Here is a 46,428-nt window from a genome sequence, read left to right as displayed (position 1 = left end):
CCTTCTCCCCCTTTATATTTTTTTCAACCCCCCCCACCTTTTTTTTGTCTTTTAAATTATCCCCGTTGTATTTCACACTCGGCGGGGGGGTCCGCGCGCGGCCTCCCCCCCCCCACCGCACCGAATTTATGACTGCTCATCCCATTTTCCGGTTTTGGACTGTCCGATTAGAACGCTCCAATCTTTCCCATTGATTCTCATTTAGTTTCCCCCACCGTCATGTCATGTGTGACATAGTACTGATGCGTGCGGCACCGAGCTGCACGTTCGTGATCATCGGAGGGGAAACCGTTGAAGCAGATCGTCAAGCGTGGAGCCGCAGTACTCGCCGCAGGCGCGGCGATGGCGGGGGCACTCGCGGTGAGCAGCCCGGCATCCGCCGCCACGACTACGACCACCTGCAGTGACCGCGTCCTGATCTCGGGCCTGCTCACCAAGGTCTGCGTGGACGTCACCGACACCCAGGCGCGGTTCTACGGCACCGTCGGCGCTCCCGGCATCGCGGAGCCGGGGCCCGGCGGCGTCATCACCCCGCAGCGTGCCGAGGTGGAGGTGTCCGCCCAGATCATCGGCGGCCTGTTCCTCGGCGCCCGGCAGCAGTCGGTGAGCATCTGGAACAACACCGTGACCGTTGAGGGCGTCACCACGACCGTCTCCTGCGGATCGACGGTGCGCGCCGAGGTCAAGCTGTCGCAGGGGCCGACGGGTCCCGGCAGGCCCGGCTTCTACGGCCCGGCGCCCGTCACGGTGGACGTGCCGGTCGGCTGCTGAACATAGATAAAGAGACGGTGGGGGCGCGGAACGATCGTTCCGCGCCCCCACGCGCATGCCACGGCTACATCCCCGCTAGTCCCGGGCCATCACGGTGAAGGTGAACCCGGCGCTCGTCGGACGGCGCAGCGGAATGTCGCACTTGATCCGGCGCAGCACCTCGCTCCTGCTGAGGCCGAGCCCCTGCGCGATGAGCCGCTCCGGGCGTACCGGCACCGGATCCTCGAAGACGACCTCCACCTGGACCGGCCACGCCTCGTCGAGCCATCCCGACGGGGTGTCCAGCCGCCAGGCCCCCGTCCAGTCCAGGGTGAAGCGGTTGCGCCGGGCGAGCAGCGGATCCAACAGCCTGGACGCCACCAGCTCCGGATCGTTGGCGTGGTAGCCGTCGAGCTCGGCCGAATCGAAGGATCCGACCGGCGCTCGCTCGTGCACGGTGAGCTTGCTCGTCCGATCGCAGGACACGCAGCGGACCAGCAGCCACACGTCCAGCAGCTTGCCGTTGGCGTTGACGCGGAACCTGCCCTCGCCGGTGGTGGCCGACTCCGACCGACAGTCCACGCACCGCAACGACAGCAGAGGCAGCCTGGTCCGACGAACGATCCAGGGCAGCACAGTATGAGGTTGTGAAGACATGATCTCTCTAGACCTGACACGAGGCCGATTGCGCGCGGCCTCAAACGCTGTATGACCGGGCGCACGCGGGCAGCCCGGCAGAGCCGACGGGAGGGCCGGCTTGAAGGTGAGCGGAGGAAGGTGTCAGGTCTAAAGAGCAGGCGGGGTCACGCGGTTTTGTCCTCTGTCCTCACTGCGATGGGCCGCAGGCAACCTACAGGAACGCGAAAAGAAGGCTCAAACGGTTTTCCGGCGGCGGTGGTCCCTGTCGCTTGATCACCCCAGCAGGTCCGCAACCGACCCGCACCTGGACGTCGGCTTCACCCAGCTGCGCGAGCAGAACCTGACCGCCGCCGGGTTCAGCACGGCCACCTGACCCGCCGCTCGCCGTTCAGGCGGCTGCGGCCGTGGCGGCGGGGCGGAAGGTGCGGCGGTATGCCTGGGGGGTGACGCCGATGGCGGCGTGGAGGTGCCGGCGCAGGGAGACGCCGGTGCCGAACCCGGCGCGGTGGGCGACGAGGTCGACGGGCCAGTCGGTGGTCTCCAGGTAGTGGCGCGCCAGGTCGACACGCTGGCGGATCAGCCATTGGCTGGGGGTGGTACCGGTCTCGTCGCGGAAGCGGCGCGTGAAGGTGCGCACGCTCATGTTGGCGTGGGCGGCCAGGTCGGCCAGGGTGAGGGATTCGGCGAGTCGTTCCATAGCCCATGCCTGGGTGGGGGCGGTGCCGGTGGCCGTCGGGTCGGGGACGGGGCGCTGGATGTACTGGGCCTGTCCGCCGTCTCGCCAGGGCGGCACCACGCAGGAGCGGGCGACGTCGTTGGCGATCTGGCTGCCGTGGTCGCGGCGGACAAGGTGCAGGCATAGGTCGATCCCGGCGGCAACTCCTGCGGAGGTGAGGATGTCGCCGTCGTCGACGAACAGCACGTCGGGGTCGATGCGGGTGGTGGTGAACATCCGCTGCAGGCGCTCCGCTTCGCGCCAGTGCGTGGTGGCGGGACGGTGGTCGAGGAGCCCTGCGGAGGCCAGGACGTACGTGGCGGTGCAGATGCCCACGATCCGGGTGCCGGGGCGGATGGCGGCCAGGGCGTCGCGCAATGCGGCGGGCAGGCGGCCCTCCTCACGGATGGGGCCGAGAGCGTGGGAGGGCGGGATGACGACGGTGTCGACGCCGGCCAGCAAGGAGGCGTCATGGGTGACGGTGAGGCCGTAGTCGGCCTCGGCCCGTACCGGGCCACCGTCGAGGCTGCACGTGGTCACGGTGTAGAGCCGGTTGCCCGCCCGGTCGCGGGCGGCGCCGAAGATGCGGGCGGGGATACCGAGCTCGAAGGGGACGACGCCGTCCAGTGCCAGAACGCCAACGTGGTGCATGGCCAGATCTTTTCAGGCCGTGGCCATCAGGCCGCTACTGGGGACGCTTGGGTCCCGGCAGTCTTGTGACGCGCCCGAGAGAAACGGCACAAACCGCAAGAAACGCACACAGAAAGAGAACGTCATCATGTCCCAGACCATCACCGCCCCCACCATGCGTGCTGTCTCCCAAGACACCGCCGGGGCCCCCGACGTCCTCAAGGTCATCGAGACCAAGCGCCCGGTGCCGGGCTGGGGCGAGATCCTGGTCCGGGTGCACGCGGCGGGGGTGAATCCGGCCGACTGGAAGACCCGGGAGCTGGGGGTGTTCCCCGATGGGACGCAGCTTCCCTTCACCCTGGGATTCGACGTCTCCGGGGTGGTCGAGGAGACCGGCGACGGTGTCACTGTCTTCCAGCCGGGCGACGAGGTCTTCGGGATGCCGCGCTTCCCGCACCCGGCCGGCGCCTACGCCGAGTACGTCACCGCCCCGGCCCGCCACTTCGCTCCCCGCCCCCAGGGCCTGACCCACATCGAGTCGGGCGCCCTGCCGCTGGCCTCGCTCACCGCCTGGCAGGCCCTCGTCGACACCGCCGACGTCCGGCCCGGCCAGCGCGTCCTCATCCACGCTGCCGCGGGCGGCGTCGGCCATCTGGCCGTCCAGATCGCCAAGGCCCGCGGCGCCCATGTGATCGGCACCGCCAGCGCCGCCAAGCACGACCTGCTGCGCTCCCTCGGCGCGGACGAACTGATCGACTACCGCACCCAGAACTTCGCCGAGACCATCCGCGACGCCGACGTCGTCCTGGACACGATCGGCGGCGCCACCTGGGCCCGCTCCCTGCGCACCCTGCGCCCGGGTGGAAGGCTGGTCTCGATGCTGCCTCTGGACGACACCTTCCCCTACAAGGAGGCCGAGGCGGCCGGGGTGCGGGCGGGGTTCATGCTCGTCGAACCCGACCAGCAGGGCCTGCGCGAGATCACCAAGCTGGTCGAGGACGGCCGCCTGCGGATGATCGCCGACGCGGTCTTCCCACTGGAGGACGCCGCCGTCGCCCACACGCTGGGCGAGGCCGGCCGCACTACGGGAAAGATCGTCCTTTCCGTCACGTCGTGACGGGTCCTTCGGAGCCCGCGGTGATGAGCAAGAACAGATACGCACCAGCCTCGAGCGGCCTCACCACCAGCTCGGCCTGCTCGACGGACAGGCCGGGCACGAAGCCGGGACGCGTACTGAGCCGTCAGCCCTGCAGTGTCAGGGCGAGACGGCGCGACAGGCCGGTGTTCCTGCGGTCGCCGAGCCGGTGCACCGCCAGTTCCAGCGCCTCGCGCCGCCCGACGAGGACGACCCACGCCTTCGCCCTGGTGACCAGCGTGTACAGCAGCCTGCGCCGGAGCATCACACCGCCGGACTCGGCCACGATGGGCGCCACCACGAACGGGTACTCGCTGCCCTGCGAGCGGTGGACGCTGATCGCGTAGGCGTGGGTCAGCTCGTCCAGCTCGTCGAAGCCGTACTCGACGCTCTCGCCGTCGTCGGTGCGGATCTCCAGCCGCCGTTCCTGCGGGTGGACGCCGGTGACCGTGGCGCTCTCGCCGTTGAAGACGCCCTTGTCGTAGTTGTTGCGGATCGGCATGACGCGGTCGCCCACCCTGAACACCGCCGGCCCCGACCAGTGCTCCGCCTCCCCCTCGCGGGCCGGGTTCAGCCGCTCCTGCAGCCTGCGGCCCAGCTCGGCGGTGCCCGTGGCGCCCTTGCGCATCGGGCACAGCACCTGCACCTGGTCGGCGCCGATCCCCTGTTTGCGGGGGATCGCCTCGGTCGCCAGGTGGATCACCCGTTCGGCCACCTGGTCGGGGTCGTCCAGTTCCTCGAACCAGAAGCCGCCCCTGCCGGGCAGCGCGGGCAGCTCGCCCGCCCTGATCCGGTGCGCGGCCCGGACGATCCCGCTGTCCTGCGCCTGGCGGAAGACGCGGGTCAGCCGGACGCGCGGGACCTCCTCCACCGCCAGCAGGTCGGCCAGCACGCTGCCGGGGCCGATGCTGGGCAGCTGGTCGCTGTCGCCGACGAGCAGCAGGTGGCTGCCCGCGGGGATGGCCGCGGTCAGCCGGGTGGCCAGCTGCAGATCCAGCATGGACGCCTCATCGACCACGATCAGGTCCGCGTCCAGGGGCGACTCCTGGAACAGGATGCCCTCGTCGGGCTCCGGCTGGTGGGCGAGCATCCGGTGGACGGTCATCGCGGGCAGCCCGGTGAGCTCCGACAACCGCTTGGCGGCCTTGCCGGTCGGGGCGGTCAGGGTCACCCTGCCGCCCATCGCCCGCACGGTCGCCGCGACCACCCGCACCGTGTGGCTCTTGCCGCAGCCGGGGCCGCCGGTCAGCACCGTCACGGTGCTGGTCAGGGCCAGGTTCACGGCGGTCCGCTGGTCCTCGTGCAGCCCCTCGTCGTCGGGGAAGGGACGCAGCGGCAGCGTGGAGCGGGCCCTGAGCAGCCTGGTCAGGTTCGCTGCCAGCGCGACCTCGCGCGCGTGCAGCTCCTTGGCGTACACCACACTCCGGCCGGGGTCGGTCAGCGACGTCTCGACGACCACCCGCCGTTCGGCGGCCAGCGCGTCGACCGCGCGGCGGATCAGCTCCTCGTCCTGCTCGACCAGGCTCGCCGCCTGGGCGACGACGGTGGTCAGCGGCAGGTAGCAGTGCCCGTCGCGGGCGGCCGCCGCCTCCAGCCTGTCGACGACCGCCGCCGCGATCCGTCGCGGGCTGTGCTCGGGGACGCCCGACCGCAGCGCGATCCGGTCGGCGGTGTGGAAGGCGACCCCTCTGACCTGCCCGATCAGCCGGTACGGGTCGGAGGTGACGACGTCCGGCGCCTCGTCGCCGTACACCTGGTAGATCTTGGCCGCGAGCAGCGGGCTGATGCCGAACCCCTGCAGGAGGACCATCAGCGCGGCGACCGCCTTCTGCTCCGCCCACGCCTGGACGATCTGCGCCTGCCGCACGGCTCCGATGCCGACCACTTCCAGCAGCCGCTCGGGCGCGGTGTCGATCACGGTGAGGGTCTGGTCGCCGAAGTGGCTGACGATGGCGTGCGCGAGCCGCGGCCCGATGCCGCGGATCAGGCCGGAGCCCAGGTAGATCGTGATCGCGCGGACGGTCGAGGGGACCACCCGTTCGCACCGCTTGACCATCAGACGGCTGCCGTGGCGCGGGTGCTCGTCCCACTCCCCTTCCAGCCGCAGCGTCTCTCCGGGCTGGACCCCGGCCAGCGGGCGGCCGGAGGCGACGAACGAGGCCGGCCTCTCGGCGCTCATCCGCGCCACCGTGTACTCGTCCTCGCGGACGTACACCAGCTGCTCGACGGACGCCTCCACCTCCGTCACGAGCGCGCTCCCCGTGGTCATGCGCAGGACACTAGCGGACGCCGAACGCCCGGCTCACCCCTCCGGGGCCCCGCCGCCCTGGCCGACGCGGGTGAGCTTGTCGGGGCACCACGGGCGGTGCCATCGACACCGCCTAGATATGCGGCGCGTCGCCCGGACCGGCGTCCTCACGTCTGGCAGTAACCTCGGAGGTCAGGAGAAGCGTCCGCAACGCACAGGGGGACCACACGGTGGCAGCCACGCACGAATCCGACGGCGCCGCGCTCAGCCTGCGAGCCGACTGCGCGAGCTGCTTCGGCCTGTGCTGCGTCGCGCTGCCCTTCTCCGCCTCGGCCGACTTCGCGATCGACAAGGACGCCGGCCGCCCCTGCCCCAACCTGCAAGCCGACTTCCGCTGCGGCATCCACCAAGATCTCAGGCAGCGGGGCTTCCCCGGCTGCGTCGTCTACGACTGCTTCGGCGCGGGCCAGAAGGTGTCGCAGGTGACCTTCGCCGGGCAGGACTGGCGGCGCTTCCCGGAGGCCGCCGACCAGATGTTCAAGGTGTTCCCGGTCGTCCGGCAGCTGCACGAGCTGCTCTGGTACCTGACCGAGGCGCTGGCGCTGCGGGTGGCCGCCGGGCTGCACCCCGAGATCCGCGCCCGGCGCGACGAGGTCGAGCGTCTCACGCACGGCTCCCCCGGCTCCCTCCTCGAACTGAACATCCCCGCGCTCCGCCAGGAGGTCAACGAGCTGCTGCTGCGCACGAGCGAGCTGGTCCGGGCCGGAACCGAGGGCCGCGGGAAGGAGCGCAGGGGCGCCGACCTCATCGGCGCCAAGCTCAGGGGCGCCGACCTGCGCGGGGCCAACCTGAGAGGCGCCTATCTCATCGGCGCCGACCTCAGGGGGGCCGACCTCCGGCTGGCCGACCTCATCGGAGCCGACCTGCGCGGCGCCGACCTGCGCGGGGCCGACCTGACCGGCAGCATCTTCCTCACGCAGTCTCAGCTGAACGCGGCGAAGGGCGACTCGGCCACCGAGCTGCCGCCCGCGCTCACCCGCCCGGCTCACTGGAGCTAGCCGGCTGGTCACTCCCCAGCCAATCCGTGGGGCTATCCCGACCCTACAGCGGGTAGTCATGCGCTTACGGCATGCGTTCGCGTCATCGCGCTGCCGCCAGCGTGGGCGGAGGGGGAGATCCAGGTGTCCATCCACAGGCCGTCGGCCGGCGAGCCGCTGACCGTGCCGGCTCCGCCTCGCCGTATCCGGACGATCATCGCCGACTGGGCGTCGTCGACGGACCACAAGGTGATCGGCTACCTGTACATGATCACTTCGTTCGGGTTCTTCCTCGTCGCGGGCCTCATGGCGATGGTGATCAGGGCCGAGCTGCTCGAGCCCGGCCTGCAGCTGGTCAGCGCGCAGCAGTACAACCAGCTGTTCACCATGCACGGCGCCCTCATGCTGCTGCTGTTCGCCACCCCGCTGTTCGCCGGGTTCGCCAACGTGGTCATGCCGCTGCAGATCGGCTCGCCCGACGTGGCCTTCCCGCGGCTCAACATGGTGAGCTACTGGCTGTTCCTGTTCGGCGGGCTCATCGTGCTGAGCGGCTTCGCCGTCAGCAGCGGCGCCGCCGACTTCGGCTGGTTCGCCTACACCCCGCTGTCGACGGCCATCTACTCGCCGGGCATCGGCGGCGATCTGTGGATCATGGGGCTGGTGATGAGCGGGCTGGGCACGATCCTCGGCTCCGTCAACTTCTTCACCACGATCATCGCGATGCGCGCGCCCGGCATGACGATGTTCCGACTGCCGCTGTTCACCTGGACCGTGCTGCTGACCAGCATGATGGTGCTGCTGGCCTTCCCCGTACTCGCGGCCGCGCTGCTCGTGCTGGAGTCGGACCGCAAGCTCGGCACGCACGTCTACGACGCCGCCAACGGCGGCCCGCTGATCTGGCAGCACCTGTTCTGGTTCTTCGGCCACCCGGAGGTCTACATCATCGCGCTGCCGTTCTTCGGCATCATCAGCGAGGTCATCCCGGTGTTCAGCCGCAAGCCGCTCTTCGGCTACATCGGCCTGGTCGCCGCCACGATCGCGATCGCCGGGTTGTCGATGACGGTGTGGGCGCACCACATGTTCGCGACCGGGCAGGTGCTGCTGCCGTTCTTCTCCTTCATGACGTTCCTCATCGCCGTGCCGACCGGGGTGAAGTTCTTCAACTGGGTCGGCACGATGTGGCGGGGCCACCTGAGTTTCGAGACGCCGATGATGTTCGCGATCGGCTTCATGGCGACGTTCCTGCTCGGCGGGCTGACCGGGGTGATCCTCGCCTCGCCGCCGCTGGACTTCCACATCAGCGACACCTACTTCGTCGTCGCGCACTTCCACTACGTGGTGTTCGGCACCGTGGTGTTCGCCATGTTCGCCGGCTTCTACTTCTGGTGGCCCAAGATGACCGGCCGGATGCTGCACGACGGCATCGGCAAGATCCACTTCTGGATACTGTTCGTCGGCTTCCACACCACGTTCCTGGTGCAGCACTGGCTGGGGGTGCTCGGCTTCCCGCGCCGCTACGCCGACTACAGCGCGGTCGACGGCTTCACCACGCTGAACGTGATCTCGTCCGTGGGGGCGTTCCTGCTCGGCGCCTCGACGCTGCCCTTCCTCTTCAACATCTGGCTCACCGCGCGGCGGGCCCCGCGCGTGACCGTGGACGACCCGTGGGGGTTCGGCAACTCGCTGGAGTGGGCGACGTCCTGCCCGCCGCCCCGGCACAACTTCACCTCGATGCCCGCGATCCGGTCGGAACGTCCCGCGTTCGACCTGCACTACCCGCACGTCCACCACCGCCGGTACCTGGAGGAGTAGGGTCACTCGGCGACCGAGGCGGCGCTGCGGCGCGGCCCGAAGTACCTCCACAGGAAGCTGAGCAGCACGTTCGTCCGGTTCCTGCCGCCCAGCAGGTACGCGATGTGCAGCGCGATCCACGCCAGCCAGGCGAGCAGGCCGTGGAAGGTCCAGCCGTTCGACAGCTGCAGGACCGCCTCGGCCCGGCCGACCGTGGCCATGATGCCGGGGTCGCGGTATCTGAACGGCGCGACCGGGTGGCCGTGCGCGGCCGCGAGGATCTGCCTGCCCACGTGCTTGCCCATCTGGATGGACGGCTGCGCCAGCTGCGGCAGCGGGTCAGGCGGCCCGGCGAGGTCGCCCGCCACGAAGATCTCCGGGTGCTCCCGGACGTTGAGCGCCTCGCAGACCGCGATCCTGCCGCCCTTGCCCTGCGGCAGCCCCCACTGTCCGGCCTCCTTGGGCGCGGCGACGCCGAGCGCCCACACGGTGACGTCGCTCGGCAGGCGGGTGCCGTCCGCCAGGACGACGGCGTCGGGCTCGACGGCCGCGACCGTGCAGCCCAGCCGCAGGCGCACCCCCCGCCTGCTCAGAGCGTGGGCCGCCGCGGCGCGCAGACGCGGCTTGTACGGCGCGAGCACGTAGTCGAAGCGCTCGACCAGCGTGACACTCGTCTGCTCGGGGGCGATCTCGGGGTGGGTCAGCGGGATCGTGCGGCGGCGCAGTTCGGCCAGGGTGCCGGCCATCTCGACGCCGGTGGCTCCGCCGCCGACCACCACCACGTGGGTGCTCGGCCGCCTGCCTGTCGCGGTCTCCTCCAGGCAGCGCTGCAGGGTCCTGCGCAGGGCGACGGCGTCGGCGGCCGAGTAGATCGGCCGGCTGTTGTCCGCCGCGCCCCGCACGCCGATCCAGTTCGTGGTGACGCCGGTGGCCAGCACCAGGTAGTCGTAGTCGAGGGTGGTGCCGTCGTCGAGTTCCATCCGCCGTTCGACGGGGTCCAGCTTGGTCATCGCGGCTCTGCGCGCCCGCACGGTCGGGTACGCGGCGGCGAAGGCGCGGGTCGGGTAGGTGATGTCTGCGGAGCTCATGCCGGCCGTGGCCACCTGGTAGAGCAGGGGCTGGAACGTGGTGTAGGGGTTCCTGTCGACGAGCGTGACCAGGGCGCCGCCGCGGGCCAGCTCGCGGGTCGCGTTGAGACCGGCGAAGCCCGCCCCCAGCACCACGACGTGCGGCCTGCCGGATCGCCATCGCTGATCCATCACCAGCTGCCCCTTTCGGCGGTTGCTGTCTGGGATGTATCGCACCGTTGGGGGCGCTTAAACACCTATGCCGGCATGCCGAAGAGAAGCGGGATCACCGGCGTGCGCCGCCTGGCCGCTCTGGCACGCGGTGCTCGCGTCGCTGCTCTGGTCGGCGCTGATCCTGGCCCTGTTCGTGCCGCTGGCGGTGCTACAGACTGAACGTGGTCTACAAGCCCGCCGAGGCGCGCGCGCTCGCCGAGAAAGCGATCCGCAAAGCGGTCACTACGAAGGACAACTGCCGCTCGATGTCATCGAACCGCAGCGCGTCGCAGAGGGCATGCAGGACCTGCTCGGACGGCTGCCGGGCGCGGCCTTGTTCCAGACGGGTGTAGTACTCGGTACTCACCCCGGCCAGCTGCGCGACCTCACCGTGCCGCAGACCGGCGACCCGGCGACCGGCGCCGAACTCGACCGGCAGACCGATCTCATCCGGCGTGAGTCCAGCACGGCGGGCCCGCAGGAAGTCGCCCAAGTCGTTATTGCCCATGCCCTAAGTCTGCTCTTCACCCAGCTGATCACCAAGGGCATAGCTGGCCCTGCCAGTACTACACACCAGGTCGCGCGAGGCCGCGAGACTCGGCAAGGTCCGCCGAGAACGGGCATAGGTTAGCTGGCGGTCTTCGACAACGTCGAATCCCAGAGGAAAGCCCAAGGGTGCCCGTTCCGTCCGGGAGCCCACAGGGGTCACGTCCACGCCTTGACCGATACGAGCCGACATGACCGCGCTCTTGGCCTCTGGAAAGTCGAGTGCAGATGCAACCTGGTGAGCATTCCCTACGGCACTCGGGGATCGTTTAGAAGGTGTTCCAGTCCATCAGTAAATAGATGATCTTGGATCGCTTCGGAGATCGAGAGGAGAAGTGGCCGAGGATGAGATCTTCGCCGCCATCGAGGAAACAACGGCATCGCCCAACTGTACGGCTCCCCGGATCGCCACCTGCTCCAGGAAGTTCCAGAATCTTGCAATGCTAAGTTAGCATGCTAAGTTATGGGATGTGGAACGCAATCTCAGCCTCAACCTGCACGTGCTCGTCGCTCGCCTTGACCGGGCGGGTGACCGGATCCTGCGGACCGAGCACAACATCTCCTACAGTCGCTTCCTCGCACTGACCCTGGTCGGCGAGCTGGGCGTCTCGACGCAACGCGCCCTTGCCGACGGCCTGGGCGTGACCGAGCCGTCGGTGAGCCGCATGGCCGCCGTCCTTGCCACCGAGGGGCTTCTCGACGTCCAGCCCGACCCGGCGGGAGGGAACCGCCGGCAGCTCAGCCTCACCGACGAGGGAAAGCAACTCGTGGCCTCGCTCCGACAGGAGTTCGAGGAAAAGCTGGCCGCCCTGGTCGCACACAGCGGCGTGCCCTACGCCGAGTTCGCCGAGCACACCGAGCGACTGCTCGCGACGTTGGACCGCGTGGAACGGGAGTCAACCAAATGAATCAGGCCATCCAGATCCCGCAGACGCATCAGCGTACAGTCTCCTCAACCGACGGCACGCCGATCAGCTATCAGACGATAGGCGCTGGGCCGGGCCTCATCGTGCTCGGCGGCGCTCTGCGAACCTCGCATGACTACCTGCCACTGGCCTCCGTCCTGGCCCGCTCCTTCACTGTGCACGTCGTCGACCGACGAGGACGCGGGGCCAGCGGCCCTCAGGGACCCCAGTACACCCTGGGCAAGGAAGTGGAAGACCTGCTGGTCGTCCAGGCGGAGACCGGAGCGCGGCTGGCGTTCGGCCACAGCTACGGCGGCCTTGTCCTCTTTGAGACCGCACGGTCGTTCCAAGTGTTCGAGCGCATCGCGGTCTACGAGCCCGGAGTTCCCGCCGGCCCCCTCCCCACAGACTGGATGGCCCCCTACCGGGAACGGCTCGCCGCAGGCGACCCCTATGGCGCGTTCGTTCACTTCATACGAGGCTCGGGCGGCGCGCCCGCCTTCCTGACCAAGCTGCCGCACTGGTATCTGCGGATGGCGTTGCGCATCGCCTTCCGCGGGCCGAGCTGGCAGCGGATGCGCCCCCTTCTCCAGGCCAACCTGGCCGAGCACGAGCAGGTAGCGGCCCAACAGGGCCGACTTGCCGCGTTCGCGGCCGTCACCGCTCCGGTGCTGCTGCTGTGTGGGGGCCGTACGCCGCGCGCGAGCAGAGCGAACTTCGACGCTGTACGCGACACCCTTCCCAACGCCACACTCGAAAGTCTGCCCGGCCTCAACCATTTCGGACCGGAAGGGAAAACGGCCCCGGTTGTGGCCGAGCGCGCCCTGCAGTTCCTCCTTTGACGTTCAGCCCGAAGACGGGCCCCGCCGGGACGGACCTGTCCAGGCCTTTCCCTTCCAGATGTGGCTACCCACAGCTGTCGCCCCGGCATCGAAGCGTCTCTGGGTATCGGTCTGCATGGCCCGATCTTGCACGATCCCACGCAAGCCAGTCGATCTCGTGCTGATGTCGCTCCATCGAACGAGAATGTGGCCATCGACGGAGAGATGCAGCCTCGTCAACGGCCTCTTGATCCGTGTGCCTGTCAGCGTATGTTGCTCACGCTCCGACCAGGATCTTCGGATCATACCTGTGTGGCAGGCGCGGATACCAGGTGGTCGACGTCCAGCCGGGAGGCCTCATCCACGGAAGGCCGTCAGCCGCTGACCGCGAAGGCGGAGCGATTCGCTCCGCCGCCGGTAGGATGGCGGCCGTGAGCGAACGCAGGCGCCGCGCCCCGCGCCAGGCAGAGGCCGAGCGGAACGACCGCGCGCTGTTGCAAGCCGCCCGCGAGGTGCTGGCCGCCGACGGCGCGCACGCCTCGGTCGCGGCCATCGCCGCCCGGGCGGGGGTCGGCATCGGCAGCCTCTACCGCCGCTACCGCACCAAGGAAGAGCTGTTCCAGCGGCTGTCAGTGCTCTCGCTCGACCACCACAACGAGGCCGCCGAGCAGGGCCTGGCCGCCGCCGACCCGTGGGCGGGGCTGGCCGGCTTCGTCGTCGCCTGCGTCGAGTTCGGCCAGGGCTCGCTCGCGCCGATCGCCGGCACGATCGAGGTCACCGAGGAGATGTGGGCGAAGTACGAGCGTTCGACCGAGCTGGTGGCCGCGCTGGTGGCCAGGGCGCACGGCGCGGGCGTGCTGCGGCCCGGCGTCACCGCCGTGGACGTCTCCCTGCTGATCGAGCAGCTGCGCGCGTCCCCGTTCGTGGACCAGCTGCGCAAGCAGGGGCACGACGACCTCGCCGAGGCCGCGGCGCAGGCCCGCAGGCGCGTGGTCGCCATCGCGGTCGACGGCCTGCGCGCGGTACTCGACGAGCCGCTGCCAGGCCGGCCGCCGTCCGGCAGGCTGTTCACGGAGCGCTGGGCCCGCCGCGACGGCTGAGTTCCGCGCCGCGAAGCGCGGCCGTAAATCCGTGAGCAACAAACCGTAAAGGCCTCGCGGCATCGTGAACGCATCGGGATCACGACCGCGAAGGAGACGGAGATGGCGGACGATCGGCTGCGGGTGGCCGTCATCATCGGCAGCACCCGCAACGGGCGTTTCGGGCCCACCGTGGCCGACTGGTTCGCCTGCCGCGCCAGGAGACGCCAGGAGCTGAAGGTCGACCTCGTCGACCTGGCCGAGGCCGACCTCCCCGGCACCCTCGCCGACCAGGACGAGCGCCTGCCCCCGCAGGTCCTGGCCCTGGCCCCGCGGCTCGCCGCGGCCGACGCGTTCGTGGTCGTGACCCCGGAGTACAACCTGAGCTTCCCCGCGCCGCTCAAGACCGCCATCGACTGGTTCCACGAGGAGTGGCAGGCCAAGCCCGTCACGTTCGTCTCCTACGGCAGGGAGTCGGGCGGCCTGCACGCGGTCGCCCAGCTGCGGCAGGTGTTCGTCGAACTGCACGCCGTCCCGATCCGGGACGCCGTCAGCCTGCCCTGCTACTGGAACCGGTTCGCCGCCGACGGCAGCTGGCCCAGGCCGGGCGACGGCGAGGACGCGGTCAGAGCCACCCTCGACCAGCTCACCTGGTGGGCCAGAGCACTCAGGGACGCCAGGACGAAGCACCCCTACAACGCACAAGGAGAGACACCATGAGACGAGTGATCGCCACGGTCTACGCGACCCTGGACGGCTACATCGACAACCCCCAGGAGTGGTCGCTCAGCTACGCGACCGAGGACAGCGGCGCCTTCGCCTTCGACCTGCTGCGCGGCTGCGACGCGCTGCTGATGGGCCGGGTCACCTACGAGGGCTTCTCCCAGGCGTGGCCGTCCGTGCCCGGCGAGTTCGCCGACCGCATCAACGGCATGCCGAAGTACGTGGTGTCCTCGACGCTGGGTGAGGTCGGGTGGAACGCGACCGTCCTCAAGGGCGAGGTAGCCGACGAGGTGGCGGCGCTGAAGCGGCAGCCCGGCGGCGACATCCTGATGTACGGCACGGGCAGGCTCACCGACACGCTGATGGAGCACGGCCTGCTCGACGAGTACCACATCTGGGTGTACCCCGTGATCAAGGGGAAGGGGGACCCGCTGTTCCGGCCGGGCACCAGCGCGACGCTGACGCCGTCGGGCACCAGGACGTTCAGCTCGGGCGTCGTCGTCCTGTCGTACCAGCCTCAGGTGTCATGACGGCGGGGCGTGGTCGTGCGGCGTCAGCTTGCGGCCCGTCTCGTACTCGGCCGCGAAGGTGTCCTGTCCCAGGGCGGCCGACACCCGCCCGGTGATGCGGTCGACGTCGCCGCGCTGGTCCGGCCCCAGCGGCAGCAGGGCCGCGTCGCGGACCGCGGCGGCCGTGCCGAGGAGCCGCGCGGCCCGGGCAGGGTCGCCGGCGAGTGACACCGCTCCGGCCAGGCCCTCCATGGCGAGGGCCTGGCCGCGGGGGGCGTCCAGCTCGCAGGCCATGGCGAAGGCCCTCCGGTGCAGGGCGAGGGCCGATGCGGGGTCGCCGCGCAGTTCCGCGGTGAACCCCAGCTCGATCGTGATCATCGGCAGATGCGGCGGGATCTGATCGCCGTCCTGCCACGGGTTCGACTCCAGCATCCGCCGCAGCAGCGCCTGCGCGGTGTCGAGGTCGCCGCCCTTTCTGGCGGCGAAGGCCAGCCCCATCTCGGCGAAGATCTCCGCCGGCCGCAGGCCCTGCTCGGCCGCGAGCCGCCTGCCGCGCTCGCACAGGTCGCGAGCCTGGACGTGGTCGCCGAGCTGCAACTCGAGCCAGCCGAGCCAGGCCAGCCGCCCGGCCACCTCCGGCCACAGCCCCAGCTCCTCGGCCAGCCGGAGCCCGTCCGTGTGCAGGCGCACGGCCCGCTCGTGGTCGCCGGTCATCTCGGCCAGCGCGCCCAGCCAGGCGGCGGCCTGCAGTTCCCCCCAGCGGTCGCCGAGCGCGGCGAACAGCTCGGCTCCGCGCTCGCCGTCGCGCTCCAGCGCCTCCAGATCGCCCCTGATGTGGGCGAGCTTGGTGCGGGTGACCAGGGTCGCGGCGATCCCCCACCGGTCTCCGGCCGCCTCGAACGCGGCCAGCGCCCGTTGCAGCAGCTCGTCCGCGCTGGCCAGCTCGCCGGCGTCGAGCTGCCCGTACGCCAGGAACCAGGCCGCCATCGCCTCGCCGAGACGGTCGCCGGCCCCATCGAACGAGCGCAGCGCGGCCCGCTCCGTGACGTCTCCCTGCAGCACCGCGATCCCCTCCCGCCAGGCCGCGGCCCGGGCCCGGACGGCGGCGTCGCCCGGAGATCCGGTGAGGGCGAGGGCCGCGTCCAGGGAGCGGCGGGCCTCGGTGAGACGTCCGCGCAGGAACCAGAACCAGGCGAGGGCGCTCGTCAGGCGCAGCGCCAGGCCCGCGTCGCCGTCGGCGGCCGCGCCGTCAAGGGCGGCGCGCAGGTTGGCGGACTCGGCGTCGAGGCGGCGCAGCCACTCCCGCTGTTCGGGGCCGCGCAGGTGGGGGTCGGCGCGTTCGGCGAGGTCGGTGTAGTAGGCGTGGTGCCGCCTGCGCACCTGCTCGTACTCCCCCGCCTCGTGCATGCGCTCGGCGCAGTACGCGGCCACCGACTCCAGCAGCCGGTAACGGGCGCCTCCCGGGCCGTGGACGGCCACCACCAGGGAGCGGTCCACCAGGCGGGCCAGCAGATCCAGCACGTCGGCGGCGGGCAGGTCGGCGTCGGCGCACACGGACTCGGCCGCCTCCAGCGAGCAGCCGTCGGCGTGGACGGCCAGCCGCCGCAGAGCCAGCCGTTCCGGCCCGGTCAGCAGCTCCCAGCTCCAGTCGATCATCGCGGTCAGCGTCTGCTGGCGCGGCGGGGCGCCCCGGTAGCCGGTGGCCAGCAGGCGGAAGCGGTCGTCGAGCCTGGCGACCAGCCCGTCCACGCCGAGCGCCCGAACCCGGGTGGCGGCCAGTTCCAGGGCCAGCGGGATCCCGTCGAGCCGCCTGCACAGCGTGGCGACCTCGCCGGCGGTGCGGGCGTCCAGCGTGAAGTCCCGCGCGGCGGCGGACGCCCTGGCCGTGAACAGCCGCACGGCGCCGTACTCGCCCAGCGTCGCCGGGTCTGCGCCGGGGCCGGGCACCTCCAGCGGCGGGACGCTCCACACCACCTCGCCCGCGACGGCCAGCGGCTCCCTGCTGGTGGCCAGGACGCGCAGGTCGGGAGCGCCCTTCAGCAGCAGCTCGACCAGCTCGGCGGCCTGCTCGACGAGGTGCTCGCAGTTGTCGAGGACGAGCAGCAGCCGGCGGGCCCGCAGCGCGGCGACGAGCCGCTCCTCGGCGCGCCCGCCGCCGTCCTGGATCTCCAGTGCGGCCATCACGACCTCGACCAGCTCCACCGTCCCGCCCGGGGTTCCGGCCAGCTCGACCAGCCACACGCCGTCGGGGAAGGTGCCGGCCAGCTGGGTCGCCGTTTCCAGGGCGAGGCGGGTCTTGCCCACGCCGCCCGGCCCGGTGAGCGTCACCAGGCGGTCGGCGGCCAGGTGGGCGCGGACCTCGGCGACGGCCGTGTCCCGGCCGATCAGGCCGGTGACGAGGGCGGGCAGGTTGGTGCGCGGGCGCCCTGACGGGCCGGCCAGGGCCGGGTCCTGGGTGAGGATCGCCTGGTGGAGCGCGGTCAGGCCGGGGCCGGGGTCCAGGCCGAGCTCGTCGGCCAGCCGGGCGCGCAGGTCGGCGTAGCTGTCGAGGGCCTCGCTCTGGCGTCCGGTGCGGTAGAGGGCGCGCATGTGGGCGGCGCGCAGCCGCTCGCGCAGCGGGTGCTCGGCCACGAGCCGGCCGAGCTCGCTCACCAGCGGGCCGTGCTCGCCGAGCGCCAGGCGGGCCTCCGCCAGGTCCTCCTGCGCGGCCAGCCGCCGCTCCTCCAGGTGCGCGATTGCGGCGCGGGCGAACGGCTCGTCGGCGAAGTCGGCGTAGGCCGCTCCGCGCCACAGCGCGAGCGCGCCCGACAGCAGCGTGGCGTCGCCCTGCCCGGCCCGCGCGAGCAGCGTCTCGAAGCGCCGCGCGTCGACCGCGTCCGGCTCGAGCTGGAGGACGTATCCGGCCGGGTGCGAGCGGACCAGGTTCCTGGCTCCGGGTTCGGCGTCCTCCAGGGCGCGGCGCAGCTGCGACACCTTCGCCGACAGCGCGCCCGGCGGGTTGCCGGGCAGGTCGTCGCCCCACAGGTCGTCGATCAGCCGGTCGGCGGGCACCGGCCGTCCGTCGTGCATGAGCAGGACGGCGAGCAACGCCCGCACCTTGGCCCCCGGGATCGGCACCGGTTCCCCGCCGTCAGCCCATACCGCCAACGGCCCGAGCACCCCGAAACGCATGGAGGACACCATAACGGGCTTACCGAAGCGCCGTAAGCCCGCAGGAAAGAAGCCGTAAGCAGCGCAGGCGTCCGCAGTCGCCCGAGCCGGTGCGCGGCAGGCACGTGCTGATCGTCAAGGCCGTCCACGCGGGGGCGGCCGAGAAGGGCAGGCGGCTGCTCGCCCCGCTGTGGCGGGCGGCCGGGGAGGCTAGCGGGCCGGTTGGGACGCCATGGCCGCTTCCACGCCGTCGAGCAGGACGGCCAGGCCGGCCCGGAAGGTCTCCCTGCCCTCCCGTTCCATGTAGGAGCCGTCGCCGTCCTCGACGGTGAACGCGCCCTCCTTGGCCAGCCAGTTCACCAGCGGGAACCGTTCGCGGAAGTCGGGGGCGACCTCCGTCAGCAGGGTCGCGCGCTCCTCCCACCACTCCTCGTCAGAGCGGCCCGTCTCGATCAGGGCCTGGCGGGACTCGGCGGCCGTCTGCGCCAGCCCGCGCACGAACTGGATCAGCGCGCCGGTCAGCCGCCGCAGCGCCCCGGGGGCCAGGCCGGTCTCGCGCAGGATGCGCAGCAGCGTCTCCACGACGGCGTAGTCGTTGGGCCCGAGCACCGGCCGTGCCTGCGACACCTGCAGCACCCACGGGTGCCGGACGTAGAACTCCCAGTGGTCCTGCGCCCACGAGGTGATGGCCGCCCGCCAGCCCCCGCTCAGGTCGTAGCCGGTCGGCAGCTCGATCAGCACCTGGTCGTACATGAGATCGACCAGCTCGCTCTTGCTGGGCACGTACGTGTACAGAGCCATGGCGGTTCGGCCGAGCCGCTCGCCCACCGCGCGCATGGACAGCGCCGCCATCCCCTCGGCGTCGGCGATCGCGATTCCCGCGTCGACGATCATGTCTATGCTGAGCGCGGGCTTGGGCCCGGGGCCGGTGCGGACGCTCCCAGGGCCGGCCGCGCGCCACAACAGGGCCATCGACCGGCGGGCGTCTCCCTGCGCGGCGAAAACCACCAATCTACAACTCCTTATGCCATAAACTAACGTGGCCCAGCCGACTCTTTATGCCGTAAGGATATCAGTGAACCCCAACATCGCCGACAGTCACGACGTGATCGAGGTCCGCGGGGCCAGGGAGAACAACCTGGCGGACGTCTCGCTGGACATCCCCAAACGCCGCCTGACGGTCTTCACCGGCGTGTCCGGGTCGGGCAAGTCGTCGCTCGTCTTCGGCACCATCGCCGCCGAGTCGCAGCGGCTGATCAACGAGACCTACACGGCCTTCATCCAGTCGTTCATGCCGAGCCTGGGGCGTCCCGACGTCGACGCCCTGCGCAACCTGAGCGCCGCCATCGTGGTCGACCAGGAGCGGATGGGCGTCAACTCGCGTTCCACGGTCGGCACCGCGACCGACGCGCAGACGATGCTGCGCATCATCTTCAGCCGCCTCGGCACCCCGCACGTCGGCACCTCGACCGCCTTCAGCTTCAACAGCGCCGAAGGCATGTGCCCGGCCTGCGAGGGCCTCGGCCGGGTGACCGACGTGGACGTGGCCGGGCTGGTCGACACCGAGCTCTCGCTCAACGAGGGCGCGATCACCGTCCCCGGCTTCGCCGTGGGCTCGTGGTACTGGAAGGTGCTGGCCGAGTCCGGCTTCTTCGACCCCGACGTCAAGCTGAAGGACTTCACCGCCGCCGAGTGGGACGACTTCCTCTACAAGCCCGCCACCAAGATCAAGCAGAGCGGCATCAACACCAGCTACGAGGGGCTGGTGGTCAAGGTGCAGCGGGTCTACCTGTCCAAGGACCGCGAGTCGATGCAGTCCCACGTCAGGGCGTTCGCCGACCGCGCCGTCACCTTCACCACCTGCCGGACGTGCGGGGGCGCCAGGCTCAACCAGGCCGCGCTGTCGTCCCTGATCGACGGGCGGAACATCGCCGACTGCTCGTCCATGCAGATCAGCGACCTCGCCGAGTTCGTCAGGCAGATCGACGACCCGTCGGTGGCGCCGCTGGTCGCCACGCTGCGCGGCACCCTCGAGTCGCTGGTGGAGATCGGCCTGGGCTACCTGAGCCTGGACCGCGAGTCGGGCACCCTGTCGGGCGGCGAGGCCCAGCGGGTCAAGATGGTCCGCCACCTGGGGTCCAGCCTGACGGACGTCACGTACGTCTTCGACGAGCCGACGGTCGGCCTGCACCCGCACGACATCCGCCGGATGAACGACCTGCTGCTCCGCCTGCGCGACAAGGGCAACACGGTCCTGGTCGTCGAGCACAAGCCGGAGACGATCGAGATCGCCGACCACGTGGTGGACCTCGGCCCCGGCGCAGGCACCGCGGGCGGCCAGATCTGCTACACCGGCGACGTGGCCGGGCTGCGCGCCTCGAGCACGCTGACGGGCCGCCACCTGGACCACCGCGCCCGCCTGCGCGAGACGGCCCGCCGGCCGACGGGGCAGCTCTCGATCACCGGGGCGACCGCGAACAACCTCAAGAACGTCAGCGTCGACCTCCCGCTCGGCGTGCTGACCGTGGTCACCGGCGTCGCGGGGTCGGGCAAGAGCTCGCTGATCCACGGCTCGCTCCCCCGCCGCGACGGCGTGGTGGTGGTCGACCAGTCGGCGATCCGCGGGTCGCGCCGCAGCAACCCGGCCACCTACACCGGGCTGCTCGACCCGGTCAGGACGGCCTTCGCCAAGGCCAACGGCGTCAAGCCCGCCCTGTTCAGCGCCAACTCCGAAGGCGCCTGCCCGAACTGCAAGGGCATCGGCCTGGTCTACACCGACCTGGCGATGATGGCCGGGGTGGCGTCGGTGTGCGAGCAGTGCGAGGGCAAGCGGTTCACCCCCGAGGTGCTCACCTACAAGCTGCGCGGCAAGGACATCAGCGAGGTGCTGGCCATGTCGGTGTCGGAGGCGCGCGACTTCTTCACCAGCGGCCCGGCCAGGGCCGTCCTCGACAGGCTCGCCGACGTCGGCCTCGGCTACCTCGGGCTGGGCCAGCCGCTCACCACCCTGTCGGGCGGCGAGCGGCAGCGGCTCAAGCTGGCCATCCACATGGCCGAGAAGGCCGCGATCTACGTCCTGGACGAGCCGACCACCGGCCTGCACCTCGCCGACGTGGACCAGTTGCTCGCCCTGCTCGACCGGCTCGTGGACGACGGCAACACGGTCATCGTCATCGAACACCACCAGGCCGTGATGGCGCACGCCGACTGGATCGTCGACCTCGGCCCCGGAGCCGGCCACGACGGCGGCCAGATCGTCTTCACCGGGCCACCCGCCGACCTCGTCGCCCACGGCGACACGCTCACCGCCCAGCACCTGCGCGACTACGTGCGGACCTGAGGCCACCTGGGCGGTTCAGAAGGCGTCCCGCAGGCCGCCGGGGGCGGTGTCGCGGCGGATGTACCACTCGGTGGCCAGCAGCCGGTCGCGCTGGGCCTGCGGGAGGGCCGCCAGCATCGTCATGGTGGAGCCGCGCTCGATCTCCGACTCGTGGGCCAGGAGCGCGGCCCACTTGCGGTCGGCCCACGGCTTGACGTCCAGCGTGGTGTCGATCTGGTCGTCGGGGACCCCTGGGAGCGTCCCCGTCGCGGCGGTGCCGAACAGCTCCTCCCAGATCTCCGTGACGAGGGAGCGCGGCACGGTCGCCATCGCCAGGGCGCGGGGCCGCCACGGGTCGCCGTCGTAGAGCTGCTCGTAGCCGGCCGCCTCGACGGCGGCCAGCGTCAGGCGGTGCACGTGCAGGTGGTCCGGGTGGCCGTAGCCGCCGTACCCGTCATAGGTGACCACCACGTCGGGACGGAACTCCCTGATGTGCCCGACCAACCGCCCCACCGCCTCGTCGAACGGCGCGTCGAGGAGGCGGGGGGCGCCCGGCGCGGACTCGGTGCCGCGCGCCTCGGCGTAGCCCAGCAGCCGGGGGGCGCCCGCGCCGAGGATGGCCAGCGAGCGCTCCAGCTCCTCGGCCCTGCGCGTGCCCTCCGCCCAGGTGCAGGTGACGACCGCCGTCCTGGCTCCGGCGTCGGCGTAGCGGGCCAGGGCGCCGCCCGTCCAGATCGCCTCATCGTCAGGGTGCGCGTGCACGCACAGCAGGCTCAGATCCGCCATCGTCCCTCCCCGATCCAGGCATGATCAAATGCCGCACATCGTACAGCGCACGCGCGTCCCGCACCGGCCTGCCGCCCCTGCGAGGTCAGGTCGCCGGCGAGAGTGACGCCGTCCAGCGGGGGACCGTCGCAGGCGGCCAGGCAAGATCCGTGGGTGTCGTTCCGCGTCCATGCGCCCAGACGCGTGTGATCATTCAGTTACCGACAGTGAGGGGGTGATGCGCACTCCGTCACGTGGACCCATCTTTTGGAGACATCCATGCCTTCTGCCGCCTTCACGACGATCGTCGCCGCATCGGCGCTGGTCGCCGGAGCCGCGGTCTCGGTCGCCGTTCCCGCCCTGGCCGCCATCGGCGGCGCCCACACCCCTGGGGCACGCGCCGCCGCCTCCGTCAACGCCGACGGAACCGTCGTGCGCTCCACCGGCGTCACCTCCGTCCGCAAGATCGCCACCGGCCAGTACTGCATCGAGCTCGACCCTGACATCAACGCCGCCAAGGCCGTTCCCGTCGCCACCAAGCGCTGGGGCGCCCACTGGGATGCCAGCGTGTTCGTCAGCCCCGACGGCTCAGCGTGCGGCGACCCCGCCCGGAACGTCTTCATCGGAACCGGCCGACCCTCGCACGCCTTCGACACCCCGTTCCACGTCGTCGTCGACTGACCCCCACCCCCTCCCGCCCCAAACCGGGGTCGCCCGCTGCGGTCCAGGCACTCCGCGGCGGGCGCCCCGGCGCGCGGTCATCTCATCGAGCGGCGATGAGCCCCCGCTGGTAGGCGCGGACGAGACGTCGAGGGACCAGCAGGTCCCGCCCGTTCACGGTGATCGGGACGAGGTCGGGCACGGCCGCCTTCCACTGACTGCGGCGGTGCCGCGTGTTGCTGCGCGAGGTCCTGCGCTTGGGCACGGCCACGGCTACCAGCTCGCCTTCGTGACGCCGGGGAGCTCGCCTCGGTGGGCCATCTGCCGGAACCGGATCCGGGACAGCCCGAACCTGCCGAGGTGGCCACGAGGCCGCCCGTCGACGGAGTCGCGGTTGCGCACGCGGGTCGCGCTGGCGTCACGCGGCTGCCGGCCCAGTTCCCGTACGGCGTCCGCCCGCCGTTCCGGCGTGCCGGTGCGGATGATCTCCTTGAGCTCGGCTCGCCGCTCGGCATGGCGGGCCACGACGGCCTTGCGTCGCTCGTTGGCCGCGATCTTGCTCTTCTTGGCCATCAGACGCTCTCCCCTCGGGCGCGGATCTGGGCGATGGCCTTCTCGATGCCGATCTTGTCGACGGTCCTGATCGCCCGGGCACTGAGCGTCAGCCGGACGAAACGGCCCTCGCTCGGCACCCAGTAGCGACGGTTCTGGATGTTGGGGTTCCACCGCCGCCGGGTGCGGCGGTGGGAGTGGGAGACGTTGTTGCCGAAGACCGGCCTGACGCCGGTGAGCTGGCAGTGGGCGGACATCAGTTCCTTCCGTAGCGCTGGTTGAACCGCTCGACGCGGCCGGCGGTGTCGAGGACGCGGCTGCGACCGGTGTAGAAGGGGTGACTCGCGGAGGAGACGTCGACGTCGACCACCGGATAGGTGTTGCCGTCGACCCACAGAACGGTCTTGTCGCTGGTGATCGTGGATCGGGTGAGGAACGCGAAGTCCGCACCCGGGTCCCGGAAGACGACCGGGTGGTAGTCGGGGTGGACGCCCTTCTTCATCGCTCCTCCCGGAACAGCACGTGCCGGCGGACGGTCGGGTCGTACTTGCGCAGCGTGAGCCTGTCGGGGTCGTTGCGCCGGTTCTTCGTGGTCACGTAGGTGTAGCCGGTCCCGGCGGTCGATCGGAGCTTGATCACCGGGCGGAGCTCATTTCTGGCCAAATCGGATCCTTTTCCGTAGCGAAGATGTGCCATGATAACGACAACGGTTTTCATTTCTGCAACTGGAGGGTCCGTGTCCACCCCCGTCGTCCTCGTCGCCGGCCTGCACGCCTCGGCCCGCACGGCAACCGTCGACCGGCTGTTGGAGGAGCACTCCGGATCGGTCGCGATCCACCACGACCTGCGCGCGGTCACGCTGGATCGCGTCCGCCGAGTCGTCCGTGACAGAACGGGCACGCTCGACGTGAGCGAGGTGCGGCTCGCACACGGCTGCGTCACCTGCACCGTCCGCGAGGACCTGCTCCCACAGCTCGTACGGCTGGCGCACACCGCCACGCTGCTGGTCGTCGACCTGTGGGACTCGGTCGAGCCCCGCTCGGTGGCCGAAGCGGTCGACTGCGACGATGCCCGGGACGTCCTGCGGCTGACGTCCGTGCTCACCGCGCTGGACGCCGAGCACATGCCCGTCGACATCACCCGCGGCGACCGCCTGTCCGAAGCCGGCAAGCAGGCGGCGCGCGGCGACCAGCGGTACCTGTCAGAGGTCCTCGCCCGCCAACTGGAGTACGCCACCGGGCTGGTCCTGCACGGCGACGACGAGGAGGACGCCGAGCTCTCCCGGGCGGTGCTCGCCCACCTCGCTCCGGTCACGCCGATTCACCCGGTCACCGCGCTGCCCCGCCTCACCGGCGCCGCGCTGTGCACCGCGGAGCTGGCCGAACGCGTCGACCCCGGCACCGCCCAGCTCCCGTGCGACGCCCAGGACGACGAGATCACCACGGTGGTGTGGCGCCGCGTCCGTCCGCTGCACCCCACCCGCCTGTTCGAGGCCGTGGACGAGCTGGTCACCTCCTCGGTCCGCTCGCGCGGCCGGTTCTGGCTGGCCACCGCGCACGAGCGGCTGCTCGCCTGGGACGCGGTCGCGGGAGTCGTCTCGGTGGAGGACGCCGGCCCCTGGCTGGCCGCACTGCCCGAGGCCGCCTGGGAGACGGTCTCCCCCGCCCGCCGGATGGCCGCCTCCCTGGACTGGCGCCCGATAACCGGCGACCGCGTCCAGCACCTGGTCTTCACCGGCCCCGACCTCGACCGCGAACGCATCCACGACCTGCTCGACTCCTGCCTGCTCACCCGGGAGGAGGAGCGGGCCGGCCCCGACACCTGGGCCCGCTACGACGACCCGTTCGCCCCCATCCTCGACCTGAAGGAGATCGCATGAAGCCCCGCAGGACCCCGCGCAAGAAGGGCAACCCGCTACGCGGCGTCGGCTACATCGGCTACAAGGACACCGACCTGCTGCGCAGGTTCATCTCCGATCGCGGCAAGATCCGCAGCCGCCGTGTCACCGGCGTCTCCGTGCAGCAGCAACGGCAGCTGGCCCGGGCGATCAAGAACGCTCGCGAGATGGCACTACTCCCGGCGGCCCCCACCTCCCCCGAAAGGACCTGACGACATGAACACGGCTTTCGACGTGGTGGTGGGCGGAGGCCCGCGGGGCTGAACGCCGCCCTGGTGTCCGGCCGGCGTAGGGGCGGGAGCGATCTTGGTGCCGCGTTGTCACAGGTCGGTATGCTGACCTGTCTTTCAGACGGACCGGACGTTGCGCAGCGACAGGAGCCAGACCTTGCCACCAGCCGGCACCACCAGCCGAATCCGAGTCCGGATGAGCGCTCGCCCCATCGACGAGCCGCACCGCGTTTCGAGCCAGCTCGAGCTGCTGTTCGACCTCACCTTCGTGGTCGCGGTCGCCAGCGTCACCGCCCAGCTCGCGCACAGCGTCGCCGGCGGTCACGGCCTCACCGGGCTGGTCCCGTTCCTCCAGGTGTTCTTCACGATCTGGTGGGCGTGGATGAACTTCACCTGGTTCGCCTCGTCCTACGACACCGACGACGTGGCCTACCGGCTGCTGACCATGGTGCAGATGGCCGGCGTGCTGGTCCTGGCCGCCGGTGTGCCCGCCGCGGCCGGTCACTCCGACTACGGAATCGTCACCCTGGGCTACGTCATCATGAGGCTCGGGCTCGTCGCCCAATGGCTGCGAGCCGGTCTCGAAGACCCAGCCGGCCGTCGCACCGCGCTGCGCTACGCCGCCGGTATCAGCCTCGTGCAGATGGGCTGGCTGCTTCGCTTCTTCCTCGCGGCGACGGGCGCCCTGCCGTCATCGTTGGAGCTGCCGTCCTTCGCCTGCCTGGTCGTCCTGGAACTCGCGGTGCCATGGTGGGCGGAGCGGGCCAGGGCCACCAACTGGCACCCGCACCACATCGCCGAACGCTACGGCCTGTTCACGATCATTCTGCTCGGTGAGAGCGTCCTCGCCGCCAGCAGAGGAGTCCAAGGAGCACTCGAAACGGGCGAGATCAGCGGTCCCTTCATCGTCATCGCTGTCTCCGGCCTCGTCCTGCTGTTCGCTCTTTGGTGGCTGTACTTCCTCATCCAGGCCGGTGAGGGCCTCAGTGACCGCCGCCATCGGTCCTTCCTGTGGGGGTACGGCCACTACGGCATCTTCGCGGCCCTCGCCGCCCTCGGCGCCGGGCTCGAGGTCGCAGTCGAGCAGAGTGGGCACAAGGTGGCGGCGGCACCACTGGCACTTGGCTACGCCGTCGCCATCCCGGTCGGTACGTATCTCGCCCTCCTGTGGGCGGTACACGCGCTTGTCGTCACAAAGCCCGTCATCCATCCCGCCGCGGTCCTGGGCTGCGTCACCGTCATCTTGCTGCTGCCACTCGCGACGCCCCAGGTCGGCGTGGCCGCTGCGGTCGCGGCGATCACGGCCATCAGCGTCCTGCTGGTCGCCGTCACGATCGCGACCGCAGTCGTCGGGGCCCGCGCAGGAGCGCGCCCTGGCCCGCAGCCCTCCAGCTCTGGCGGATCGTGAAGCAGTCCGCACCACGGGAGTACGCGAACACCAAGGACGGCGCAACCTGGTAAAGGATCATGGGCCATGCGTGGCTTGCGGCGAGTCATGCCCGGTGGACACCGCGGTGAGCTTGGCTGGGTTCATCATCCGCTGTTCCAGCGCGGTCAGGTCGCCGGAGCGGGCGGCGGCGACGAAGGCGGTCAGCAGCCTGCGTTGTTCGGCTCCGGTCACGGACGTGCGGCGTTCGACGAGCACCCGCTTGCGAGCCCGGCTGACGAGCTGGCGTACCGCCGGCTCGTTGAGCCGGACGATTCCTGTCGGTTGCTCGCGGAGCTCGGCCGTAAGTAAACCACACGCCCCGACCGGTTTCGGGCGACCTCCTTCTCTTGTCGCAGGTCAGTGGGTACGTCTAGTGCTGACTTCAAAAGAATTTCACCGCGGTTGTCACAAGCCCGGAGGCTGCCCTGTCTTAGCTGGCGACCGGCGGGCAACAGGTGGCCCCGGCGGAGAAGGAAGGCTTGTCGTGAAGATCGTAGTAATCGGCGGGACCGGGCTGATCGGGTCGAAGCTGGTGGCGAAGCTGGGCGAGCACGGTCACGAGGCGGTGGCGGCGTCGCCGAACACCGGCGTCAACACCCTCACCGGCGAAGGCCTGGCCGAGGTGCTGACAGGCGCCTCAGTGGTGATCGACGTGTCGAACTCCCCGTCCTTCGAACCCGCCGCGGTACTGAGGTTCTTCGAGACCTCCACCCGCAATCTGCTCAGCGCGGAGAAGGCGGCCGGCGTCGGTCACCACGTGGCGCTGTCGGTGGTGGGGACCGAGCGGATGCCCGAGAACGGCTACTTCCGGGCGAAGATCGCGCAGGAGCAGCTGATCGAGAAGTCGGGGCTCCCGTTCTCGCTCGTGCACGCGACGCAGTTCTTCGAGTTCGTGCGCGGCATCGCGGACGAGGCCACGGACGGCGACACGGTGCGGATCGCACCGGTGCTGTTCCAGCCCATCGCAGGTGAGGAGGTAGCGCAGGCGGTCGGCCGGGTCGCGGTGGGGCAGCCGCTGAACGGCCGGGTCGAGGTGGGTGGGCCCGAGCAGTCCCGGATGGACGAGTTCTTCCGCGACGCCCTGGCCGCCTGGGGCGACCCGCGCACGGTGGTCACCGACCCGCAGGCGCGCTACTTCGGCAGCGTGCCGGGCGAGCGGACGCTGGTGCCGGGTGACGGCGCCACCCTCGGCAAGATCCGCTACCGCGACTGGCTCGGCCGGACCGCCGCCGAGTAGCCGCGCATCGCTCACTTCAGATCATGAAAGGTAGTTCCATGCCGGAGAACGATCCAGCCGCCCCCGGCCCCAAGCCGAGATCGACCGTGTGGCAGACGGCGCTCACGGTGCTGCAGGAGGTCGAGCCTCCGTTCATTCCGGCGGGGGCGCACTCGATGACCGTGGTCGTCGAGTATCCGCCCGGTGACCCCGGGGCGCCGCCGCACCGCCATCCCGGCCCCGCTTTCGGCTATGTCCTGGAGGGCGAGATGCTGATGGAGCTGGACGTCCTGGTCGCCGTCGACCCGCTGGCCCACCTCACGCTGCCTCTGCGGCGCGGTGGCAACCCCTGCGACCTGACGCGGGCCCCTCACCTGGAAAACGGCGAAAAACTTCTGCCGCACGTGTCGATCCGCACGCTCCCGGAGCGACGCGTTGATGAATGCGCGTAACGACACGTCGATACCAGGAGAATGACCATGTTGCTCGAGAACAAGAACGCGATCATCTACGGCGCCGGCGGCTCGCTGGGCGGCGGCATCGCGAAGACCTTCGCCACGGAGGGCGCCACGGTCTTCCTCGCCGGACGGACCCGCGACAGCCTCGAACGGGTGGCCAAGGAGATCGCCGAGGCAGGCGGCCAGGCGGAGGTCGCCGTGCTCGACGCCCTCGACGAGCAGGCCGTTGACGAGCACGCCAGGGCCGTGGTCGCCCAGGCGGGCAGCATCGACGTCTCGTTCAACCTCGTGACCAGGGGCGACGTCCAGGGAATCCGGCTGGTCGAGATGGCGGTGGCCGACCTGCTCCGGCCGGTCACGACCGGCCTCACCGCGAACTTCATCACCGCGAGGGCCGCCGCCCGGCAGATGATCCAGCAGGGCTCGGGCGTCATCCTGGCGCTCGACAGCGGGTCCGCCCACGCCAGCCCGATGATGGGCGGCACCGGCCCGGCCGACGGGGCGCTCGACAGCTTCGTCCGCAACCTGGCGATGGAGATCGGCCCGCAGGGGGTGCGGGTGCTGGGCATCTACACGGCCGGGGTGCCGGAGTCGCTCACGCCGGAGAGGCTCGCCGCCGTGAACAGCGAGATGGTCTTGGACGAGGCCGGGCTCCAGGGGCTGATCGCGCAGCTCGACAGCATGCGGATGACCCGCAAGTCACCCACCCTGCCGCAGGTCGCGACCACGGCCGCGTTCCTGGCCTCCGACCACGCCGCCGCCATCACCGGCACCTTCGTCAACGTGACCAGCGGCACCTTCCCTGGCTGACAGCCGCCGTTCCAGCTCCTCGAGGTCGGCGACGAACCAGGTCTCCCTGCCGCGGTCGGCCTCCAGGACCCAGGCGCGGAACGACTCGCTCGCCGCGACGTGCTCCGAGACGTCCCCCACGATGGCCAGGCCGAGCCGGTACACGGCGAACTTCTGCACGATCTCGCCCGCCACCCGGGTGCTCAGCCGCCAGAAGTCGTCGTGCAGCCGCTCGGCGGGGACCGCCACCCAGCGGGCGCGCCGCCCGATGGCCTCGCCGATCAGGTCGAGGGCGTCGCGGTCGGTGCGCAGCCGCTGCCCGACGGGTTCGCAGACGAGGACCTGGTCAAGCATGAGTGTTCTCCTTGAGAGATTCCATGAATGAGGGACTCCATGAGTGGTCGCGGTCGGGCTGCTACTCCCTGACCAGCGCGTCGACGAGGCGGAGGATCTGGGCGGACGTCTCCAGCCCGCCCAGCACGATGATCTTCAGGTTGGCGCGTTCCTCGTCGTAGACCAGTTCCACCCGCACCCCGTGCGGGCCGCGGCCGAGGGAGGCCAGGAGCATGGTGCTCAGCCGGTCCATCTCCTGCCGGGCGATCCCGTCGATGCTCACGATGCTGGACGCCTCGGCATGGGGGGCGTTGACGGGCGCGGGCGTGGGCTGCCCGGTGAACGCCTCCAGATCGCGGGGGGCGATCCGGTACTGCTTGCCGATCTTGACGGCCTTCAACCGGCCGTCGCGCACGTAGTTGCGCACGGTCTTGACGTGGAGCCCGAGGAGGCTCGCCACCTGCTCGACGGTGTACTGTCGCATAACGCCCTCCAAACTACCCTATCCAGGGAGCGATAAGGAGGGTTAGGGAGTCTCGGAGGGAGAGGTCCTGATCGGCCCGTGGCGAAAGCCCTGCCAGCGGGCACGGCTTGCCGCTCATGGACCTCGTCGAGCTACTGCCGACCCTCCACCAGCTGCGCTTCGGCACCGGCAACGCCTACCTGTGGCGCGAGCGCGACGCCCTAACGTTGGTCGACACCGGCGTCTCCGGCTCCGGCGACGACATCAGAGGCGCCATCGAGGCACTCGGCCTCACGCTCGGCGATCTGCGCCAGGTGATCGTGCCCCACGGCCACAACGACCACTGGGGCGCGCTGTCCGAGATCGCCGCCAACGCGACGATCATGGTCCATGGGGCCGACGCCCCCGATTGCGGTCACCCGTAATGTGGGGAATGGGGTCAGCCGAAGAGCTGATCCAGCCAGGCGCGCCAGGCCCGGCCCTGGTCACCGCCACCGGAGAAGAGGTGGTGTGCGGCGACCATCGAGCCGTCGTGCCCCTGCAGGAACCGGTAGAGCGCGTCCGGTGTGCGGACGCCGAGCGCCTGGGCGTTGGCGAAGTACACCACACCCTCGATGGGCGCCAGCCCGGCGGGGGCGAAGCGCACCCGGTCGCCCTCGGACGGCTGCCCAAGCTCGCCGCGGAGCCGGCGCCAGGCGTCCGGCCAGTCCTCGATCTTGGGCGAGAACTCGGTGACGGGGGTCGCGACCCGCCCGGCGAAGTGCGTCAGGTACTCCACCAGCGTGGCGAAGAACATCGCCAGACCGTTGGACATGGCCTCGTACTCGGTCTCCCAGTCGTCGCCCGGCAGGAAGCCGCTGGTCACCATGCGCACCACGGTGCTGCCCCGGCGGCGGCCCTCGACGAGGAACTCGTAGGCGACAAACCGGCCGTCATCGGCCCTGCCGCTGGTGTGCGCGAAGCGCGACCCGGGTTCGGACGCGGTGACCGTGGACTCCGGAAGGGCGAACCCCCCGAAGACCGTGCGGACGACGCCGTCGGCCACCTCGTTGCGGCCCATGAACCACGAGTCGATGCCCGGCCCGGTGGAGATGGCCTCCCACACCTCCTCGGGGGTCGCCTCGACGGTGGCCTCCTGCGGAAGCTCGAACTCGTGGCCCACGCTCAGCGCTCCTTCTTCACCGCCGGGTGCACGGCGACGATCACCCGGTGATCGCGCCCGCCCTCGGCGTCCTCGTCGTGGTACTTGCTGACCAGCCTGGTGACGGCGTCGGCCAGCTCCTCGGCGAACGCCGCACGGTCGGCGACCGAGGCGAAGCGTACCTCGCCGGCGATGGCGAACGTCGCCACCCGCTTGCGGGCCTTGGCCGCCCCCGTGATCAGCGCCCCGACGTCGCGTACGAGCTGGGCGGCGAGCGCGAGCAGCCAGCCCGCCGACAGCCGGTCGGGCGACCGGCCGGGGTCGGGCGCGACGGCGTCGAGCGCGACCGGGGAGATCACGAAGGACGCGGCCGTGGCCTGCATCACCCGCTCGGTGACGTTGCCCTTCTTGCGCTCCTCGACCAGCTCCACCAGGCCGTACTTCTCCAGCGTGCGCAGGTGGTAGTTCACCTTCTGCCTGGCCAGGCCGACCTTGGCGGCCAGCGTGGTGGCCGAGCCCGGCTGCACCAGCTCGGCCAGCAGCCTCGACCGCATCGGGTCGAGCGACGCCTCCGCTGCCGCGGGGTCCTCAATCACCGCCACATCATGCATGCCGCAACGATCTCACCGAAAAAAATACCTGTCAAGAAAGTCTGGCCGCTCGGGTCTCCAGGTAACGCTTTTCCGGCAGGCTCGTGGTGCGGCGTGCCGCCTCACGGTAGCCCGCCGCGGCGGCGTCCAGATCACCGGCCCTCTCCAGCAGGTGCGCGCGCACCGACGCCAGCCGGTGATGCCCGGAGATCCGCTCGTCGGTGGCGAGCTCGTCGAGCAGGTCGAGCCCGGCCTGCGGCCCGTGCACCATGGCCGAGGCCACCGCCTGGTTCAGCCTGACGACCGGATTGTCGTCGAGCCCCGCCAGCACCACGTAGAGCGCCAGGATCTGCGGCCAGTCGGTGTCGGCCGCCGTCGGCGCCTCATCGTGCACGGCCGCGATCGCCGCCTGCAGCTGGTACGGGCCGAGCACGGTGCGCGACAGCGACTCCGTCACCAGCGCGACCCCCTCCGCGATGGCCTGACCGTCCCACAGCCCGCGATCCTGCTCGTCGAGCGGGATCAGCCGCCCCTCCCCGTCGGTGCGCGCCGGGCGGCGTGCCTCCGTGAGCAGCATGAGCGCCAGCAGGCCCGCGACCTCCCCGTCGTCCGGCAGCAGCGGCCGCACCGCCCGGGTCAGCCTGATCGCCTCCTGGGTCAGCTCGGCCCTGTGCAGGTCGGGGCCCGAAGTGGCGGTGTAACCCTCGTTGAAGATCAGATAGAGCACATGCAGCACCACGCGCAGCCGGTCGGCCCGTTCCGGCTCCGGCGGCAGCCGGAACGGCACGCCGGTCGCCTTGATGCGCTGCTTGGCCCGGCTGATGCGCTGCGCCATGGTCGCCTCCGGCACCAGGAAGGCGCTGGCGATCTGCGCCGTCGTCAGCCCGCCGACGGCCCGCAGCGTCAGCGCGAGCTGCGAGGCCTGCGACAGCGACGGGTGGCAGCACAGGAAGAGCAGGGTCAGCGTGTCGTCCTGGTCGGGCAGCCGCTCGTCGCCCGGCGCGGGCGAGACGAACGCGTCGGCGGGCTCCTGGGCCGCGACCGTCTCCTCTCTGCGGCGCCGGGCCTGCTCGCTGCGCACCTGGTCGGTCATCCGCCGCCCGGCGACCGTGATCAGCCAGGCGCGCGGGTTGTCGGGCAGGCCCTGCTTCGGCCACTGCACCGCCGCGTCGAGCAGGGCCTCCTGCACGGCGTCCTCGCAGGCGTCGAACTGGCCGTAGCGGCGCACGAGCACGCCGAGGACCTGCGGCGTCAGCTCGCGCAGCAGCTCCTCGACGGCGGTCACTCCGCGACCTCGTCGATGATCGGCCGCACCTCCATCGCGCACAGCCTCGCGTCGGGCCAGCGTGCGGCGATGTCGGTGGCCCGCTCGAGGCTGTCGCACTCGACGATCAGGTACCCGGCCAGGTACTCCTTGGCCTCCAGGAACGGGCCGTCGGTGACGGCGGGAACGCCGTCGCGCACCCGGACCGTCCTGGAATCGGCGGGCTCGGCCAGCGCCTGGCCGCCGACCAGCTCTCCGGACTCCGACAGCTCCTTCATCAGCGCGTCGACCTCGCTCATCACCTCGTCCACGGTGTCGGCGACGACCTGCTTGGAGGCGGGGTTGCTGTAGATCAGCAACATGTACTTCACGATGGCTCCTCGTCATCCTGTTCGAGTCGGAGCCGGTGGCGGCCTCCCGACGTGCCAAGACTCCCTATTGTCACCCGCCGCTCAGAGCACCGACGCAGCTCAGCGGGGACGGGGCGACGCGGCCGGAGGCTCCAGTCAGCGAGGCGGCGCCATCGCGGAAGCAACCTTTCCGCGATACCCCCTAGAGTGCCGACATGGTCGAAGTGACGTGGTCCCAAGTCAGTGCGAGGCGGCTGGAGCGGCAGGCTCTCGACGTCCCCTCCGAGCAGAGCAGTCCCGCCGGCATCGTGGCGGCCATGTGCGGCGCGCACGCACAGGTGCTGTCGGCGGCCGAGCTGTCGGTCGGGCTCCGCCTCGGCGGCGCCACCAGGACGCACGTGCGCGAGGCGCTGTGGAACGAGCGCACGCTGATCAAGACGCACGGGCCGCGCGGCACCGTGCACCTGCTGCCCACCCGCGACCTGCCGATGTGGGTGGACGTGCTGTCGTCCGTGCAGGCCACGCCCGCGGCCTCCTCCCCGTCCGTCCGGCTGACGCCCGACCAGACGGACGAGGTGGTCGAGGCGATCCGCAAGGTGGTGGACGGAGTGGAGCTGACGATCGACGAGCTGAGCGAGGCCGTCGTCGCCGCCACCGGGCCGTGGGCGGGAGACCTGGTCCTGCCCGCGTTCCAGGGCATGTGGCCGCGCTGGCGGACGGCGCACGCCACGGCGGCGCACCGGGGCGCGTTCGTGTTCGGCAGGAACCGGGGCCGCAAGGTCACCTACACGAGCCCGCCGCCCGGCCTCCCACCGGTGGGAAGCCGGGACGAGCTCGTCCGGCGGTACCTGACGGCGTACGGGCCCGCGACGCCCGAGCAGTTCGCCCAGTGGCTGGGCACGCCCGTCAGGTTCGCCAGGGAGCTCTTCGAGGCGGCCTGCCTGGAGGAGGTGCTGTTCGAGGGTGAGCCCGCCTGGGTGGTGGCGGGCGACACCGCGTTTCCGCAGGAACCCCCGAGGGGCGTGCGGCTACTGCCGTACTTCGACGCCTACGTCGTCGCGGGCCGGCCGCGCGAGCGGCTCTACCCTGGCGCGGCCGCCCGGCGGGCGCTGGCGGGGGGCCAGGCGGGCAACCATCCCGTGCTGCTCGTGGACGGCGTCGTGGCCGGGGTCTGGCACCAGCGCCGCTCGGGCACGAAGATCGAGGTCACCGTCGAGCCGCTGCGCGACCTCACCCCCGCCCAGCTACGCGAGCTGGACGAGCAGGTGGAGCGCGTCGGGGCGATCCTGGAGGGCAGGCCACGGCTCACCATCGGCACCGTCACCGTGGGCGCGCACGCCTAGCCGTTCGCCGGCCGGCCCCGCGTGCCACCCGCTGCGCCGCCCTCACCGGCTGACCCGGTCTCCCGTCACTGGGCGAGCCACCGGGCCACGTCGGCGCGCAGGGCGCTCTTCAGGGCCGGCGGGGCGAACGAGGCGTCGATCGAGGCCGTGGCCAGTTCGGCCAGGACCGTGTCGTCGTAGCCGAACACCTCGCGAACCCGCGCGTACTCGTCCGCGAGCGCCGTCTCGCCGTCGGTGTTGAGGGTGACGGCGAGCCCGGACGCGCGCAGCAGCGGCAGCGGGTGCTCCGCCAGCGACGGGACGAGGCTGAGCAGGACGTTCGAAGTGGGGCAGACCTCCAGCGGCAGGCCGCGCTCCCGCACCTCGGCGACCAGGTCGGGGTCGTCCAGGACGCGGATGCCGTGCCCGAGCCGTTCGGTGTGCCCGACGGTGATGGCCTCGCGGATGCTGTCGGGTCCGGCGGCCTCGCCGGCGTGGTGCACCAGGTGCAGCCCGGTGTCCCTGGCGGTGTCCAGCACCTCGGCGAACGGCGCCAGCGGGTGGCTCTCGTCGCCCGCCAGCCCGATCCCGATCACCTCGTCGTGGCGGGCGGCGAGCTTGAACGTCTCCCACAGCCGTTCGACGGGGCGCCGCCGCGAGTGGTCCAGCAGCACCCGGCACTCGATCCCGTACCGTTCGGCCCCCTCGGCCAGCCCCTCCAGCACCCCTTCGAGCGGCATCTCCATGTCGCCGACCCGCTCGCCGTGCGAGGCGGCGGTGAACATGACCTCCGTGTACCGGGTGCCCTGGGCCGCCTCGTCCTCGCAGAACTCCAGCGCCACCCGCCTGAAGTGCTCGCGGGTGCGCAGCAGCCCGCGCACGAGCGCGCGGTGGTCGGCGAACTCGCGGAAGGTGGCGAACGTCCCCTGCCGCTCCGGTGGCCCACCCAGTTCGCGCTGAGTGCCGGGCCGCACGGTGCTCTCCAGGTGGACGTGCAGGTGCGCCTTGGGCAGAAGCCGAACATCTCTCACGCGTGCACCTTAGAGGCATTCCGGACGGCCGGCATCTCGATTTCGGCCTGTCCGGCGTGGGCCCGGTCAGGCGGAGGCACCGCCGTCGAGGACGAGGTCCTGGCCGACGGCGAAGCCGGCCCCGTCGGAGGCGAGCCAGAGGACGGCGCTGGTGATCTCGTCGAGGCTGCCGACCCGCCCCGCCGGGTTCTGCTCCTTCATCCGGACGGCACGCTCGGCCACGCTCTCGCCGGGATGCAGGGACATCGGCGTGTCGTGCGGGCCGGGGCTGACGGTGTTGACGCGGATGCCGTCGCCGACGCACTCGAGCGCGGCCGTGCGGCTCAGCGCGGTGACCGCCGCCTTGGACGCGGCGTACGCGCCCAGCCCGGGGATGCGCTTGTGCGCGCCGATGTTGGAGCTGACGTTGACGATGACACCGCCGCCCGCCTGGCGCATGGCGGCGATCTGGTGCTTCATGGCCAGGAAGACGCCGGTCGTGTTCACCTCGAACACCCGGGTCCACTCGCTCTCGGGCAGGTCCGCGACCTCGCCGAAGGTGAACGTCCCCGCGTTGTTGACGGCGATGTCCAGGCGGCCGTGCCGGTCGACGATCCGCTGGACGAGGCTCGCCACGTCGGCGGTGTCGGTGACGTCCACGGTGATCGCCTCGGCGCGACCGCCCTCGGCCTCGATCAGCTTGACCGTCTCCTCCAGCGGCCCGTGACCGCGGCCCGCCACGATCACGGTCGCGCCTTCGCGGGCGAAGCCGAGCGCCACGGCGCGCCCGATGCCGGAGCCGCCGCCTGTTACCAGGGTGATCCTGCCGGTGAAGCTCGCCGGCTTGTTGCTCATCATTTCAAGAACGCTCATTCCAGTATTAGACGACAGATCAGCATGAGACGACAGAAAGGGCGGCTCAGACGAGCAGCCTCAGGGCTTGGCGGGTGGCGTCGCGGAGCCTGGCGGGATCGGGGGAGCCCTTGGCCATCAGCCGCAGCCCCTGCAGGAAGACGAGCACGAACCGGGCCAGCTGACGGGGGTCGCCGTCGAGCTCGCCCAGCGCCCGCGCCCTGATCAGCGCCGACGTCAGCGCGCCCTCCAGCTCCGCCCAGTTGTTCTCGACGAACCGCGCCACCGTGTGGTCGCGCGGCAGCAGCTCGCCCGCCGCATTGACGATCATGCATCCGCGCTGGTCGGCGAGCGCCTCCTCGGTGTAGCTCTCGACCAGGGCGCGCACCGCCGGCAGCGCGGGCCCCGGCTGGGAGAGCAGTTCGATGGGCCCGCGCCCGTCGAGGTAGCGCCGCAGGGTGCGCAGGTACAGCTCGTGCTTGCCGCCGAAGGTCGCGTACAGGCTGGCCCGGCCGATGCCCAGATGTGCCACCAGGTCGGCCATGGACGTCGCCTCGTAGCCGCGCTCCCAGAACAGCTCCAGCGCCTTGTCGAGCGCCGCGTCGGGGTCGAACTCCTTGCTCCTTGCCACACCCAGGAGCTTAGAGCAGTCTGGAACGAGCGGTCAAATATCCGGGCGCACAGCTGCCCGGCAGGGATGCCGGGCAGGGCGGGCGGTCAGCTCAGGTAGTCGCGCAGGGTCAGGGCCCTCGACGGGTGGCGGAGCTTGGACATCGTCTTGGCCTCGATCTGGCGGATGCGCTCACGGGTGACCCCGTAGACGCGGCCGATCTCGTCGAGGGTCATCGGCTTGCCGTCGCTCAGGCCGTACCGCATCGTGATGACGCCGGCCTCGCGCTCGGTGAGGTCGTCGAGCAGGGCGCGCAGCTGCTGCTGGAGCAGCGTGAAGGAGACCGCGTCGGCCGGGGACACGGCCTCGGTGTCCTCGATGAGGTCGCCGAACTCGCTGTCGCCCTCCTCCCCCAGCGGGGTGTGCAGGGAGATCGGCTCGCGGCCGTAGCCCTGCACCTCGATGACCTTGTCGACCGGCAGCTCGGTCTCGGCGGCGATCTCCTCCGGCGTCGGCTCGCGCCCGAGGTCGCCCTGCAGGCGGCGCTGCGTGCGCACCACCTTGTTGATCATCTCGACCATGTGGACGGGGATGCGGATCGTGCGGGCCTGGTCGGCCATGGCCCGGGTGATGGCCTGCTTGATCCACCAGGTGGCGTAGGTGGAGAACTTGTAACCGAGCCGGTAGTCGAACTTCTCAATGGTGCGGATCAGCCCCAGGTTGCCTTCCTGGATCAGGTCGAGGAAGAGCATGCCGCGGCCGGTGTAGCGCTTGGCGATCGACACCACCAGCCGCAGGTTGGCCTCCAGCATCCGCTCCTTGGCGCGCACCCCGTCGTCGGCGATCCACTCCAGGTCGGCGCGCAGCTCGCCGGGCAGGTCGTCCTCGGTCTCGAGGCGCGCCTTGGCGAAAAGGCCCGCCTCGATGCGCTTGGCCAGCTCGATCTCCTGCTCGGCGGTGAGCAGCGGCACCCGCCCGATCTCTTTCAGGTACGTCTTCACCGAGTCGGCGCCGAGGGCCACCCCACCGTCGGCGACGCTGTCGTCCAGTTCGAGAACCTCTGCTACGTGCGACAACTGAGCACTCTCCTCACTCGGGTAGGAGCCAACCCGGGAACTCGCGAAAAGTTCGGGCGTCTGAGCATCGGCACCTTGGGCTTGGGGGCACGGGCGTGGCGGGACCGGGTAAGCCGTCTCTGACCAAGCTACCCAACGGTGGGCGGTGCGTAGCCTCCCGCGGCCCCCGATCGGCGGCCCGGTCGGCCGGCTCCGCCATCACCTGCTCGGAGAGCGGATGGAAGGGCCGGATGACCAGTACGCCGTCCCCAAGGTGCCACATGCCACCGACAGTTCTGTCGAACTATTGCGGCAGGTTCTCTTCCGCGATCAGCAGGTCGTCGAGGGCCTCCCGCAGGTCTCCGGCGAGCTCCCACGCGTCGGGCACCATCTTCCTGTCGGTGACCACGCCGATGTCGAGCGAGCCGTCGTAGGAGAAGGCGGTGATGTTCACGCCGCCGCTGACGTCCGTGATCACCGAGACCGGGTAGTGGGTCAGCAGCCGCGCGCCGCACACGTACAGCGGGAACTGCGGGCCCGGCACGTTGGAGACGGCCACGTTGATGGGCGGCGCGGTCTGCCCGACCAGCCCGAACGCCGACCTGGACGCCAGCCCCATGAGGGCGGCGGGCATGGACTCGCTGAACTCGCGCAGCCACCGGGCCGGGGCCAGCGCGAACCTGTCCTTGATCCGCTGCATCGCCTCCCGCACCTGGTGCAGCCGCTCGACGGGGTCGTCCACGTGGACGGCGAGCGGCGCGGTCATGAAGGCCACCTGGTTGCCGGGGCCGTCCTCCCCCACGGCGCGCAGCGAGAACGGCACCCCGGCGACCAGTGGCTGCTGCGGGACACCGCCGTGCGCGGCGAGCCAGCGTCGCAGCGCTCCCGCGCACACGGCCATGACCACGTCGTTGACGGTCACGCCGAAGCCCTTGCGGACCCGCTTGACCTCGTCCAGCGGCAGCGAGACGAACGCGAAACGGCGGTGCGCGGAGATCGGGCCGCTGAACGGCGTGCGCGGAGCGGGCAGCGCCGGCAGGTCGGGCGCCCGCCCCGACCCGGCGACCCTGCGGGCCAGCCCGGCCACGACGCCGCTGCCGGGGACCCAGGACACGACGGGGATCTCGTCCAGGTGCGGCATGGCCCTGGCGGCGAACCGCAGCGCCTGGGCCGGATTGCCCGCCAGCCTGGCCAGGCCGCGGGCCAGCATCTCCGCCCTGCCGGGCGGGGGCGCGTCGTGCTCCGGCTCCTCCGCCGGGGGCGGGGCGGGCGTGGGGCCCATGTCGAGCAGCGCGGCCAGCACGTCGGCGCCCCCGATCCCGTCGACGGCCGCGTGGTGGATCTTGGTGTAGAGGCCCATGCGCCCGCCGGACAGGCCGTGGATCAGGTAGATCTCCCACAACGGGTGCGACCGGTCGAGGCGGCGGGCGTGCAGCCGGGAGACCTGCTCGGCGAGCTGGTGGTCGTCACCGGGCGGCGGCAGGCCGATCTCGCGGACGTGGTAGTCGAGGTCGAGGTCGTCCTCCTGCTCCCAGTACGGGTGGTCGAGGCCGAGCGGCACCGGCGCGAGCTTGCGGCGCAGCGCGGGCACGTACGGGAGCCGCTGTTCCAGCAGGGCCTGCAGGTCGGCGCGGTTGAGATCCCCCTCCAAGATCGCCAGGCCGGCGATGTTGGCGATGTTGGTCGCCGTCTCGAAGTGGAGGAACTGCGCGTCCAGGGCGGTCAGCTGCGGCATTGCTCACACCTCCGCCCCGAACAAACCAGACTCAGCTCACCACTTCAAGTGCCCACCACTTCAAGGGCCCACCACTTCGAGGGTGCGGGCCGGCGCGTCGGGCTCGGCGAAGGCCAGCAGGGCCATGCCCTCCTCCTCCAGTTCGTCCAGCGCGACGGGGGTGAAGGGGGTGAGGAGCAGGGTGGCCTTCTTCGCGGTGCGCTTGATCTGCCACGTTCCGGCCACGAAGCCGTCGACCAGGTAGGTGGCCCGCACGCGCAGGTTCTTGGTGACGACCGCGCCGCGGTGCTCGTCGGCCAGGATCCTGCGGCGGTCGGCGTGGCCGAGGACGAGCGTGTCGAAGTCGGGCAGGAACCTGACGGGGGCGGGCTCGTCGCCGCCCGGCCTGGGGGCGTCCGGCAGGTCGAACAGCTCCCTGCCCGCCTCGTCGGCGACGATCTCGAGGCGGTCGCGCATGCCGTCCAGGACGGGTTTGAGGCCGCTCAGCCCGGACCAGGCCTGCACGTCGGCTGCAGTGGCCGGGCCGAACGCGGCCAGGTACCGCTCGACGAGCCCCTCCAGGCTCGGACGCGGGTCGAGGTCGAGGCCGGGCAGGGCGAAGGCGGAGTCGCGGGGGAAGCTCCAGCGGTCCTCGGTCGGCACCATGACCAGGGGGGTGAGCATGCGGACCGCGTAGCCGAGCGCCCGGTCGTAGGCGTCGGGGAACTCCCGCTGGAGCCGGGGGCGCAGCTCGTTGAACGTGTGCGGCCCCTCCGCCAGCAGCCGGTCGGCGGCGGCCACCACGGCCTCGAAGTCCAGCTCGTCGAAGCGGCGCGCCGCGGCGGCCAGCATCGGCTGCATCAGCGGGCGGAAGGCGGCGAAGTCCGCGGCCGTCACCATGTGCAGGGTGCCCCGGTACAGGGTGGCGCGCACCATCGTGCGCGCGTGCAGCGCCGCGTGCAGGTCGTCGCGCGAGAACCCCTCCAGCCGGGCCCACACGCCCAGGTACGGCGGGCGCGGCTCCTGCGCCTGCAACCCGGCCAGACGGCCGACCACGTCGGCCGGGTCGCCCTTGTGCCGGTGCAGGAGGTGCTGGCGGGCCAGTGTGGCCCGGTTGAGGTCTCGCAGGCTGAGCATCTACACATCATGCACCTCCCCCTCGAATCGTTACGAACTGCCTGGTCGGCGGGCAGGCGCGGTCGTCGCCGAGCTGACGGCCGCGCTGGGCGTCCGTGACTCGGGCAGCGCCGTGCGGGCGGGGCTCGTCCACTACAACGACCGCTCGGACGTGGACCGTCTGCTGGAGGGAGTGGCCCGGCTGGGCTGACCGCGCGCCGCGCGGATCGTAAGATCGTCCGGGTGAGCCTGCCTGCCGTGACGGAGCCGGCCGCGCTGCCGGTCGAACCGGCGCGCGACCCGTACCACGTCTACCTCGACTCGCTGACCAGCCCCGAGTCGCGCCGGACCATGCGCGGCTGCCTCGACAGGCTCGCCCGGCTGCTCACCGGCGACGAGGCGGCCACCGGCGCCGGCCAGCCGTGGCACCTGCTGCGGTACGAGCACACGGTGCGAATCCGGACGATGCTCACCGACCAGGGCTGGTCCGCGGCGTACGTCAACAAGCACCTGGTGGCGCTGCGCCGGGTGCTGAAGGAGTCCTGGCGGCTCGGCCAGACCAGCGCCGAGGACTACGCCCGCGCCTCCGACCTGGCGCCGGTGCGCCAGAGCCGCCTGCCCACCGGGCATCACGTCCCGCCGGAGGTGGTGGGGGCGGCCCTGTCGGCCTGCGACGACTCGCCTGCCGGGGTGCGTGACGCGGCGCTGATCGCCGTCCTGTACTCCACGGGCTGCCGGCGGGCCGAGATCGGCGGCCTGTCGCTGTCCGACTACGACCCGGGGGCCAGGTCGCTGCGGGTGCGCGGCAAGCGCGACAAGGAGCGCCTGGTGTACCTGACCACCGACTCGATCGGGCTGGTGGAGCGGTGGCTGGCGGTCCGCGGCGCCGAGCCGGGCGCGCTGTTCAGCCCGATCAGCAGGGCCGGACGGCTGCGCCGGCGCCACGGCCGCCCCGTCGGGCTGACGGGCCAGGGCATCGCCGACATCCTGGCCCGGCGGCTGGCCGAGGCGGGCGCGTCCCGTCGCACCGCGCACGACTTCCGGCGCACCTTCATCGGCGAGCTGCTGGACGCCGGAGTCGACCTGGCCACCGCGCAGGCCCTGGTCGGGCACTCCTCCCCCGCCACCACGGCCCGCTACGACCGCCGTCCGGAGAAGACCCGCCGCGACGCGGTCGACCGCCTCCGCCTGCCGGCGGCCCGCCCGCTCAGGTGAGCGCGTCCAGCCGCCCCGGACCGCCTGCCTGCGTGCGGGGCTCAGCCGTCTGAGACCGTCTGAGACCGCCTGGCTGCGCGCGGCCTTTCAGTCGGCCGTGGCCGTGGCGGGGCGGCCGAGGCAGGCCGCGAGCCGGTCGATCGCCGGAACGTCGTCGGGCACCGGGGTGGGCGGCGCGAAGGGGCTCCGGTCGGCGGGGATGCCGGCGAGCCGGTCGCGGGTGAACTCCAGCTCGCGCTCGACGATGTCGTCGGGGAAGCGGGGCGCCTGGCCCGTCGCCCGCGCGAGGTCCCAGCCGTGGACCAGCGTCTCGACCATGCGCAGGTGCAGCGCCACGATGCCGGGGGCCGGCCCGATGGGCACCGTGACCTCCCGGTCCAGCACGCCCGGCTGGATGAGCGCGGCCAGCAGCGCGTCGGCGGCGGCGCGGTAGGCGGCGACGGGCTTGTCACCGAGCGCGTCCTCGGCCTGCAGGCGCCGTACGTCCTCGCGGGACAGCTCCTGGCCGCGCAGGATGAAGGCGAACGCGCGGTTGCCGGCGACCAGGTGGTTGACCAGGCGGCGGACGTCCCAGTCGGGGCACGGGGTGGGATCCGCCCACTGCTCGTCCCGGACGGCCGCGACCAGCCGCTCGGTGTCGGCGAGAACCTGGGCGAGCTGCTCTACGGGAGTGGATGTCATCGGATGGACCTCCCAGGACAGCCGGTGGCGTCCGGCTACCGGCGCGGCTTCCGACTCCACGGATCAGGGTAGGCGAAGACGCCGACGATTTCGGGGCAATTGCCGCAGTTGACGCGGACGACCGGCGCGGCTCCTCAAGGGAGCATGGAGAAGGCCCGGTCGGCGGCGCGGACGGCTTCGGGCTCGACCTCCAGCAGCGGGCGGCCGTCCGACAGCGCCTGCCAGTTGCGCCGGGCCAGGACCCGCTGCGCGGCCAGGATCCGCGCCGCCAGCAGGTCGGCCGTGAGGTCGTCGGCCGTCTCGGCGAGCGCGTCGGCGAGGGCGCGCTCGTCCAGCGCCATGTGCTGGAACAGGCGGGCGACCAGGCCTGGCGTGGAGAAGACCATGCGGTGGTAGGCCACCACGTCGGGGTGGTCGTTCAGCCCGGTGACCGGGTCGCGGCGGGCCAGGCCGTCGAGGAAGTGGCGGTGCAGCGCCCGCACGGGGTCCTCGCCGGGGGCCCGCCCTCGCACCACGCGGGCCGCCTCGCCCTGGTGGTCGGCGATGCGGTGCAGGACGAGGTCCTCCTTGGTCGGGAAGTACTTGAACAGCGTCGGCTTGGACACCTGGGCGGCGGCGGCGACCTCGGCGACCGGCACCTCGTCGAAGCCGCGCTCCAGGAAGAGCGCGATGGCCGCCTCGGAGATCGCCTCGTGCACCCGCTGGCGGTGCAGCTGCCGCAGTCCTGTCATGAGGACAGCCTAGCAAATCGTTAACTTGGTTAAGACTTTAATCCAGTTAACCGACAGGCGCGACCGATCTCCGGCGCCTGGAATCGGCCAACGCGACCATCGATCGGAAAGTGTTAACCTGGTTAAAGTCTTAACTGAGTTAACGCTTTCTGGAGGTGCGATGTCCGCGCTCGACGAGGAGAGGCAGTACGTCGAACGGTGCAAGGCGGGGCTGCGCAGGATGCTGGACTCGGCCCGCCACAACGTCATCGTCGGCGAGAGCGTCGCCGGCGACCGCTACAGCGCCGAACGGCTCGGCCGTCACCTCAAGAGCCTGGCCAAGGAGCTGAGCGAGGAGCCGGAAGGGCCGCCGTTCTTCGGCAGGCTCGACTTCGGCCCCGACGCGGCCGACCACCGCGGCCGCGCCTACCACCTCGGCAGGCGGCACATCAGCGGCGAGCACGGCGGCCCGCCCGTCGTGATCGACTGGCGGGCGCCCGTCTCCCGCGCCTTCTACCGCGCAAGCGCCCGCGACCCGCAGGGGGTGGCGGTGCGCCGCCGCTTCGGCTGGCAGGACAACGCGCTCACCGGCTTCGAGGACGAGCGGCTCGGCCAGGGCGAGGAGGGCGAGAGCCGGATCCTGGCCGCGGAGATCGAGCGCCCGCGCGTCGGCCCGATGCGCGACATCGTCGCCACCATCCAGCCCGAGCAGGACGACCTGGTCCGCGCGGAGCTGGAGGAGTCGATCTGCGTCCAGGGCGCGCCCGGCACCGGCAAGACCGCCGTCGGCCTGCACCGGGCCGCCTACCTGCTGTACGCGCACAGGCAGCGGCTGGAACGCGGCGGCGTGCTGGTACTCGGCCCCAACCGGACCTTCCTCGGCTACATCTCCGCCGTCCTGCCCGCCCTCGGCGAGGTGAACGTCGAGCAGACCACCCTCGAACAGCTCCTCGGCGACTCCACCGGCGTGAGCGCGACCGACAGCGAGGCCGCCGCGGCCGTCAAGCACGACGTCCGGATGGCCGAGGTGCTGCGCGGCGCCCTCTACGGCCGGATCCGCGAGCCGGTCGAGCCGGTCACCGTCCCCGACGGCTCCTACCGCTGGCGCGTCCACGAGGACGAGGTGCGCCGCATCGTCGACGACACCCGCCGCGACGCGCCGCCGTACGCGATCGGACGGGAGCGGGTGCGCGCCAGGATCGTCGACGCCGTGCGGCGCCAGGCGGAGGCGCGCGGCGCGACGCCCACCGCCGCCTGGACCCGCAAAGTCGGCAGGGCCGTCACCCCGTTCCTGGACGCCGTCTGGCCGCCGGTCCGCCCCGAGGAGGTCCTGTTCGAGGTGCTGCGCGCGCCCGCCGACGACGGCGTCCTGACCGCCGCGGAACGCGCGGTCATCACCTGGGCCAAGCCGCCGCGCACGCACCGGAGCGCCAGGTGGACGCAGGCGGACCTGGTGCTGCTCGACGAGCTCGCCGGGATGCTGGAACGTCCGCGCGGCTACGGCCACGTCATCGTGGACGAGGCCCAGGACCTGTCGCCGATGCAGTGCCGGGCCGTGGCCAGGCGCAGCGAGCACGGCTCGATCACCGTCCTGGGCGACCTGGCGCAGGGCACCACGCCGTGGGCGGCCAGGTCCTGGCCGGAGCGGCTGGAGCTGCTCGGCAAGCCGAAGGGGCAGGTGATCGCGCTGACGACCGGCTTCCGCGTGCCCGCGGCGGTGGTGGACCTCGCCAACCGGCTGCTGGTCTCGCTGGACGTGGACGTACCCGCCACCCGCTCCTACCGGTCCGACGGCAGGCTGCGCCTCACCCGCGTCGACGGCCTGGAGCGCGGCGTCGTGGACGCGGCACGCGAGGCGCTGGCGTTCGAGGGGTCGATCGGCGTGATCGTCGCGGACGCGGCGGTCGAGCAGCTGACGTCCGCGCTGTGGAACGCCGGCCTCGACGTGGGCGACCGGCTGCGCGTGGTGGGCGCCTCGCTGGCCAAGGGGCTGGAGTTCGACCACGTGGTGGTGGCCGAGCCCGCCGACATCGTGAAGGCCGAGCGGCGCGGACTGAACCGCCTGTACGTGGCGCTCACCCGGGCCGTCTCCCGGCTGGACGTGGTGCACGCCCGCCCGCTGCCTCCCCAGCTCTGCTAACCCGCTCCTGTCGTTCCGCTCGACAGCACGCTCACCTTCGGTGTGTGATGTGACCTAGGTCAACAACGGGCCGCCGCTTCGTGCGTTCCGAGAGGAGCCGAGATCATGTCCTCCCCACAGAATCCGCAGTACGGCGACGACCCGGCGTCCGGCCAGCCGCAATGGTCGCAGCCGCCACCTCCGCCGCCGCCCTACCAGCCGCCGTACCCGCAGCCCCAGCGCCAGGGGGCCCCGGTCCTGTCGATCATCGGGTTCGTCTGCGCGGCGGTGTCGCTGCTGTTCATCCCGATCCTGTTCGGCATCGCCGGGATCGTCCTCGGCATCGTGGGCCACGTCCGCGGCGAGTCGCTGGGCAAGTGGGCCGCGGTCACGTCAGGCATCACCATGGTGCTCGGCATGATCATCGGGTATCTCGTGGTGCGCAGCATGACCGCCTGATCCACCGCTCCCCGGCCTGCCGCTCCGACCCGGGCGGCAGGCCGCGGCGCGGGGGGCGGGGGCGCCGGGGGGGCGCGCGCCCGCCCCCCGCGGGGGGGGGGGGCCGCGGGCCGGGGGGGGCACAAGACAGGGGGGGGGCAAGGGGGGGAGA

The 46,428-nt window shown here is 71.4% G+C and carries 50 protein-coding genes and 1 pseudogene; 23 read left to right on the top strand and 28 right to left on the bottom strand.

Annotation, left to right across the window (positions count from 1 at the left end; genetic code table 11):
- The first annotated feature begins 291 nt into the window (after positions 1–291).
- Positions 292–771: a hypothetical protein gene (locus tag ABZ297_RS26825; RefSeq protein ID WP_355351234.1), complete on the top strand. Its 480-nt coding sequence runs from the start codon at positions 292–294 to the stop codon at positions 769–771.
- Between the two features lie 75 nt (positions 772–846).
- On the opposite strand, the gene ABZ297_RS26820 is transcribed toward ABZ297_RS26825, so the two are convergent.
- Positions 847–1,407: a DUF1062 domain-containing protein gene (locus ABZ297_RS26820; protein ID WP_355351232.1), complete on the bottom strand. Its 561-nt coding sequence runs from the start codon at positions 1,405–1,407 to the stop codon at positions 847–849.
- 370 nt (positions 1,408–1,777) lie between these two features.
- The gene (locus ABZ297_RS26815; protein WP_355351230.1) at positions 1,778–2,755 is read right to left on the bottom strand and encodes a helix-turn-helix domain-containing protein; all 978 of its coding nucleotides are present in this window, start codon (positions 2,753–2,755) and stop codon (positions 1,778–1,780) included.
- A 127-nt stretch (positions 2,756–2,882) separates the two neighbouring features.
- Between ABZ297_RS26815 and ABZ297_RS26810 the strand changes: the two genes are divergently transcribed.
- Positions 2,883–3,851, top strand: a complete 969-nt coding sequence (locus ABZ297_RS26810) for an NADP-dependent oxidoreductase (RefSeq protein ID WP_355351228.1) — start codon at positions 2,883–2,885, stop codon at positions 3,849–3,851.
- Positions 3,852–3,975: 124 nt separating this feature from the next.
- On the opposite strand, the gene ABZ297_RS26805 is transcribed toward ABZ297_RS26810, so the two are convergent.
- Complete coding sequence (locus tag ABZ297_RS26805; RefSeq protein ID WP_355351226.1) at positions 3,976–6,138, bottom strand: ATP-dependent RecD-like DNA helicase; 2,163 nt, start codon at positions 6,136–6,138, stop codon at positions 3,976–3,978.
- Positions 6,139–6,347: 209 nt separating this feature from the next.
- Between ABZ297_RS26805 and ABZ297_RS26800 the strand changes: the two genes are divergently transcribed.
- Both ABZ297_RS26800 and ctaD read left to right on the top strand, forming a co-directional pair.
- On the top strand, positions 6,348–7,175 hold the full coding sequence (locus tag ABZ297_RS26800) for a pentapeptide repeat-containing protein (protein WP_355351224.1): 828 nt from the start codon (positions 6,348–6,350) through the stop codon (positions 7,173–7,175).
- 162 nt (positions 7,176–7,337) lie between these two features.
- The gene (ctaD, locus tag ABZ297_RS26795; protein WP_355351241.1) at positions 7,338–8,966 is read left to right on the top strand and encodes a cytochrome c oxidase subunit I; all 1,629 of its coding nucleotides are present in this window, start codon (positions 7,338–7,340) and stop codon (positions 8,964–8,966) included.
- Between the two features lie 2 nt (positions 8,967–8,968).
- Here ctaD and ABZ297_RS26790 read toward each other — a convergent pair whose 3' ends face one another.
- Together ABZ297_RS26790 and ABZ297_RS26785 are read right to left on the bottom strand one after the other, a co-directional pair.
- Positions 8,969–10,204 (bottom strand): NAD(P)/FAD-dependent oxidoreductase, encoded by a 1,236-nt coding sequence (locus ABZ297_RS26790; protein WP_355351239.1) that lies wholly within the window; start codon positions 10,202–10,204, stop codon positions 8,969–8,971.
- A 208-nt stretch (positions 10,205–10,412) separates the two neighbouring features.
- Positions 10,413–10,733, bottom strand: a complete 321-nt coding sequence (locus tag ABZ297_RS26785) for a helix-turn-helix transcriptional regulator (protein WP_355351222.1) — start codon at positions 10,731–10,733, stop codon at positions 10,413–10,415.
- A 508-nt stretch (positions 10,734–11,241) separates the two neighbouring features.
- Between ABZ297_RS26785 and ABZ297_RS26780 the strand changes: the two genes are divergently transcribed.
- From ABZ297_RS26780 to ABZ297_RS26760, 5 genes are all read left to right on the top strand, one after another.
- A complete protein-coding gene (locus ABZ297_RS26780) occupies positions 11,242–11,679 on the top strand; it encodes a MarR family transcriptional regulator (protein WP_355351220.1) in 438 nt (145 codons plus the stop codon).
- Entirely contained in the window at positions 11,676–12,518 is an 843-nt protein-coding gene (locus ABZ297_RS26775) for an alpha/beta hydrolase (protein ID WP_355351218.1), read from the top strand. The genes ABZ297_RS26780 and ABZ297_RS26775 overlap by 4 nt, the downstream gene beginning before the upstream one ends.
- A 401-nt stretch (positions 12,519–12,919) precedes the next feature.
- Positions 12,920–13,597, top strand: a complete 678-nt coding sequence (locus ABZ297_RS26770; protein WP_355351216.1) for a TetR family transcriptional regulator — start codon at positions 12,920–12,922, stop codon at positions 13,595–13,597.
- A 102-nt stretch (positions 13,598–13,699) separates the two neighbouring features.
- Positions 13,700–14,296: an NAD(P)H-dependent oxidoreductase gene (locus ABZ297_RS26765; protein ID WP_355351214.1), complete on the top strand. Its 597-nt coding sequence runs from the start codon at positions 13,700–13,702 to the stop codon at positions 14,294–14,296.
- Positions 14,293–14,829, top strand: coding sequence for a dihydrofolate reductase family protein (locus ABZ297_RS26760; RefSeq protein WP_355351212.1), 537 nt, complete (start codon positions 14,293–14,295; stop codon positions 14,827–14,829). Before ABZ297_RS26765 ends, ABZ297_RS26760 begins: the two co-directional genes overlap by 4 nt.
- Here the strand turns inward: ABZ297_RS26760 and ABZ297_RS26755 are convergent.
- A complete protein-coding gene (locus tag ABZ297_RS26755) occupies positions 14,824–17,979 on the bottom strand; it encodes a BTAD domain-containing putative transcriptional regulator (RefSeq protein WP_355351210.1) in 3,156 nt (1,051 codons plus the stop codon). The two genes, ABZ297_RS26760 and ABZ297_RS26755, sit on opposite strands and share 6 nt — an antisense overlap.
- 189 nt (positions 17,980–18,168) lie before the next feature.
- Positions 18,169–18,969, bottom strand: coding sequence for a TetR/AcrR family transcriptional regulator (locus tag ABZ297_RS26750; protein WP_355351208.1), 801 nt, complete (start codon positions 18,967–18,969; stop codon positions 18,169–18,171).
- Positions 18,970–19,027: 58 nt separating this feature from the next.
- Between ABZ297_RS26750 and ABZ297_RS26745 the strand changes: the two genes are divergently transcribed.
- On the top strand, positions 19,028–21,298 hold the full coding sequence (locus ABZ297_RS26745) for an excinuclease ABC subunit UvrA (RefSeq protein ID WP_355351238.1): 2,271 nt from the start codon (positions 19,028–19,030) through the stop codon (positions 21,296–21,298).
- A 15-nt stretch (positions 21,299–21,313) separates the two neighbouring features.
- Here ABZ297_RS26745 and ABZ297_RS26740 read toward each other — a convergent pair whose 3' ends face one another.
- Positions 21,314–22,063: a PIG-L family deacetylase gene (locus ABZ297_RS26740; protein WP_355351206.1), complete on the bottom strand. Its 750-nt coding sequence runs from the start codon at positions 22,061–22,063 to the stop codon at positions 21,314–21,316.
- Between the two features lie 258 nt (positions 22,064–22,321).
- Between ABZ297_RS26740 and ABZ297_RS26735 the strand changes: the two genes are divergently transcribed.
- Positions 22,322–22,723, top strand: coding sequence for a hypothetical protein (locus ABZ297_RS26735; protein ID WP_355351204.1), 402 nt, complete (start codon positions 22,322–22,324; stop codon positions 22,721–22,723).
- A gap of 82 nt (positions 22,724–22,805) precedes the next feature.
- Here ABZ297_RS26735 and rpmF read toward each other — a convergent pair whose 3' ends face one another.
- From rpmF to rpmG, 5 genes are read right to left on the bottom strand one after another with little or no spacing between them, the layout of a single operon-like run.
- Positions 22,806–22,973, bottom strand: a complete 168-nt coding sequence (rpmF, locus tag ABZ297_RS26730) for a 50S ribosomal protein L32 (RefSeq protein ID WP_355351202.1) — start codon at positions 22,971–22,973, stop codon at positions 22,806–22,808.
- A 2-nt stretch (positions 22,974–22,975) separates the two neighbouring features.
- Complete coding sequence (gene rpsN / locus ABZ297_RS26725) at positions 22,976–23,275, bottom strand: 30S ribosomal protein S14 (protein ID WP_355351200.1); 300 nt, start codon at positions 23,273–23,275, stop codon at positions 22,976–22,978.
- Complete coding sequence (gene rpmB / locus ABZ297_RS26720; protein WP_355351197.1) at positions 23,275–23,511, bottom strand: 50S ribosomal protein L28; 237 nt, start codon at positions 23,509–23,511, stop codon at positions 23,275–23,277. The genes rpsN and rpmB overlap by 1 nt, the downstream gene beginning before the upstream one ends.
- Positions 23,511–23,756, bottom strand: a complete 246-nt coding sequence (locus ABZ297_RS26715; RefSeq protein WP_355351195.1) for a type B 50S ribosomal protein L31 — start codon at positions 23,754–23,756, stop codon at positions 23,511–23,513. Before ABZ297_RS26715 ends, rpmB begins: the two co-directional genes overlap by 1 nt.
- Positions 23,753–23,917: a 50S ribosomal protein L33 gene (rpmG, locus tag ABZ297_RS26710; protein WP_355351193.1), complete on the bottom strand. Its 165-nt coding sequence runs from the start codon at positions 23,915–23,917 to the stop codon at positions 23,753–23,755. The genes ABZ297_RS26715 and rpmG overlap by 4 nt, the downstream gene beginning before the upstream one ends.
- A gap of 73 nt (positions 23,918–23,990) precedes the next feature.
- On the opposite strand from rpmG, the gene ABZ297_RS26705 reads away from it, so the two are divergent.
- From ABZ297_RS26705 to ABZ297_RS26695, 3 genes are all read left to right on the top strand, one after another.
- Complete coding sequence (locus tag ABZ297_RS26705; RefSeq protein ID WP_355351191.1) at positions 23,991–25,133, top strand: GTP-binding protein; 1,143 nt, start codon at positions 23,991–23,993, stop codon at positions 25,131–25,133.
- Positions 25,130–25,363 carry a 30S ribosomal protein S18 gene (gene rpsR, locus ABZ297_RS26700; protein ID WP_355351189.1) on the top strand — a complete coding sequence of 78 codons (234 nt, stop codon included), beginning with the start codon at positions 25,130–25,132 and terminating at the stop codon, positions 25,361–25,363. Before ABZ297_RS26705 ends, rpsR begins: the two co-directional genes overlap by 4 nt.
- Positions 25,364–25,577: 214 nt before the next feature.
- Entirely contained in the window at positions 25,578–26,789 is a 1,212-nt protein-coding gene (locus ABZ297_RS26695; RefSeq protein WP_355351187.1) for a low temperature requirement protein A, read from the top strand.
- Positions 26,790–26,846: 57 nt separating this feature from the next.
- On the opposite strand, the gene ABZ297_RS26690 is transcribed toward ABZ297_RS26695, so the two are convergent.
- Positions 26,847–27,026, bottom strand: a complete 180-nt coding sequence (locus ABZ297_RS26690; RefSeq protein WP_355351185.1) for a hypothetical protein — start codon at positions 27,024–27,026, stop codon at positions 26,847–26,849.
- A gap of 268 nt (positions 27,027–27,294) precedes the next feature.
- Between ABZ297_RS26690 and ABZ297_RS26685 the strand changes: the two genes are divergently transcribed.
- From ABZ297_RS26685 to ABZ297_RS26675, 3 genes are read left to right on the top strand one after another with little or no spacing between them, the layout of a single operon-like run.
- The gene (locus tag ABZ297_RS26685) at positions 27,295–28,047 is read left to right on the top strand and encodes an SDR family oxidoreductase (RefSeq protein ID WP_355351183.1); all 753 of its coding nucleotides are present in this window, start codon (positions 27,295–27,297) and stop codon (positions 28,045–28,047) included.
- Positions 28,048–28,085: 38 nt separating this feature from the next.
- On the top strand, positions 28,086–28,478 hold the full coding sequence (locus tag ABZ297_RS26680; protein WP_355351181.1) for a cupin domain-containing protein: 393 nt from the start codon (positions 28,086–28,088) through the stop codon (positions 28,476–28,478).
- Positions 28,479–28,505: 27 nt separating this feature from the next.
- Positions 28,506–29,294, top strand: a complete 789-nt coding sequence (locus ABZ297_RS26675; RefSeq protein WP_355351179.1) for an SDR family oxidoreductase — start codon at positions 28,506–28,508, stop codon at positions 29,292–29,294.
- Here ABZ297_RS26675 and ABZ297_RS26670 read toward each other — a convergent pair.
- A complete protein-coding gene (locus ABZ297_RS26670; RefSeq protein ID WP_355351177.1) occupies positions 29,184–29,627 on the bottom strand; it encodes a DUF4180 domain-containing protein in 444 nt (147 codons plus the stop codon). The genes ABZ297_RS26675 and ABZ297_RS26670 overlap by 111 nt on opposite strands.
- Before the next feature lie 61 nt (positions 29,628–29,688).
- Positions 29,689–30,090 (bottom strand): helix-turn-helix domain-containing protein, encoded by a 402-nt coding sequence (locus ABZ297_RS26665; protein ID WP_355351175.1) that lies wholly within the window; start codon positions 30,088–30,090, stop codon positions 29,689–29,691.
- 116 nt (positions 30,091–30,206) lie between these two features.
- Here ABZ297_RS26665 and ABZ297_RS26660 point away from each other — a divergent pair, with 116 nt between their 5' ends.
- Positions 30,207–30,494, top strand: a complete 288-nt coding sequence (locus tag ABZ297_RS26660; protein ID WP_355351173.1) for an MBL fold metallo-hydrolase — start codon at positions 30,207–30,209, stop codon at positions 30,492–30,494.
- 14 nt (positions 30,495–30,508) lie between these two features.
- Here ABZ297_RS26660 and ABZ297_RS26655 read toward each other — a convergent pair whose 3' ends face one another.
- Genes ABZ297_RS26655 through ABZ297_RS26640 form a run of 4 tightly spaced genes read right to left on the bottom strand, consistent with a single transcriptional unit; the run spans position 30,509 to position 33,426 of the window.
- Positions 30,509–31,231: an SRPBCC domain-containing protein gene (locus ABZ297_RS26655; protein WP_355351171.1), complete on the bottom strand. Its 723-nt coding sequence runs from the start codon at positions 31,229–31,231 to the stop codon at positions 30,509–30,511.
- Positions 31,232–31,233: 2 nt separating this feature from the next.
- Positions 31,234–31,806 (bottom strand): helix-turn-helix domain-containing protein, encoded by a 573-nt coding sequence (locus tag ABZ297_RS26650; protein WP_355351169.1) that lies wholly within the window; start codon positions 31,804–31,806, stop codon positions 31,234–31,236.
- Positions 31,807–31,852: 46 nt separating this feature from the next.
- On the bottom strand, positions 31,853–33,085 hold the full coding sequence (locus ABZ297_RS26645; RefSeq protein ID WP_355351167.1) for a sigma-70 family RNA polymerase sigma factor: 1,233 nt from the start codon (positions 33,083–33,085) through the stop codon (positions 31,853–31,855).
- Positions 33,082–33,426 (bottom strand): YciI family protein, encoded by a 345-nt coding sequence (locus ABZ297_RS26640; RefSeq protein WP_355351236.1) that lies wholly within the window; start codon positions 33,424–33,426, stop codon positions 33,082–33,084. Before ABZ297_RS26640 ends, ABZ297_RS26645 begins: the two co-directional genes overlap by 4 nt.
- 203 nt (positions 33,427–33,629) lie before the next feature.
- Between ABZ297_RS26640 and ABZ297_RS26635 the strand changes: the two genes are divergently transcribed.
- Positions 33,630–34,757, top strand: a complete 1,128-nt coding sequence (locus ABZ297_RS26635) for a winged helix DNA-binding domain-containing protein (protein WP_355351165.1) — start codon at positions 33,630–33,632, stop codon at positions 34,755–34,757.
- Between the two features lie 65 nt (positions 34,758–34,822).
- Here ABZ297_RS26635 and add read toward each other — a convergent pair whose 3' ends face one another.
- From add to ABZ297_RS26605, 6 genes and pseudogenes are all read right to left on the bottom strand, one after another.
- Entirely contained in the window at positions 34,823–35,767 is a 945-nt protein-coding gene (add, locus tag ABZ297_RS26630; RefSeq protein WP_355351163.1) for an adenosine deaminase, read from the bottom strand.
- Positions 35,768–35,833: 66 nt separating this feature from the next.
- A complete protein-coding gene (locus ABZ297_RS26625) occupies positions 35,834–36,619 on the bottom strand; it encodes an SDR family oxidoreductase (RefSeq protein WP_355351161.1) in 786 nt (261 codons plus the stop codon).
- A gap of 46 nt (positions 36,620–36,665) precedes the next feature.
- Positions 36,666–37,229: a helix-turn-helix domain-containing protein gene (locus ABZ297_RS26620; protein WP_355351159.1), complete on the bottom strand. Its 564-nt coding sequence runs from the start codon at positions 37,227–37,229 to the stop codon at positions 36,666–36,668.
- Positions 37,230–37,315: 86 nt separating this feature from the next.
- Positions 37,316–38,254, bottom strand: a pseudogene (locus ABZ297_RS26615) (RNA polymerase sigma factor); the annotation flags it as partial.
- Between the two features lie 313 nt (positions 38,255–38,567).
- Positions 38,568–39,998, bottom strand: a complete 1,431-nt coding sequence (locus ABZ297_RS26610; protein WP_355351157.1) for a wax ester/triacylglycerol synthase family O-acyltransferase — start codon at positions 39,996–39,998, stop codon at positions 38,568–38,570.
- 60 nt (positions 39,999–40,058) lie between these two features.
- Positions 40,059–41,114: a winged helix DNA-binding domain-containing protein gene (locus ABZ297_RS26605; RefSeq protein WP_355351155.1), complete on the bottom strand. Its 1,056-nt coding sequence runs from the start codon at positions 41,112–41,114 to the stop codon at positions 40,059–40,061.
- Between ABZ297_RS26605 and ABZ297_RS26600 the strand changes: the two genes are divergently transcribed.
- Both ABZ297_RS26600 and ABZ297_RS26595 read left to right on the top strand, forming a co-directional pair.
- Positions 41,092–41,304 carry a hypothetical protein gene (locus tag ABZ297_RS26600; protein WP_355351153.1) on the top strand — a complete coding sequence of 71 codons (213 nt, stop codon included), beginning with the start codon at positions 41,092–41,094 and terminating at the stop codon, positions 41,302–41,304. The two genes, ABZ297_RS26605 and ABZ297_RS26600, sit on opposite strands and share 23 nt — an antisense overlap.
- Positions 41,305–41,336: 32 nt before the next feature.
- Entirely contained in the window at positions 41,337–42,308 is a 972-nt protein-coding gene (locus ABZ297_RS26595; protein WP_355351151.1) for a tyrosine-type recombinase/integrase, read from the top strand.
- Between the two features lie 87 nt (positions 42,309–42,395).
- Here the strand turns inward: ABZ297_RS26595 and ABZ297_RS26590 are convergent, their stop codons facing one another.
- Positions 42,396–42,989 carry a TIGR03086 family metal-binding protein gene (locus ABZ297_RS26590; RefSeq protein ID WP_355351149.1) on the bottom strand — a complete coding sequence of 198 codons (594 nt, stop codon included), beginning with the start codon at positions 42,987–42,989 and terminating at the stop codon, positions 42,396–42,398.
- A 134-nt stretch (positions 42,990–43,123) separates the two neighbouring features.
- Positions 43,124–43,720: a TetR family transcriptional regulator gene (locus tag ABZ297_RS26585; protein WP_355351147.1), complete on the bottom strand. Its 597-nt coding sequence runs from the start codon at positions 43,718–43,720 to the stop codon at positions 43,124–43,126.
- Between the two features lie 160 nt (positions 43,721–43,880).
- Between ABZ297_RS26585 and ABZ297_RS26580 the strand changes: the two genes are divergently transcribed.
- Together ABZ297_RS26580 and ABZ297_RS26575 are read left to right on the top strand one after the other, a co-directional pair.
- On the top strand, positions 43,881–45,839 hold the full coding sequence (locus tag ABZ297_RS26580) for an AAA family ATPase (RefSeq protein ID WP_355351145.1): 1,959 nt from the start codon (positions 43,881–43,883) through the stop codon (positions 45,837–45,839).
- A gap of 105 nt (positions 45,840–45,944) precedes the next feature.
- Complete coding sequence (locus tag ABZ297_RS26575) at positions 45,945–46,277, top strand: hypothetical protein (protein WP_355351143.1); 333 nt, start codon at positions 45,945–45,947, stop codon at positions 46,275–46,277.
- The last annotated feature ends 151 nt before the right edge of the window (positions 46,278–46,428 follow it).

The sequence above is a fragment of the Nonomuraea sp. NPDC005983 genome, assembly GCF_040614375.1.
GTDB lineage: Bacteria > Actinomycetota > Actinomycetes > Streptosporangiales > Streptosporangiaceae > Nonomuraea.
Note: the sequence above shows the minus strand (reverse complement) of the source record. Positions and strands in the feature narration are given on the sequence as shown.

Coding starts and splice junctions, on each gene's coding strand:
- ABZ297_RS26765 (WP_355351214.1), top strand. CDS start 13,700: ATGGCGGACGATCGGCTGCGGGTGGCCGTCATCATCGGCAGCACCCGC.
- ABZ297_RS26740 (WP_355351206.1), bottom strand. CDS start 22,063: ATGGCGGATCTGAGCCTGCTGTGCGTGCACGCGCACCCTGACGATGAG.
- ABZ297_RS26785 (WP_355351222.1), bottom strand. CDS start 10,733: ATGGGCAATAACGACTTGGGCGACTTCCTGCGGGCCCGCCGTGCTGGA.
- ABZ297_RS26590 (WP_355351149.1), bottom strand. CDS start 42,989: ATGACATCCACTCCCGTAGAGCAGCTCGCCCAGGTTCTCGCCGACACC.
- ABZ297_RS26675 (WP_355351179.1), top strand. CDS start 28,506: ATGTTGCTCGAGAACAAGAACGCGATCATCTACGGCGCCGGCGGCTCG.
- ABZ297_RS26670 (WP_355351177.1), bottom strand. CDS start 29,627: ATGCTTGACCAGGTCCTCGTCTGCGAACCCGTCGGGCAGCGGCTGCGC.
- ABZ297_RS26610 (WP_355351157.1), bottom strand. CDS start 39,998: ATGCCGCAGCTGACCGCCCTGGACGCGCAGTTCCTCCACTTCGAGACG.
- ABZ297_RS26695 (WP_355351187.1), top strand. CDS start 25,578: ATGAGCGCTCGCCCCATCGACGAGCCGCACCGCGTTTCGAGCCAGCTC.
- ABZ297_RS26815 (WP_355351230.1), bottom strand. CDS start 2,755: ATGCACCACGTTGGCGTTCTGGCACTGGACGGCGTCGTCCCCTTCGAG.
- ABZ297_RS26810 (WP_355351228.1), top strand. CDS start 2,883: ATGTCCCAGACCATCACCGCCCCCACCATGCGTGCTGTCTCCCAAGAC.
- ABZ297_RS26735 (WP_355351204.1), top strand. CDS start 22,322: ATGCCTTCTGCCGCCTTCACGACGATCGTCGCCGCATCGGCGCTGGTC.
- ABZ297_RS26680 (WP_355351181.1), top strand. CDS start 28,086: ATGCCGGAGAACGATCCAGCCGCCCCCGGCCCCAAGCCGAGATCGACC.
- rpsN (WP_355351200.1), bottom strand. CDS start 23,275: ATGGCCAAGAAGAGCAAGATCGCGGCCAACGAGCGACGCAAGGCCGTC.
- ABZ297_RS26790 (WP_355351239.1), bottom strand. CDS start 10,204: ATGGATCAGCGATGGCGATCCGGCAGGCCGCACGTCGTGGTGCTGGGG.
- ABZ297_RS26640 (WP_355351236.1), bottom strand. CDS start 33,426: ATGTTGCTGATCTACAGCAACCCCGCCTCCAAGCAGGTCGTCGCCGAC.
- ABZ297_RS26770 (WP_355351216.1), top strand. CDS start 12,920: ATGGCGGCCGTGAGCGAACGCAGGCGCCGCGCCCCGCGCCAGGCAGAG.
- ABZ297_RS26605 (WP_355351155.1), bottom strand. CDS start 41,114: ATGCTCAGCCTGCGAGACCTCAACCGGGCCACACTGGCCCGCCAGCAC.
- rpsR (WP_355351189.1), top strand. CDS start 25,130: ATGAAGCCCCGCAGGACCCCGCGCAAGAAGGGCAACCCGCTACGCGGC.
- ABZ297_RS26580 (WP_355351145.1), top strand. CDS start 43,881: ATGTCCGCGCTCGACGAGGAGAGGCAGTACGTCGAACGGTGCAAGGCG.
- ABZ297_RS26820 (WP_355351232.1), bottom strand. CDS start 1,407: ATGTCTTCACAACCTCATACTGTGCTGCCCTGGATCGTTCGTCGGACC.
- ABZ297_RS26575 (WP_355351143.1), top strand. CDS start 45,945: ATGTCCTCCCCACAGAATCCGCAGTACGGCGACGACCCGGCGTCCGGC.
- ABZ297_RS26805 (WP_355351226.1), bottom strand. CDS start 6,138: ATGACCACGGGGAGCGCGCTCGTGACGGAGGTGGAGGCGTCCGTCGAG.
- ABZ297_RS26755 (WP_355351210.1), bottom strand. CDS start 17,979: ATGCGTTTCGGGGTGCTCGGGCCGTTGGCGGTATGGGCTGACGGCGGG.
- ABZ297_RS26635 (WP_355351165.1), top strand. CDS start 33,630: ATGGTCGAAGTGACGTGGTCCCAAGTCAGTGCGAGGCGGCTGGAGCGG.
- rpmB (WP_355351197.1), bottom strand. CDS start 23,511: ATGTCCGCCCACTGCCAGCTCACCGGCGTCAGGCCGGTCTTCGGCAAC.
- ABZ297_RS26715 (WP_355351195.1), bottom strand. CDS start 23,756: ATGAAGAAGGGCGTCCACCCCGACTACCACCCGGTCGTCTTCCGGGAC.
- ABZ297_RS26760 (WP_355351212.1), top strand. CDS start 14,293: ATGAGACGAGTGATCGCCACGGTCTACGCGACCCTGGACGGCTACATC.
- ABZ297_RS26585 (WP_355351147.1), bottom strand. CDS start 43,720: ATGACAGGACTGCGGCAGCTGCACCGCCAGCGGGTGCACGAGGCGATC.
- ABZ297_RS26625 (WP_355351161.1), bottom strand. CDS start 36,619: ATGAGCGTTCTTGAAATGATGAGCAACAAGCCGGCGAGCTTCACCGGC.
- ABZ297_RS26660 (WP_355351173.1), top strand. CDS start 30,207: ATGGACCTCGTCGAGCTACTGCCGACCCTCCACCAGCTGCGCTTCGGC.
- ABZ297_RS26775 (WP_355351218.1), top strand. CDS start 11,676: ATGAATCAGGCCATCCAGATCCCGCAGACGCATCAGCGTACAGTCTCC.
- ABZ297_RS26665 (WP_355351175.1), bottom strand. CDS start 30,090: ATGCGACAGTACACCGTCGAGCAGGTGGCGAGCCTCCTCGGGCTCCAC.